Source organism: Streptomyces sp. NPDC127119 (assembly GCF_042677425.1).
Lineage (GTDB): Bacteria > Actinomycetota > Actinomycetes > Streptomycetales > Streptomycetaceae > Streptomyces.
Window position 1 is genome coordinate 1 of record NZ_JBHXTO010000020.1, and the last position, 57,671, is coordinate 57,671.

The window sequence follows — 57,671 nt, forward strand, 5'->3', positions numbered from 1 at the left end:
TTGACGACCATCACGCCGGCCTTGGTGGCGGCGGAGACGTCGACATTGTCCAGGCCGACGCCGGCCCGTGCGACGACCTTCAGCTTCTTCGCGGCAGCGACGGCCTCGGCATCGACCTTCGTCGCGGAACGGATCAGAATCGCGTCGACATCGGCGATCGCGGGCAGCAACTCGGCACGGTCGCCGCCGTTGCAGTGCCGGATCTCGAAGTCCGGGCCCAGAGCGTCCACCGTCGCGGGCGACAGCTCTTCAGCGATGAGTACGACAGGTTTCGAGCTCACGTGGACTCCTCAGACGGCTTTGTTTCAGACGGCGTTGTTCGAACTGGGCGGTCGGGTCGTGTGCCACCGGCCGGAGACCGGCCCGCGTCCGGAGATCCGGTGTGGCACCTGCCGCGACCTGCGTTGGAGGAACCCTCTCCGAACGGATTCCCGTCCCGTTCCCGTTTCGTGTCCGCAAGCTGCCCTGCCGACGCCTGATGCACCACGACACGACGCGCCTGGCCGGATGTGGCATCCGCCGCCCGATTGCGATCGGGGCTGAACCGCGTCTGGTCCCGGCGAGGGAACCTCACTCCGCAACCGAGCAGGCCGGTGGGCCCGGCTGGAACTGCGGTTGCCCCAGGGGGTCAAGCCGGGGCGTCGCCCGACGTGGGCCAGTCGGCAGTTGATCGACGGCGGCCAGCTCGGCCTCGCCCTCGGGATCGGCGTTGAACCGGACAACCACGGCTTCGGCCGCTCGCGTGGCGGTCTGACGACCAAGCTGCACCTGGACTTCGAGCAGGGCCACAAGCCGGTGTCCATCGTGATCACGGCCGGGAGCGGGGCGATCCTCCGCAGTTCGAGCCAACCCTGAAACAGGTCCGCGTCGCACGCCCGGATGCCGGACGGCTGCGGACCCGGCCCAACCGAGTCCGCGCCGACAAGGGGCCGATTCCAGGGTCGCCGCGCGCCAACTGCCGGATTCCCCGAAGCTGAAGAATCCGCCTTGCACGCATGAGCGGGTGCGGCGGCCACATCCCTGGAAGCGCAAGCGCGATGCCGCCCTACTCCAGCCCGCGCTTGCCCGGTGCCCAGAACGGCTTGGTGAGTACCGCCCGTCGGTCCCAGCCAGCTTCTCGCACGAGCACCTGCCGCACGTGCTGCACGGTCCGCGCCTCCCCGGCGACGTACGCGATCCCGCCCGGCTCAGGGGCGAGGCGTCGCACCGCGTCCGGGAGCGAAGTGCCATTCCTGATGGTCCAGTTGAGGCGGTCCGAGTACGGCAAGGGGAGCTGGTCGGCAGCCGTCTCCGTTTCGATGCAGCCGGAGATTCGCGCCCCGTCAGGCAGTGCGCCCAGCATCGCGCCGAAGGCGACCGACGCCGTCTCCTCCCCCACGAACACGTGGTGCGCGGCGTCGGGCCGCAGCACAAACGTCCCTTCCGGCTTGCACAGTCGGACCCGGTCGCCGACCGTGGCGCTGCTCCCCCACCGTGCTCCGGGGCCACCCTCAGAGTGATCCAGTATGCACAATTCGACCGCGCCCGACGGGTCATAGCGCCAGATCGAGTACGTGCGCAGGGTCAGCCCGTCGCCGACCATGACCCTCACCTGCTGTCCGGGGCGGACGGTCAGCCCGGACAGGGCTTCGCCCTCGATGCGCAGGCGACGGAGCCGGGCGGCGACAGGTTCGGTCTCGGTGACCGTGCCCTGAAGCGTCAGCAGGTCCAGGAGGGGGGAGAGCAGGGCAGCCATGGGGCTCCTCGGGAAGTCGTCGATGCGGTGGGGCACGGAGGGCCAGCATCGAACCGAACGCGATGCTATCGCGTTTCTTTCGAAACGCGATAGTACTCGTCTTTGGGTGTGCCCGCGCTCGACTACGGCGACCTCCTTTGGCGCCTCGATCGGCAGGCCGACTTCGCGAAGGTCGGGGCCCGGCACATGCGCTGCCGAGAGGGACAGCCACATCGACCCGGCCGGACCGGCATAGACAAGTGAGCACCGATCAATCTCGTCAACGTTGAGGGTGAGCGTGAAGGATTCGATGAGCGAGGCACGTTGCCCGGGGACGCGGGCGCCGGCGATCGGCGCCACCACGGTGGGCTGCTGACGAAGCCAGGAGGGAGCGACGACGGCGACGCTCACGTCCGCGGCCCGGCGGCAGCGATCCAGTACGGCAAGCAGATCGCCGTTTCCTGAGCCTCGGAGGTAAGCCGTGGCCATCCCTCTGAGGGGCGACGCACTGCGGCAACCGCCACGCTACTCCGTGGCGCGCCTGTGCCGTGCGGCCTCTCCCCGCCCGGATGCCCGGGCCAACTCTGACAGCCCTCCGGACGGCCACTTCGACCATCCGGACCCGGAGCGTTCACTTGAGTCGACGCAGCGGCCCGGGCCGCACGTGATGCGAAGCCCGCCGAGTCAGTCTTGTACGCAGGCTGTGGTTCAGAAATCCTGACGCATCCTGCACGGTTCGCAACCTGCTGTGCGGCGGACACCCGTATCCGAATCCGGTTGCCACTTCGTGGTCGGCTGCGCATCCTGCTGGGATGCGCTTCTCCATCAACATCCCGAACTTCGGCGACTTCGCCGACCCCCGCAACGTCGCGACGGCGGCAACGGCCGCCGAACAGGCCGGCTGGGACGGGCTCTTCGTCTGGGACCACATCCTGCACCGTCGCCACCAAGGGCGTCCCTTCGGAGATCCCTGGATGCTGCTGACCGCAGCCGCGCTGGCGACCTCCCGGATCCGGCTGGGCACCCTGCTGACACCGGTCCCCCGCTACCGTCCGCAGCAACTGGCCCGCCAGGTAGCCACCCTGGACCACCTCAGCGGCGGCCGGGTGATCTTCGCCGCCGGGCTGGGCGGTCCCGTCGAGGACGAATACCGCAGCTTCGGCGACGGCGCCGAACCGCGCGTACTCGCCGAGCGGCTGGATGAGGGACTTCAGCTGTTGGGCCGCTTCTGGTCCGGCGAGCCGGTGAACCACCACGGCCGGCACTACGAGGTCCGGGATGTGGCGCTGCTGCCCGCCACCGTGCAACGGCCCGGACCACCGGTGTGGATCGGCGGGTTCTGGCCGCGTCGTGCGCCCATGCGCCGGGCTGCGCGATGGGACGGCGCGGTGCCGCTCTTCGAATCGGCCCGGCACGGCCATGTGCCGGACGTCGCGGAAGTACGCGAACTGGTCGGCTACGTGCGCGAGCACCGTACGGCCGGGGCCGAGCGCCCCTTCGAGTTCGTGCTCGGCGGTGCCACACCCCCGGACACGGCGAAAGCGCGGGACGTGGTCGGTCCCCTGCACGACGTCGGTGCCACCTGGTGGGACGAGCGGCAGGTCCAGACCGGGCCCGACCTGGACCGCCTCCTTCCGGTGCTGCGCCGCATCGAGGCGGGGCCGCCGGTGCTCTGATCAGCCCGCGCCGACGCACAAGGCACCGGGCGAGCCTGCGATCCCTCGCAGCATGCCCGGCGCCCTGCTGCGCTTGCCCTGCTGCTCTGCTGCTCTGCTGCTGTCAGGAGCGCTGAGCGACACGCAGCCGGTTCACCTGCTCGGTCACGTGCCCGGTGGGGAACTTCGCCTTCTTCCCCGTACGCGAGTCGGTGAAAACCGCGACAACACCCCGGTGCGCACGACGACGTGGTGCGTGTCCACGAATCCACCCAATTCCGTTTCCGGATAGGTGATGTGGAAACTGACGGCCTCGTCGCCGAACGCCGGAGACGTTCGCGCAGTGAGCTCGGCACGGTACTTGCCGGTGTAGTTGACACCGGAGTACTGCTTGCAGATGGGCAGTGCGTCGCGGAGCAGGCGGAAGGCCTGCTGTGCTCCCGCGCCGCTGTATGAGGCTAGCGTGGCGCTGCTGTTGGCGATGGGGTCCTGCCAGCTGATGTCCTGAACCACCAGGGCCGAGGCCGTACTGGCATTCAGCACGTCAAGGATCCGTTGGCAGGAAGGATTCGAGACAGGGGGAAACGTGGGTTGAGCCAGCTTCGGGTCCAGCACGCGTACGGGAGAGTGGCCTGCTCCCGGTATCTCAAGGGCCCTCAGCGTGACGGCCTCGATCTCCGCGCCGGTCAGTGGAGGTCTTGGAGAGCTGCTCCCTTTCACCGCTGGTGGGCCTTCTGCCGACCGGGACGTCTGATCAGCCGAGCAGGCCGACACGGCGAGGAACAGGGTCAGGGCGATACCGAACGTTGCACGTCGACGGCGAGCGGTCACATGAATCTCCTGCTGAAGGGCAGACACTCGCCGCACATACGCGCCACGATAGAGATCTGCCAACCGATGATCATCCTGATGATCGGACAGGCGACGGTCGGTGTGCGCGACTCCCCTGTCGCATCGACGTCTCACATGTCGACATCATGCACCGTGTCCCTACCCCGACCCCGCACGCAGCAGCCCGTTCCTTCCCCCTCCCAAGAGGCAGTTGGCCCGCGCGGCCGGCACCGAGACCGAGCCGGTGTGGCCTTGCGCGGAGAGGGCGGGCGCTCAACGGGCTGGTCCAGGGGCAGCCCGCGAGCAACCGACCTGTCCATAGCTTTGCGGGAGGTTGAGCAGTTTTTTGGGCATCGCCGATCTTCAAAGTCGTGAGGTCGACGGAGGATACGCTGCCGCAGTGACCCTCCCGACAGTCGACGAGGTACGCGCGCTGCACGAACGGCACGCGCCGTCGCACGAGGCCCTGGACCTCGTCTTCACTCATTGTCAGATCATCGGCGACATCGCCGAACAGCTCGGGAAGCGGACAGACCTCGCGCTCGACACCGATCTTGTCCGCGTCGGTGCGCTCCTGCACGACATCGGTGTCTACCGGCTCTATGACCAGGCCAGCCGACTCGATCACGGCAACTACATCCGCCATGGTGTCCTCGGCCACGAGCTCCTCCGGCAGGAGGGGTTCCCGGAGCGACTGTGCCGCTTCTGCTCCTGCCACACGGGAGTTGGCCTCAGCCGGCACGACATCCGCACGCAGGGCCTCGCCCTACCCGAGGCCGACTATCTGGCCGAGACGGTCGAAGAGCAACTGGTCATGTACGCCGACAAGTTCCACAGCAAGACGACTCCGCCCGTCTTCCTCACCGCCGACGCCTATGCCGCCCACCTGAACTCATTCGGCGCGGCCAAGGTCCATGCATTCGACCTGCTGCGTGCCAGGTTCGGCGAACCGGACCTGGCCTCGGTCAAGGCGCGGTACGGCTATACGCAGACTTGAGACCGCGTCCGCCGTGAACTCGGCGGAGTCATGACCGCGATCATGCCAGGGCCCGTGGCCACAATCGCGGCGGCATCGTGCAGGTCTCCGGCCCGCGGCTCGGCGTTCTGGGCAACACGGTCATCCCCGGCGAGCAGGCCGCGCCATGGACCTTCGGCGTACGAGCAATGCGGCGCAGTCGGCCCGGCGCAGCGTGTTGTGAGATGACCGAGGCCAAGGTCGAGCGGTCGCCGCCCGGTTCGGAACGGGGCGCCGGACAGTGGGACGCAGCGCCGCCGCGGTGTGGGCTGCGCGGACCCGCTTCATGCCCGGGCGGTCGGCTCCTGTTCGACGGTGGCGTGCAGGCGGCGCGTATGGTCCACGTAACGCTCCGCTCCGGTCAGCGTGACCCTGGCCGTCAGACGCGGATCCGCGCTGGAGGCGGCCAACCGTACGTCCAGGTCGCCCGGTTCGACGACGCGCCGACCGTCTCGACCGGTGAAGGAAGCGAGGTCGGCCGGGACCGTGACACGCAGGCGGCATGCCTCGCCCGCCTCCAGTGCGACCCGGGCGTAGCCGATCAGGCGCTGCACCGGCTGGACCACGGACGCGACCGGGTCGTGCAGATAGACCTGGACGACCTCGGTTCCAGGCCGTCCGCCTGCGTTGCGGACGGTGAAGGCGAGGGTGAACTCGCCGTCCGTCGGGGCCTCATGGGCGTCCACGGTCAGGTCTGTCCAGTCGAATCGCGTATAGGACAGACCGTGGCCGAAGGCGAACGCGGGGGTCGGGTCGATGCTGGACACCTCGCCGGCGTGCGCGAGCCGCGCCCCGAGGTAGGTGGCCGGCTGGGATCCTGGCTCGCGCGGCACGCTGACCGGCAGGCGTCCGGAGGGGTTGGTACGACCGCTGAGCACCCCGGCGATGGCGTGGGTGCCCTCCTCGCCCGGGAAGAAGGACTGCACGATCGCGGCGGACTCCCGTGCGGCGCGGCCGAGAGCGTACGGCCGTCCCGCGAGCAGCACGGTGACCAGGGGTGTCTCCTGATCGAGCAGCGTGTCGAGCAGTTGCTGCTGTGCGCCGGGCAGTGCGAGGGTCCCGACGTCGCACCCCTCTCCGCTGGTGCCCCGCCCGAAGAGTCCGGCGCGGTCGCCGAGCACGACCAGGGCGACATCGGCCTCGCGTGCCGCCTGAACGGCCTCGTGGAGACCGGAGAGATCCCCGTCGTCGATTCCGGTGCCGCGGGCGACGGTGATCTCGCAGTCGGCGAACTCGGCGGCGAGCGTGTCCCGCAGCGTGGGCAGCTCGATGCCGAGCGGGGTGCCGGGGTGCCGGACGCCGATGTGCTGGGGGAAGGAGTAGCAGCCCAGTACGGCGGTGGGCTCGTCGGCGTTGGGACCGAGCAGGGCGATGCGGCGAGGCCGCCCGAGCGGCAGGGTGCCGTCGTTGCTCAGCAGTACGACCGCCTCCTCGGCGACCGTACGGGCCAGCGCGCGGTTGTCGGGACCGTCCAGGTCGATCCGGCCGCGCAGGGCGCCCGGATCGTCCAGGTCCGCTCCGTCGAGCGCGGCCGGCACGGGGTTCCAGTCCGGGTCGAGCAGGCCGAGCACCGCTTTCTGGGTGAGTATCCGGCGCAGGGCGCGGTCGACGTCGGCCTCCATTACGCGGCCGTCGGCAACGGCGTCGGCCAGGGGCGCACCGTACGTCTTGACGCTGGGCAGTTCGACGTCGACGCCCGCGCGCAGCGCCGTGACGGCGGCTCCTGCCCAGTCGGCTGCGATGCCGTGCAGGGTCTTCAGGAAGGCGATGGCGAAGTAGTCGGCGACGACGGTGCCGTCGAAGCCCCACGTGTCGCGCAGCAGCCCGGTGAGCAGTTCCTCGTCGGCCGCCGAGGGCATGCCGTCGGTGTCGGTGTAGGCACTCATCACCGACCGGGGGCGGCCTTCTCGTATGGCCATCTCGAAGGGAGGCAGCAGAACGTCGGCGCGCTCGCGCGGGCCCACGGAGGCGGGAGCGAGGTTGCGGCCGGCCCGGGAGGCCGAGTAGCCGACGAAGTGCTTGAGCGTCGCGACGATCCCGGCGGACTCAAGCCCCTGCACGTATGCCGTTCCCAGGGTGCCGACGAGGTACGGGTCCTCGCCGATGGCCTCCTCGACCCGGCCCCAGCGGGCGTCGCGCACCACGTCCAGGACGGGCGCGAGACCTTGGTGGACACCGACGGCGCGCATGTCGCGGCCGATGGCGGCGGCCATGCGCCGCACCGTGTCCGGATCGAAGGTGGCGCCCCAGGATAGCGGAACGGGGTAGACCGTCGCCCCCCAGGCGGCGAAGCCAGCCAGACACTCGTCGTGCGCGAGAGCGGGGATGTTGAACCGGTTCGTGGCGGCGATGCGGGTCTGGGTGCGGGCCAGGGAGAGTGCGCCCAGAGCGGGGTCCACCGGGACCGTGCCGAAGGGCCGGGTCAGCTGGCCCAGCCCGAAGGGCAGGAGTGTGTCGAGATCGACGGCCTCCTCCATGTCGTGCTGATGAGGGGCCACCTCGTCGCCCTGATCGGAGGCACCCACCCACACTCCGTACAGCTGGGCGGTCTTCTCCTGCAGGGTCATCGCGTCGATCAGGGCGTCGACTCTCGCGGTGACAGGAACGGTGGGGTCGTTCCAGAGGAAGACTCCGGGGGTGTCCTCGGCAGCCACGGTGGCGTTCATTTTCCTCCCAGGCCCGTCAGAACCTCGATCAAGGCGCGACGGACCAACAGGTAGACGAACAGGACTCGGTACGGGACTCGATACGGGACTCGATACGGGGCGGATCGCATCCGGGCTCCGGCGCCGGTCAACGGCTGAATCCGGCGGTCAGACCGCTCAGCAGTTGGCGCCTGCCGAACGCGTACAGCACCAGGACAGGCAGGGTGGTCAGGACGACGGCGGCAACGACGGCGGGGACGTTGACCCCGTACTGGCCCTGGAAGGTCCACAGTGCCAGCGGCAGGGTCCGGCGGTCAGGGCTTTGCGTCAGGATGAGCGGCAGCAGGAATCCGTTCCAGATGGTCAGTGCGTTGAAGATGCTGACGGTGAGGATCGCCGGACGGGTGAGCGGTGCCGCCAGCCGCCACAGCGTCGTCCATTCGGTGGCGCCGTCGACCCGCATCGAGTCGAACAGCTCTTTGGGAACGTCGCGGATGAAGTTGGAGAGCACCAGTACCGACAGCGGGATGGCGAAGGCGATCGACGGCAGGATCAGCGCCATCAGGCTGTCGTACAGCTGCAGCTTGATGATGATCAGGTAGACCGGGATCACCGTCGCCTGCAAGGGAATGGCCAGGCCCATGAGGAACAGCCCGTTCATGCCCCGCAGGATCCGCATCCGCCAGCCTCGCACGATCGCGTACGCGGCCATGAAGGAGAACACGACCGCCGGCACCACGGCGCCGGCGGTGACCACGACGCTGTTCACGAAGTAGCGGAGGAAGTCGGACTCGATGACCAACCGGTAGTTGTCCAGCGTCGGGTCGCCCGAAGGCACCAGCGGGTTGCTCGCATAGTAGCGGTTCTGGGCTTTGAAGCTGGTGATGAGGGTCCAGTACAGAGGTACGGCCACGACGACGAACCAGAGCCAGCCGGCCAGGCCGCCGGCCCAGTTGCGCCTGCGGGCCGCCGGACGGGTTGGAGCCTGCCGCTCGCGGTGGCCGGCCTGCCGCGGTCGCCGCGGTTCGGTCAGTGTGTCGGTCACCTCAGGCCCCCTCAAGTTGGCTCGCGCCGGCGTCGCGGCCCCCGAGCCGGCGCAGCAGCAGGGCCAGGGCCAGCCCCACCAGGACCAGGATGACCGCGATGGCGCTGGCCGGTCCCATCAGGCTGGCCTGGAATCCCCGCTTGTACATGTCCAGGGCAAGGACCCGGGTGGCGTCGCCGGGGCCGCCCTCGGTCAGGATGAAGATGAGGTCGAAGAAGGTCAGCGACCCGACCACCATCAGCGTGGACGAGGTGATGATGGTGTATTTCAGCTGGGGCAGCGTGATGCTGAAGAACTGCCGGATCCGCCCGGCGCCGTCCAACTGCGCGGCCTCGTAGAGGGACTTCGGGATCTGCTGCACTCCACCCTGGTAGATCAGGGAGTGGAACGGGATGAACTGCCAGGAGACGACGAACACGACGACTCCGAACGCGAGCCCGGGCCGCCCCAGCCAGTCCTGGCTGAGTACCTGGATCTTCAGCCCGGCGCCGAGCCCGAAGTTCGGATCCAGCAGCGCCTTGTACGCGAGCGCGATCGCCGCGGAGCTGAGCATCAGCGGGACGAAGTACACCACGCCCAGCACGGCACGGTAGCGGTGGCGGCCCGCCATGAACGTGCCGAGCAGAATGCTCAGCGGTGTCTGGACGGCCCAGGAGACGGCCATCACCAGGAACGTCACCCCGAGGGCGTGCGGCAGCCCGGGATCGGTGAGTACCGCACGCCAACTGGTCAGCCCCGACGGGTGGATGGCGCCGATTCCGTCCCACGTGGTGAAGCTCAGCGCGAAGACGCCGACGAGCGGAATCACGGCGAACCCCACGAAGACCACCAGCGCCGGTGCCGCCAGCCACGGCAGGATGCTGCGCGGTCCGTGACGCGGCTGACGGCCGGCCAGCGAGCTCATGTGCCGGTGACCGCGTTGAGGTTACGGGCGAACTGCTGCGGCGATATGGACAGTTGGAACAGCTTGACGATGTTGTCCAGCAGGGTCTCGGCGGCCGTCGGACTGAGCGCCTGGTCCCAGGACTGACCGAATTCCTTGGCCTTGGTGGCGATGTCGTAGGTGAACTGAAGGAAATCGGCGTTCTTGGCGGCTGCCAGCAGTTTCTCGGTGCCCAGCCGGATCGGGACCGATCCGTTGTCGATCCATTTCTGCACCTCTTCCTGCTGGAGGACGCCCCGGGCGAAGAAGTCCTTGGCGGTCTTCTTCTGGTCGGAGTCGGCCTTGGAGGACAGGGACAGGTACTGGGCGGGGTTGCCGACGGTGTTGCCCGGATCGCCCTTGCCGCCCTCGACGGGCGGGAAGTTCATGTAGCCCAGTCCGCCGCCGGGGACGAAGTCCCCTCCCCTGGCCTGCTGGATGCCGTACGACCAGGCGCCGTGCAGCATCATCGCGGCGCGGCCGGTGTACAGCAGCGCCTGGTCGGCGTTGGAGTCCGCGGTGATCGACGAGAAGCCCTTGATGAATCCGTCTGCCTTGACCAGTTCCTGCACCTTGGTCAGCGCGGTGATGGCGCGCGGGTCGGACCAGGCGTTCTTCTCGCCCTCGACGACGGCCTGGAAGACCTCCGGACCTCCGATGCGGTCGAACAGGAACTCCAGCCACATCATGTTCGTCCACCGGGACTGGCCGCCGAGGGAGAACGGTGCGATGCCCTTGGCGTTGAACCTGGGCACCAGCGCCATGATGTCGTCCCAGGACTTCGGCGGTTCCACGCCGACCTGGTCGAAGACCTTCCGGTTGTAGTAGAGGATGATCGGCTGCACCGTCTCACCCGGCATCGCGTAGATCTTGCCGTCGACGGTCGCCGCGGCGAACGAGGACGGCAGCAGCCGCTTCTTGACCTCGGGGTGCTCGTCGAACCACGGGGTGAGGTCCTCGACCTGGCCCGCCTTCACATAGCTGCGCAGCGTCCCGCCGCCCCAGCCCCAGATGATGGTGGGCGCCCGCCCGGCACCGATGGCGGTCTTGATCTTCGTCTTGTACGCGTCGTTCTGGAAGGTGGTGTCCTTGATCTGCTCATCGGGATGGGCCTTGTTGAAGGCGTCCACCGCGCCCGCTCTGACACCTTCCTGAGGCTGGCCGTTCAGGTACCAGTAAGTGGTTTCCCCGCCGGAGCCGGGACCGGAGGAGCCGCAGGCCGCCAGCGCCGCGGAGACCGGAACGCCGGCGGCCAGGCCGAGGAGGGTACGCCGAGAGAGATGGATCTCCATGTCTGTTCTCCGCACTCGAATCGAGAGTTGTCGGATTCTCAGGAGCCGTACCGAAAAGTTTTCGAAATTTCCTTTTTGGAACTCTGTTCGTGCAAATTAGATTTCGACCTGACACCGTGTCAAGGTGCGTGCAGCGCCGTTGCAGAGCCGTAAACCGCTGCGTACCATCCGGTACGAACGATCCTCAATGGACGTCGGCCCAGTCCGAAAAGTTTTCGAAATAGAACGATCAGGCGAAGGTGGTGCAATGTCCGCGGCAGACACACCGTCGGTGCGGGGGCTGCCCCACCGGCAGCTCACCACACCGGTGGACGCACAGCGGGGAGGAATCGATGCGGCCGAACGCCAGGCGCACCACCTTGGCTGACATCGCCCGAGTGGCCGGGGTCTCCATCGCCACCGTCTCCAAAGTGGTCAACGGTCGCGGTGACGTGGCACCGCACACCCGCACCCGGGTACAGCAACTGCTGCACCAACACCACTACCTCGCACCCGTCTTCCGCCACACCGGTGCCGTCCAGAGCCCGACCATCGAGGTGCAGTTCCAGGGCGGCCTCAAGTCGTACGTGGCCGAGACACTGGAAGGCATCATCGACGCCGCCGCCGAACTGGGGGCCTCGGTGGTGATCAGCAAGGCGTCCCACGCCCCGCACTGGGCTCGGGACCTGGTCTCGGCCGGGCGCCGCGCCGTCATCGCGGTCACCAGCGTGTACTCCACGGCGCACCTGAACGAACTGGCCCGGTCCGGGCTGCCGTTGGTCGTGCTGGACCCGCTGCACCTGCCCGACAGCCGGGTCAACAGTGTCGGCGCGACCAACTTCGCGGGCGGTCTGGCCGCGACCCGGCACCTGCTCTCTCTGGGCCACCGTCGCGTCGCCTATCTCGGCGGACCGACGATGGCCGTGTGCAACCAGGCACGCGTGCACGGGTACCGCGCCGCCATGGAGGCGGAAGGAGCGCGGGTACCCGATGCCTACGTCCTGCCCGGAGAATTCACGTACGAGGCCGGGTTGCTCGGCGCCGCGGCGCTGCTGGACCTGCCCGAACCGCCGACGGCGATCTTTGCGGGCAACGACGAGATCGCCGTCGGCGTCATCGAGACCGCCCGCACCCGCGGCCTGCGCATCCCCGAAGACCTCAGCGTCGTCGGCTTCGACGACACGAGCCTCGCCCAGATCACCTCACCGCCGCTGACCACCGTGCGCCAGCCCCTACGAGAGATGGGCAGCGCCGCCCTCCGCACCGCTCTCCGGCTGGCCAACGGCGAGAAGGTCGAGTCCCACCACATCGAACTCGCCACCGAACTCGTGGTGCGCGCCTCGACGGCGCGGCCCTGCGATGAGGCTTCGGCACGCAGGTAGCCGCGATGGTCGCATGCCCCGTCTGCCACGACCTGGCCGGACCACCCTCATTGAGTACGGCGGAGTCGGCGTCCCCTCACCCGAACGCCCCGAGCCCGCACCGGCGCCTCACGCTTCGCGGCGCTTCTGCCAGCCGAACAGTGAGGCAGGCTCAGCTCTCAACGGCGCGCGGCACCGACCTCCCTGGCCACCCTGCTCAGCAGCATATGGTGGCGGCGGGCGTCGCATCGCATCGCATCGAAAGCCTCTGGTTGAGGGGGACGTTGTGGCGGGCCCCGGGTACTTCCTGACCGTCTTGCGGTCCACCCCCAGCGGCAGCGCCTTCGTGATCTGCACGATCGGGGAAGCTGCGACAAACGCCGCCCACTCCGTCACGCTCGCCTCGCGGGCCAGACCGACCACGACCAGCGTGCCGCCGGGCCGCAGCAGCTCACGCATGCGGATGAGTGCTGCCTCGAAGCCCATGTGATGGATCGTGGTCACCGAGCAGACGAAGTCGTACTGCGCACCGGGAAGTTCCGTGGTGAGAAAGTCGCCCTCGATGAAGGTGAGTTGCGAGTAGCCGGCAGCCAACTCGCGTGCGCAGGCGATCATGTCCGGCGACCTGTCGATCCCGGTGACGCGTTTCGCCCGCCCGGCAAGCTTCCGTGCCAGCAGCCCGTTCCCACAGCCAACTTCCAGGGCATCGCCGCACCCCTCGGGAACAGACCGAAGGATGCCGGGATGCCGGGCAACGTTGGTGTTCCAGTACGGCTCTGGGGCGGGCTGGCGCATTCGATCATCGTAGAGGCCGGTCAGGGCCTGCCGCGTACACACCGGTGGATCCGCAGTCCCCACCGCCCGAGGTGACGTACTGCCCAGTTGATCACCCGTCGAGTGACGGGCCATGCCGGGCCGCCTCAGCGAGGCCTCATCAGTGGAGCGGATGACACCGTAGACCTGCCGGCCGATGCCGGAGCGCAGAGGCCCGCCTGGGAGTCTTGCCGCTCTGTGCCGCTCACCCGGGCGGTCGGGCAGCGAGTTGGAGGGCGGGGTCTGCGCGTTGCAGGGCGGCGGTCACCTTCAGGTCCCAGCCCGCGGTGTACGCCTCCTCGAACGGCTGGTCGCCGATTTCCGTCCGGGCTCGCGCGCTCAGGGTTCGGATGCGGGGTTCGGTGAGGTCGTGGGCGCCGCGCAGCGGACGCCGGTGGGACAGGGCAGTCTCGGTCGTATCGAGCAGCTCGCCCGCATTTGCCAAGTCGCCGGTCTGCAGGTGCAGTCGGGCCTGGCACGCATCGAGAATGATCGCCATTCCGGGTGAGTGCGAGGCCAGCACCCGTTGCCGGGTCGTGGTGATCAGCTCCAGTGCCCGTGCGGGCTGGTCGGTACGGGTGTGCAGGTCCGTCAGACGCAGGGCGATGTAGATCTCGTCCTGGATGCTGAGTGCTCCGAGCGCGCGGGCCGCTTCTTTCGCCGCCTGCACGTCCTGTACGGCGCCGTCGAGTTCGCCGTCGTACTGGCGCAGCAGTGCGCGCAGGGGAAAGGTGGTGGCGATGTCGTGTTGCACGCCGCGGTGGCCGGTGGGGATCTCGGTGGCCTGGTCGAGCCAGTAGGCGGCGTCGTCGTCCCGGCCACGCATGCGCCAGTACCAGATCAGGCCGAGCGCGAGGCGCAGAGCGCCGTCGGCGTTTCGGCTGTCGCACAGGTGACGCGGGGCGGCCAGGACATTGTCGTGTTCGGCGCACAGGACGTGCAGGGCGTGCAGTTGCTGGGGGCCGCGGGTGAGGTGGTCGTGCTCGGCGACGGCAGCGGCCCGAGCCAGTCGAGGACCGGCTCCCGCCCACTTCACGGCCCGCCACGCCGCACCGCGGTGTCCACCTGCTGGTGACCACCCGCTTCCCCACCCGGACAGGACGCCCCCGCGATGAACAACACTCCCCCACCGCCGATGAGCGAACCGGACCCGTCGACCTTCACCGCTTCCAGCAGCTACGTCGCACCGTGTTCCGGCGGCCAGCGGCCCACGGACACGTACGGCAGTGGCGGAGTGCCCCTGCGCCAGTGGCTCCTGGACGCGCGTCACGGACTTGCCGGCGCGGGCCGGTGACGCGCCCGCAAAGGAGCGGGGCAGCAACCCGCCATGCCCTTGAGCGACGACAGCCAACTGCCCCTTGGACCCGGAGCAGGTCCGTGAGACCTCGCTCAAGGTCGTTTCAGGAGTCCCGCAGGCACAGGCCTCTCGCCCTCCGGCCACCAGCCACCGGCTGAAGTCAGCCGATAGCGGCGGTGTGGCGCGGGCCGTGTCAGGGGATTCCGCACCCCGTCCGGAGAGGGTGTCCTGAGCTCCGGCCTGCTCGATCCCGTGAGAGGGAAATACCGTTGACACATGGTCTGACCTGCCTGGATTTATTGCTGCACGTTTCTTTAACTTATCTTTCCCCTTGCCGTCGCCCACCCCATTCGAAGTGCTGAAAGGGGAAAGAATGATCAACGCAACCAAAGAGACGGGCGCACTGTAACCACTGATGCAAGTGTGAGACATGTTAAATTGGCGCTTCCGTTCAGATCCGGACACAATCAAGACGTTTATTGACAGCTGAACTTCCCCCCGGGTAAGGTCCAGCAAATATTGGATCCACGGAGATCGCTCGACGGAACCGTCGGATCCGTATGGCACGTACGAATACGCTCGACACGATCAAGTCAGTTCTGGAACCGTTGTCAGAATTCCTGCACGACTTGGCTCCCTGCGTTGACCAGCAGAGCCCGTGTGTTCGTAACGGCCCAATACTTCAGCGTGACCTACGGGGGCGACGCGATGTCCGGAAGTGGCATGACCGATCTCAGAGTTATTTCCTGGAATCCTCACTTCGTCACGTCTTGATTCGACGACCGGTGCGAGGCATTACCACGCCCACCCGCTCACCCACTGACTTTCGCCGAGCCGACGGGTCCGTCACGCCGCAAAGACGAATGCGAGCGGATTCCGATATTCCGAGCATGCCCGAGGAAATCGGGATTCACGGAGTGGACTCTGCCGTTCCCTCACCCATGAGCCACCGCGCTGAGCGGTCGGACAAAACGGCGATCTACGGAAAGGAGGCAGCTCATGACGAACGAGGACTTCCTCGGCTCCCGCGAAGCGGGCGAGGCCGCGACCAAGTGGTGAGTACCGCATGAAGAGCCCGCGGTACCGGGTGGCGGGCACGCAGCCACCCGGTACTGCCGCAGGGGAGAGACGAGAGAGGGGAAACGCGCGTGTTCGAGGATCTGACGGGCGAGACGGACCTCAACGGCCTTGAGGACAGTGACTACGCGGCCCGTCTGCGCGAGCTGGAGAAGGCGCTCGGCCAACAGCCCGCCTCCGAGGAACTCCTGCACGGCCTGGTCCGCTGGACCACCGATCACAGCGACTGGAACGTCCGCAGGATCGCCGTGGAGACCCTCGCCGAGCGGTTCCCCGACTCCGCGCCGTCCCGCGAGGCGATCTGTTCCGCCACCCATGACGACGTCGACTGGGTCGCGTTCACCGCCATCAAGGCGGCAGGCCGTCACCGGCTGCCCGAAGCCGTGGAACACATGATCCGCATCTCCGGGTGGCCCAGCAATTTCACGCGCCCCGGATACGCCCGTAAACCTGTCGGCTGCGGCGCGGCCTTCACCAAAAGGGCGCTGCTGGACTTCTTCGAATCGAAGGACCCCGGCGAGCTGCGCGCCCTTGAGGACGCACACTTCGCGGACAAACACGCGAGCGTCGCCGCGGCCGTTCGCGAACGGGATCTGCGCGACGCCGTGCTCGTGCCTTCCGGCCCCTTCGTCGCCGGCGCGAACGCCACCGAGGTCGGCCCCTTCCAGATGGACAGCACCGACAATCCACTGCGCGCCGTGGAACTTCCGCCATTCTGGATCGACCGTACGGCAGTGACCAACGCCCGTTACAGCGAGTTCCTGTCCGATACGCGCGGTACAAAAGAGTTCGCGCACCCCGACCAGCCCGAGAACAAGGATCACACACCCGCTCACCGGCGTGATCCTCGTTTCAATGATCCGTCCTTTCCCGTGGTGGGTATCGACTGGTACGACGCCTGGTCGTTCGCCAAATGGGCGGGGGGCCGACTGCCGTCCGAGGACGAATGGGAGAAGGCCGCCCGCGGCACCGACGGCCGCCGCTATCCCTGGGGCGACGAATGGGATCCCAAGAGGGCCCAGTTCGTCTCCTCGGCGTATGAATGCGACACTCCGCCGGACCTGGAGGCCCTGGAAGACCTCCTGGTCCGAACGACCCTGGACCGGCCGAGTCATCCGGTCGTCGCCGCCGACGCGCTGCCCGCGGGAGCGGGCCCCTACGGCACGCTCAACATGGCGGGCAACGTCTGGGAGATGACCCGGACGAACTTCTTCACGCGGTCGGACATGGCCCCCTTCTTCAAGGGCCGCAGGAGCAGCGAGTTCATGAACCGCCCAGAAGCATTCCATGTGCTGCGCGGGGGGACCTGGACCTCGCCGCCCGTCTGCCTGACCACGTTCTACCGCGGCAAGGACCTGTTGACCGATCGGCACAACGAAGTCGGATTCCGGTGCGCGTACGACGCGACCGAGGAGGAGGCGCGGCGTCATGGATGAGCATCTGGCGGACGAGGTGGCCGTACGGACCGAGGATCTCAAACAGGAACTCGTCGAGGCGATCCACCTCTTCGCCGCGCTCGGGTACAGCGAGGGCATCGCCGGCCACATCAGCGTCACCGACCCCGGCAGGCCGGGGCACTACTGGGTCAATCCTTTCGGGCTGGACTTCGACAGGGTCCGGCCGAAGGATCTGCTGCTGATCGATCCGGACGGCAGGGTCGGCTCGGGACGCGGCGCCCTCAACCCTTCCGTCGATCCACTCCATGGCGAACTGCACCGCGCCCGCCCGGACTTGACGGCTTTCGCCCACACCCACTCCCTGTACGGCAAGGCGTGGTCGGCTCTGGGACGGGTGCTCGACCCGATCACCCAGGACGCCTGCGCCCTGTACGGCCGGCATCACGTGTACGAGCAGTTCGACGGCCTGGTCAACGACCGCCAGGAAGGCAAGGCCGTGGCCGCCACGCTGGGTTCGGGCACCGCCGTGATCCTGCAGAATCACGGCTTCCTCACCGGCGGGCGCTCCGTCGCGGAGGCCGCCTGGCTGTTCGTGGTGATGGAGCGGGCAGCGAAGGTGCAGCTGCTCGCGGAGGCCACGGGAAAGCCGGTGGTGATACCGCACCACGTCGCCGAGCCGACCGCGGCGACGCTGGCCGGGCTGGAGTACGCCGAGCTGCAGTACCGCAATCTGTTCGAGTCGGCGGCCGGGGGGCACCGGCCATGAAGGTGGGCTTGACCTTCCTGCCCACGGTAGGCCCGTCGGAGGAACCCGCGCACAACTACTACAGGTCGTGTCTGCAGTTGTGCGAGACGGCGGACGCGCTGGGCTTCAGCCATGTCAGGGCCGTGGAGCACTACTTCCACGAGTGGGGTGGCTACAGCCCGGACCCCGTGCTGTTCCTCGGTGCGGTCGCCGCGAGGACGCGCCGGGTGCGGCTCGTCACGGGGGCCGTGGTGCCCGCCTTCCAGCATCCGGTCAAGCTGGCTGCCTCGCTGTCGATGCTGGACAACCTCTCCGGCGGACGTCTGGACGCGGGTTTCGGCCGGGCCTTCCTGCCCTCGGAGTTCGAGGCGTTCGGGGTACCGATGGCGGAGAGCCGCGCGCGGATGCAGGAGGGCGTGGCCGCGGTGGAACGGCTGTGGCGGGAGGAGTCCTTCCGTTGGGACGGCACGTTCCACCGGTTCGGGCCGCTGCCGCGGTTGCTGCCGGTGCCTGTGCAGCAGCCGGGCCCGCCCGTCTTCGTGGCCGCGACGGTGTCCGAGGAGTCCTTCCGCTGGGCGGGCGAGCGCGGATACCACTTGATGATCATTCCGGTTGTGGCGCGTCACGAACGGCTCGTCGAGCTCCTGGGGATCCACCGGGCCGCCTGGCAGCGGGCGGGCCATCCCGGGACGGCCCGCCTGCACGTCAGCTACCAGTGTTATGTCGCCCCGGACGCGGCGGAGGCCAGGCAGCGTGCGGAGGAGCACTTCGAGCACTACAGGAGCAAGCAACTCGCCGCGTACTCCGCCTGGCGGGGCGTCACCTCGGACCAGTACCCCGGTTACGAACAGATGGAGGCCTCGGCCCGTGACACCCGCTTCGCCGATCTGCTGGCGGCGGGCACCGCGATAGCGGGAGACGTGGACGAGGTGACGGAGGCCCTGCGGCACGTGGCGAAGCTCTATCCGGACGCCGAGGCCAGTCTCCACATCCGCTACGGCGACATCGGGCACGACGAGGCGCTGCGTTCGGTGACCCTGCTGGGCACCGAAGTCCTGCCGCGTCTGCTGGCGGCGGAGCTGAGCGCGTCGTGACCGGTCCGTCCCGCGTCGAGGAGCTGGTCGGTCGGATGAGTGCCCGGCATCCGCACCGGACGGCACTGTCCGGGCCCGACGGCGACCTGGACTTCGCCGGCCTGGAGCGGCGGGCCTCGGCTCTCGCCGGCCGGCTGCGCCCCGACGGCGCGGTCGGCCACCGGGTCGCGGTGCGGATGCCCCGCTCGGTGGAGCAGGTGGTGACTGTCCTGGCCTGTTGGAAGGCCGGCGCCGTCTGTGTGCCCGTCGACCCCGCGCTGCCCCGGCTGCGGGCCGAGCACATGATGGAGGCGGCCCGCTGCGACCTCCTGATCGGTCCCGATGAGCGGATCGAGACACTCGGGGGCCGACGGACCGGCGCCGACCGGGGGCTCGCGTACGTCTTCTTCACCTCCGGCTCCACCGGTGAGCCGAAGGCCGTCGGCTCACCGCACTCGGGAATCGTCAACGAAGCCCGGTGGACGGCGGAAGCCTTCCGACTGACCGAGCACGACCGGGGCAGCTGGCTCTCGTCGCCCGGCTTCGCGCTGACACGCTGGGAGCTGTGGTCGTCCCTGGCGGCCGGGGCCTGTGTCCGGGTGGCACCGGAGGGCACCGAATGGAGCGCGGAGACGACCCGGGACTGGCTGCTGGAACAGGGCGTCAGCTGGAGCGTCGTCGTGACCTCCCTGGGCGAGCGGCTGTTCGGCGTGCGGTGGCCCGCCGGCGGCGCCCTTCGTCTGCTGGTCACCGGCGGCGAGCAGCTTCGTACCTGGCCCCGTGGGCTCCCTTTCGACGTCGTCAACTCCTACGGCGTCACCGAGACGACAGGCGTCCGTTCGGTGTCCCGGCTGCCCCGTACCCCTCCCCCGTCGGGCCTGCCGTCGTGCGGCACGGCGATCGCGCGGACCCGACTGCATGTGCTGGACGACCGTTTCGCCCCGGTCGCGCCTGGCGACGAGGGGGAGCTGTACGTGGGCGGGTCCGGTCTCGCGCACGGCTACCTCGGCAGGCCGGGGCTCACGGCCGAGCGTTTCCTGCCCGATCCGTTCGCCGGTGACGGCGGGCGCATGTACCGCACCGGTGATCTCGTCCGCCTCGACCCGGAGGGCAATCTGGTCCCGCTGGGTCGGCGGGACCAGGAGCTGAAGATCGACGGGGTTCGCGTCGACGTGAGCGAGGTCGAGGCGGTCGTGCTGACCCACCCCGCGGTCGCCGCCACCGCCGTCTCGGTGTGGCGGGACGCCTCGGCGCGCGCCCGGCTGGTCTGCCACGTGGTGGTGCGCGCGGGCGCCGGGGTGTTCCCCCACGAACTCCGCTCCCACCTGGCGGAGCGGCTGCCCAGGGCCATGGTGCCGACCGTCTTCCTCCGGGCGGAGGAGCTGCCGATGCTGTCCAGCGGAAAGCTGGACCGGGCGCGGCTGCCCGTGCCGACACCTGGAAACCGTATGCCGGAGAGCACTGCCCGGTCGCTGGACGCGACGGAGCTGGAAGTGGCCCGGGCCTTCGCGACGGTGCTCGGTCAGGACAGCCCGGTGGCGGGGCACGACGACTTCCTGGCACTGGGCGGCGATTCCCAGGGGCTGTCCAGGGTCCGGGCCCTGCTGATCCGGCGCCTCGGCGTCGCCCTGCCCATGGAGCTGCTGTTCGAGAAGCGCACACCGATCGCGATAGCTGCCACGCTGCGGGACGGCGAGCACGGCGACAGGCGGGACGACGGCCTCGACACCGTGCGCGAGGACGACGACGGCAGCCCCGGGGCGCGGCCCGCCGTGCCCGGTTCTCCGCTGCGTCTGCCGATGACGCGTACGCAGGAACGGATGTGGTTCCTCGAACAGCTCGACCCCACCGGAGCCCCCTACGTGGAGGTGCTGACGCTGCGGCTGAGCGGGCCCGTCGAAGTGCCCCGGCTGCAGACCGCCTTGCGGGATCTCGTCGCCCGGACTCCCGCCCTGCGCACGGTCTTCCGCGTCGAGGACACCGGCCCCGTACAAGTCGTACTTCCCGACGCGGGCGTCGAACTCCAGAGGGCCGGCCCGACCGTCGCCACCGCCGAGGAACTCCTCGCGGACCTGGCGGCGAACGGGCTGCTGGCGCCCTTCGACCTCTCGCGGGCGCCGCTGATGCGCTGGCGGCTGTACGAGAGCCGGGACGCGCAGACGCCTTCGGTGCTGGCCATGGCCGTGCATCACATCGTGTGGGACGGGCGGTCCGCGGAAATCTTCCTCCACGATCTCGTCACGCTCTACGACGCGGCGGCGGAACCCTCAGTGCTCGCACCACCCGCGCCGGGACCGCCCTCCGTCGCAGTCGGGAGCCGCGCGTCCGCGATCGGTCCGTCGACACAGAAGTGGCTCGACGGTCTCGCGCAGGCACGGCCCCACGTCTGGACCGATCCGGTTCTCACGCCCGGCGGCGCGGACCGTCTCGGCGTCATCGAGCGCGATGTGCCCGACCGGCTCGTCGCCGGGATACGCGCTCTCGCCGGATCGCAGGGCGTCACCCCGTTCGTCATCGGTACGGCCTGCCTCACCGTGGCTCTGCAACCGCTGCACTCCAACGACGAACTGACGATCGCCGCCCCTGTCTCCGTCCGCACGGACGAGGACGCCGACCGGATGGGGTTCTTCGTCAACCTCCTGCCCCTGAGCATCCCGCTGCACGCGACGACGAGCGGACGCGCCCTGCTGGCGTCGGTGCGGCAGATCGCGCTGGATACCTGGCCGCACCGGTCGGTGCCCTTCCAGGACATCGTCGGACGTACGACCCGGGCCGCGCGGCGCTCGGCGGCGTATCCGCCGTACACCCAGGTCATGTTCCTGTACAACCGGCTCCCAGGCGAGGCGACCGCCGCAGACGGGGTGCGCTGGCTGATCGACCAGTTGCCGAGCCGGGCACCGAAGTGCGATCTGCTCGTGTACTGGAACGAGAGTCCCGCCGGGTGGGTCCAGCGCGTCGAGTACGACCGAGCGCGGCTGGCACCGGCCGCCGCGGCCCGGCTGTCCGAGGACGTGCTCGACGCCTTGCGGACGCTGGCCGAGGATCCGGACGCACCCTTGGTCACGCTGCCGGACCGCGTCCTCGGGCCGTCCCCCGCGACCTCGCGTCCGGCTGCCGGGCGCACCGACGCCGGGGAGCTCAGCGACAGCCCGCCGCGGACCGAGCCACTCTCCGAGTTGGAACGGCAGGTGGCGGAAGCGTGGGCCGGTGTGCTCGGGGTCGACTCCGTGGCCGCGGACGACAACTTCTTCGAACTGGGCGGGAGTTCGATGGCCGCCGCGCGCCTCGTCGTCGTGCTGCGCTCACAGCTCTCGGTACGCGTACCGGTCCGCCTCGTCTTCGACACCGACACTCTCGCCGCCTTCGTACTACGGCTGCGGCAGGACCACCTCGGCCAACCACCCGCCCAGGGATGAGGAGCAGCCCGTGTCCGAACACGCCACCCTGCGCCCCCGATCCACGACGACATCCGACACGCCGGCACCGGACCCCGCCGTGGCGGGACTCGCCGTACGCACGGACCGGCTGGCGGCCTCGGCCGTCGGTACGGTCCTGCGCCTGTCCGACGCACCCGGTATGACCGCACTGGCGGCCGGCAGCCCCGCCCCCGAGACCTTCCCCGCCGCCGAGGTCGCTCAGGCCGTGGGCAGGATCCTGTCCCGGCCCGACGCGCTGCAGTACGGGGACACCGAAGGGCTGTGGCCCCTGCGGGAGTGGATCGCCGACGACCTGAGCCGGCTGCTCGGCCGTCCGGTCGCACCGGCCGCGACCGTGCTCGCCCACGGTTCGCAGCAGGCGCTCGACCTGGTGTGCAAGGCCATCCTCGATCCCGGTGACGTGGTGGTCGTGGACCGGCCCAGCTATGTGGGCGCGCTTCAGGTGTTCCGGCTTTTCGAGGCCGACGTCGTGGCGGTGCCGCTGGCCGCCGACGAAGGCCTCACGGCCCTGGAGAGCGCCCTGCGTGAGGGGCTGCGTCCCAAAATGCTGTACGTCGTGCCGAACTTCGCCAATCCGACCGGGCTCAGCCTCTCCGCGGGGCAGCGCGAGCGGCTGGTCGTGCTGGCCTCCCGGTACGGCTTCCTGCTCGTCGAGGACGACCCGTACGCCGAACTCGCCTACGACCGGACCGGGCCCGCCCTGCCGTCGCTGGCCGCGCTGTCCCCCGAAGCGGTCCGTATCGGGAGCTTCTCGAAGACTCTCTTCCCCGCCGCACGGCTGGGCCATCTGACCGCGCCGCCGCCGCTGACCGTCGTACTGAACAAGATCAAGCAGGCTGCGGACCTGGGCAATTCCACCTTCCTCGAACGCATCGTGCACGAACTGGTCCGGCCGCCCGGTGCCCTGGCGGAGCGGCTGGCCGCGACCAAGGAGGTCTACCGCGGTCGGCGGGACATCCTGGTCGGCTCGCTGCGCGACGCGTTGGGCGGGCGGCTGCGCTTCGCCGTGCCGGACGGCGGCTTCTTCCTGTGGGCCCGGCTCACCGACGGCAGCAGTGCCACGGCGCTGTTGCCCGAGGCGCTCCGGGAGAACGTCTCGTTCGTCCCGGGCCGGACGTTCTTCGCGCAGGACCCGGACGACTCGACCCTGCGGCTGTCGTTCTCGTGTGCCGTTCCCGACCAGATGGCCACGGCCGGACCCCGGCTGGCCCGGGCGCTGGAACGGATTCCGCGATGAGGGTGCTCCGCCTCGGCGAGGGGCTCCAGTCGCTCGACGAGGCACCCTTCCACGTGCCGGAGTTCCTGGCGCGGCCGCTGGTGGCGCGACTGGCGACCGCCGGCCCGGTGATCCGCCCGGTGTGGTTCCTGTGGGAAGAGGAGGCGTTCTGGGTGCTGACCGGACCCTGGTCGCGCCTGGCACACCGACTGGCGGCCGACCCGTCGTTCGCTCTCGTCGTCGACACCTGCGACCTGGTGACCGGCACGGTCAGGCAGGTCATCGCGTACGGCACCGGGGAGGTGCTGCCGTTCGACACCGCGCGCGGGCGACGCAAACTCCGACGTTATCTGGGACCGGACGAGGCGTCGTGGGATCCGCGGTTCAGCATGGCAGGCGACCCGAACACTCGGGGGATCCGCTGGGCGCGGCTGACTCCGCGGAGCCTGGATGTCAAGGACCAGTCCTTCCGGCCGTCGCGGGGCCGGGAGATCCACGACGTGCGAACCGCCGAGGTGTGACGGTGACGGCGAAGCGGGCGACACAGGAGTCGCAGGAGACCTGGACGTACCGGCGTGTCCTGCGCAGTACGCGGCTGACGGCGTTCCTCGCCGGTGACCTGGTGTCGAACCTCGGCGACGGCATGCTGCTGACCGCGCTGCCGCTGCTGGCGCTGCGCGTGCACGGCGACACCTCACCGGCTGTGGCCGTCTCGCTCGTCGAGAGCGCTCCGTACGTGCTGGGCACCGCGTTCGCCTTCGCCGTCGGGCTCAGCAAGGTACGGATCCCGCCGCGAGCCCTGGTCGTCTGTGACTGTCTGCTGCGCGCGGCGCTGTTCACCGGCCTCGGTGTCCTGGCCCTGCTCGACCGGCTGACGCTCGTGCCACTCGTCCTCGCCCTGCTGTTCGGCTCGGTGCTGCGGATGACGGCACTGAGCAGCCGACGTCTGATCGCCACGGCCCAGGTGGAGCCGGCGGGGCGGCTTGCGGTGAACGCCCTGCTGGGCACGACGAGCAATCTCGCGCTGTATGCCGCCGGTCCCCTCCTGGGAGGCGTGCTGGCCGCGCTGACCGATCCGGGCTGGGCGCTCGTCTTCGACGGGGTCAGTTTCCTCGTTCTGCTGGGAACGGTGTGTCTGGCCGTACCGCCACGTGCCGGGACCGTCGAGGGGACGACGCTTCCGGCGTCCGGCTGGAGCATTCTGGGCCAGGTGCCCGTCGCGGCCCGGCTGTTCGTCGTGGTGTTCTGCTTCAACCTGTTCTACATGCCGGTGGAGGTGGCGCTGCCGCTGCTGGTGGACGGCCGGCTCGGCGGCGGAGGCACGGCTCTCGGCGCGATCTGGGGCGGCTTCGGTGTCGGCGCGCTGCTGGGCGCCCTGACGACCAACGCGCTGCGGGCCCTCCCGCAGCAGCGGCTGCTCGTCGGCATCATCGCGATCTGGGCCCTGGTGCCCGCACTGCTGGCGCTCGCGCCTTCGGTACCGGTCGCCGTGGGCGTCTTCTTCGTCGGGGGTTTCGTCTACGCCCCGTTCGTTCCGGTGGTCTACACGTTCGTGCAGTCCGTGCTGGAACCGGACCAGCAGCAGCCCGTGCTCACGCTGTGGGCGGCGGGCTCGGCGCTGGCCGGGCCTGTCGGGCTGCTGCTGGCCGGCCCTCTGGTCGTGTCGGCCGGGACCAGGGGCGCCCTGCTGGTCTCGACGCTGCTCACCCTCGCGCTGGTGCCGCTGGCCGGAGCCCGCCTGCGCGATCGGCCTGCCGTACCGGCACCGAAAAGCTGAAGCATGCCCCTTCCACCGGGGAGGGGGCCGGCGGGGAGCACCCGCCGAAGTGAGGGGAGAACACAGTGCGGGGTTGGAACGCGGCCACGTTCGGCGACACCATGCCGGACTACGACCTCCAGGACTGGGCTGTCGCGACGGACGAGGCGGAAGCCACCGAGTTCCTCGCCGCATACGCCAAGGACGGCTGTGCGCTCGAACTCGGCGTGGGGACAGGGCGGGTGGCCATCCCCCTGGCGCGCCAGGGCGTGCGCACCACGGGCATCGAGGGGTCGCAGGCCATGGCGGGGCAACTCGAACGCAAGCTGTCCGGGGACGAGGTGCGTGTCGTCGTCGGCGACTTCGCGGACGTGGCGGTGGAGGGGCCCTTCGACCTGGTCTACTGCGTCTTCAACACCTTCCTGCTGCTGCTCACGCAGGAGGAGCAGGTGCGGTGCTTCCGACGGGTCGCCGAAGTGCTCGCTCCCGGCGGGGTGTTCGTGCTGCAGCTGTCGGCGCCGCAGGCCTACCTTCTGACGGACCGTCAGTCGATGCACACGCTGAGCGTGGGCATGGACCGGATGGTCATGCTCGCGGCCACTCATGACCCGGTGCTCCAGCGGGTCGACCGTCAGCAGGTCGTGATGACCGAGGCGGGCAACCGTCTCTATCCGCTCGCCTACCGCTACGTCTGGCCCTCGGAGCTGGACCTGATGGGCGAACTGGCGGGCCTGCCGCTGTCCTGCCGCTGGGGCGGCTGGCAGAGCGAGCGGTTCACCGGCTCCGGATTCCACGTGTCCGTCTATCAGAAGCCCACCGGCTGACAGCGGGAGCTCCCATGGCGCACCTACCCCCTCCCCCCTCACTGGCCGAGTTCGCCCGGCGCCCGCGCCCGGACACGGCCCCGCTCTCCCACCAGCAGCGGCGCCTGTGGTTCGCCGGTGAGATCGGCGAGGGCGGCGCCTATCACTCGCCGTTCGTCTGGCGGCTGCACGGCGAGGTGGACGTGGCCGCGCTGGCCTGTGCCGTGGGCGACATCGTGGAGCGGCACGAGAGTCTGCGCACCGTCTTCCCGTCCATGGACGGTCTGCCGCGGCAGAAGGTGCTGCCGCCCGCGGCCGTGTTCTCCGCGTCCGACACGACGAGGGACCGGCTGACCGCGGAGGTCGGGGAGTTCGTCCGGATTCCCTTCGATCTGTCGGCCGATCTGCCCCTGCGGGTGCGGCTGTTCACCGTGACTCCGGCCGAGAGCGTACTGGCCCTGTCCTTCCACCACATCGCGGTGGACCGCTGGTCCCTGGGGCCGTTGCTGCGGGACCTGCGCCACGCCTACCGGGCCCGGTGCGACGGCAGAGGTCCCGGCTGGGCGGCCGTCCCGGTGCGCTACCGGGACTACGCCCTGTGGCAGCACGCCTCCCTGGGCGAGGAGTCGGACCCGGCGAGTACGGCCGCCCGCGAACTGGCCTTCTGGGGAAAGACTCTGCACGGTCTGCCGGACGAGCTCCCGCTGCCGGTGGACCGGCCGCGGTCGGGCCGGGCGCCCGCGCGGTGCGGGACGGTGCCCGTGGCGGTCGACGCGACGACGCACCGGCAGGCCGTGGCGCTGGCCCGGCAGTGCCGCACGAGTGTCTTCGCGGTCGCCCTCGCCGCGTGGGCGGGGACACTGAGCGGGCTGGGCGCCGGCCCGGACGTGCCGATCGGCACCCCGGTGACCGGCCGGAGCGACATCGCGCTCGACGAGGTCGTGGGCTTCTTCGTCAACACCCTGGTCCTGCGCGTGGACACCTCCGGGGATCCCACGTTCCGCGACCTGCTGGGGCGGGCGCGCGAGGTGTCCCTGGACGCCATGGACCATCAGGAGCTTCCGTTCGAGCGGTTGGTCGAAGCGCTGAACCCGCCGCGCGTGCTCGGCCGACATCCGCTGTTCCAGACCATGGTGACGCTCAACGACGGTATCGAGGGCGGCCTGGATCTGCCCGGGCTGCGGGACGAAGCCGAGCCGGTGGAACTGGAGGAGGCCAAGTTCGACCTGGCGCTGTACGTGCGGGAGCGCGGAACCGTGGGGGCCCCGGCCGGTATGGAGGGCACGCTGCAGTACTCCTGCGATCTCTTCGACCGGCCGACCGCACTCCTGCTGGCGGACTGCTTGCAGCGCCTCCTGACCCAGGCGGTCGCCGATCCCGGCCTTCGGCTGGGGCAGCTGGACCTCCCACGCGAAGCGCGCGAGCGGCCGGCTCAGCGGCGCGGTGCGGCGGAGCGGGCCGGTGCCTCCGCGGGAGGACTGCCCGGCCCGTCGGTTCCGTCGCCCGGTCCGGAAGGGGGGCAGGAGACTGCCCTGACCGAGGACGAGCAGGTCCTGGCCGACCTCTTCGCCACCGTCCTCGACACACCGTCGGTCGGCCGGGACGACGACTTCTTCGTCCTGGGCGGCCACTCCTTGCTGGCCACCCGGCTGATGTCCCGCGTCAACAAGGCCTTCGGCACCGGCCTCCCCCTCCGCGTGCTGTTCGAACACGCCACGGTCGGCGCTCTCGCCCCCGCCGTGCGGCGAGCCGCCCTCACCGCCGTCCCGCGCACCCTCACCGCCGGTCCGCGCACCGAGAACGTGCCGCTGTCCTTCGCACAGCAGCGCCTGTGGTTCCTCGATCAGCTCACGCCCGGCCGCCCCACGTACAACATCCCCAGTGCGGTGCGACTGCGCGGTCGGCTCGATGCGGCGGCGCTGCGCGGGGCGCTCAGCGCGCTGGTCGCCCGGCACGAGGTCCTGCGCACGGTCTTTCCCACCACCGGAGGGCGCCCCCGCCAGGAGGTCCGGGCGCCCGCGCCGGTGGACCTGCCCGTGACCGACCTGTCGACGGCAGCCGATCCGGTGCGCGCCGCCCAGGAGGCCGTGACCGCCGACGGCGCACGCCCGTTCAGCCTGCGGTCGGGACCGCTGATGCGGGCGTCGCTGTACCGGCTCGGACCGGACGATCACGTGCTGGGGCTGGTGGTGCACCACATCGTCTTCGACGCCTGGTCCGACAGCGTCCTGTGGCGCGAACTCAACACCCTGTACGAGGCGTTCACCACGGGTGGCCGACCAGACCTGAGGGAATTGCCGCTCCAGTACGCGGACTTCGCCGTCCAGCAGCGGCAGTGGCTGGAGAGCGGGCCCCTGCGGGAACAGACCGCGTACTGGCGCTCCCGGCTGGCTGACCTGCCGCCCTCCCTGGACCTGCCGACCGATCACGCCCGTCCCGCGCTCGCCGGACAGCACGGCGCCACGGTCACCTTCGAGGTACCGGCCGAGGTCGCGGACCGGTTGCGCGAACTGGGCCGCGCACACGACGCGACCCTGTTCATGACCCTGCTGGCCGCCGTGGGCGTGCTCCTGTCGCACACGGCCCAGAGCGACATCGTCCCGATCGGCACCCCGATCGCCGGGCGCACCAGCCCCGAACTCGAACACCTCATAGGGTTCTTCGTCAACACGCTGGTCCTGCGGGCCGACTGCTCGGGCAACCCCACCTTCACCGAGTTGCTGCGCCGCACCCGGGAGTGCGCGCTGGACGCGTACGCCCACCAGGACCTGCCCTACGCGCGGCTGGTGGAGGAGCTGGCGCCGCAGCGCGATCTCAGCCGCATCCCCCTCGCCCAGGTCATGTTCCAGCTGCTGAACACCCCCGTGGAGGAGGTGCGGCTGAAGGGGCTCGACGCGCAGAGGCTGCCCATCACCTCGGCCACCACCCGGTTCGACCTCGAATGCCACATGGTCGACCAGGACGGCCGGCTCACCGGGCATCTCGTCCACCGCACCGACCTGTTCGCACCCGAGCGCGTCGAAGCGATGGCCCGACGCTTCCAGCAACTGCTCGTCTCGATCACCCGGCGGCCCGATCAGCGCCTGGCGGACCTTCAACTGTCCCTGCCCGCCGAGCGGGAGCAGCTGCGCCGCTGGAACGGCACCGACGCCCCACTCCCCCGTACGACGCTGCCCGAGTTGTTCGAACGGCAGGCCGCGAGCACCCCCGACGCGGCCGCGGTCACCTTCCGCGACACCACACTGACGTACGCGCAGCTGAACGCGTCCGCCAACCGGCTCGCTCATCGGCTGCGCGAACGGGGCGCGGGGCCCGGCCGTCTCGTGGCGCTCGCCCTGCCCCGTTCCCTGGACACGGTCGTCGCCCTGCTCGCCGTGCTGAAGTCCGGCGGCGCCTGTCTGCCCCTCGATCCGGACTATCCGCCCGCGCGCCTCGCCCACATGCTCGCCGACGCCCGCCCGTCCCTGCTGCTCACCGTTCGTGCCCGGTGTGACGCGGTCCCGGCGGGCGACGCGGGCTCCCCCGCCGTCACCGTCGTACTGGACGATCCCGGCGAGTCCGCCCTGACCGCCCGTGCCCCGTCGGCCGATCCGGACCACTCCTCTCTCGCCCCGCAGGAACTGGCCTACGTCCTGTACACGTCGGGCTCGACGGGAACACCCAAGGGCGTCGCCGGCACCCACCTGGGGATGGTCAACCGGCTGCTGTGGTTCGGGCGCGCGTTCCCCGTCCGGCCCGGCGACCTCATGTGCGCGAAGTCGTCGATGAACTTCGTGGACGGCTCGACGGAGATCCTGTGCATGCTGGTGCACGGGGGCCAGGTCGTGCTGGCCGACGCCGAACAGGCAGGCGACGTCGAGCAGTTGGCCGGGCTTCTCGCCGCACACCGGGTGGGGCGGGTCATGATGGTGCCGAGCATGCTCGCCGCCCTGCTCGACGCCGGGCCGTCGGCCGAGAGCCTGTCCGCGTGCACGCTCTGGATCGCCGACGGCGAGGTCCTGTCGCCCGCGCTGGCCGAGCGGTTCGCGCGCACCCTGCCCGGCGCCCGGCTCGTCAACTTCTACGGGGCGACCGAGGTCAGCGGCGACAGTGTGTTCATGCCGGTGACCGGGCCGTACGAGCGTGCCGTGCCCATCGGCCGTCCCATGGACAACACCCGCGTCCATGTGCTGGACCGCCTGCTGCGTGAACTGCCGCCCGGCGCCGAGGGAGAGCTGTATCTGGCGGGCATCGGTGTGGCGCGGGGCTATCTGGGGCGTCCGGGATTCACCGCCGATCGCTTCGTCCCTGATCCGTTCGGGGCGCCCGGGGACCGGATGTACCGGACCGGGGACCGTGCCCGCTGGTCCACGCGAGGGGTGCTGGAGTTCGTCGGGCGCGGCGACCATCAGGTCAAGGTCCGTGGTGTGCGCATCGAGTGCGGGGAGGTCGAGGCCGCGCTGCTGGCGCACCCGGCGGTGCGGGGCGCGGTGGTGGTCGCGAGCGGGGAGGGGCCCGCCGCCCGGCTCGTCGCCTACGTCACCGCGCCGGCGGATACCCCGGTGCCCGGCCCGGCGGAGTTGCGCGGACATCTGCGGACCCTGCTGCCGGAACACTCGGTTCCGTCGGCGTACATGGCGCTGGACGCCCTGCCCGTGAACGCGAACGGGAAACTCGACCGGTCCGCGCTGCCGGAGCCCGACACCGCGCCCACCGCGCACGGCACCGGACAGGTCGCTCCGCGCGGCTTCGTCCAGGAGACGGTCGCCCGGATCTGGGCGGATGTCCTGGGGCTCGCCGCCGTGGGCGTGCGGGACGACTTCTTCCAGTTGGGCGGTCATTCACTGATGGCTCCCCGGGTGGTGGCCACGATGCGCGAGGCGCTGGGCGCGGAGGTTGCGCTGCGCCTGCTGTTCGAGGAGCCCACCGTCGCGGGGATCGCCGCCCGGATCGAGGAGACACGAGAGAACCGGCCGGTGGAAGGCGCCGACCTCAATGCTCGACGAAGCAACAGAAGGAGCAGTGGACCCACGTGAGCGAACGAGCCGACGACGACCCCTTCGACCGCTACGCCGTCGTGGTCAACGACGAGCAGCAGTACTCCCTGTGGCCCACCACGAAGAACCTGCCGGCGGGCTGGACGCCGACCGGCTTCGAGGGACACCGGCAGGAGTGCGTCGACCACATCGACGAGGTGTGGACGGACATGCGTCCGCGCAGTGTGCGCGAGAGCACCGGAGACTGACCGGCCGGAACCGCCGGCGCCCCCTTGTGGGAAGGAAGGGCACATGGAAGCCGCAGCCAGCCACCTGGCCGGCCCCGCGTCGTACCGCGCGTACGGGCCGAGGAACCTCGACCGGGTGGCCGCCCGCTACGGACTCTCCGACGGCGTGCGCGCGGCCGTCGAGCGCTTCTCGATGGTGCTGCCCTTCCGGGTCAACGACTATGTTCTGTCCGAGCTGATCGACTGGTCCGACATTCCCGCCGATCCCGTCTTCCAACTGGTCTTCCCCCAGCCGGGGATGCTGCCGGCCGCCCATGAACGCGCACTGGGGAGGGTGGCGTCACGTGCGCCGTCGGACCGGCTGCGCATCGACACCGTCCGCCGCATCCGGGCGAGCCTCAACCCTCATCCCGGGGGCCAGCGGGAGCTCAACGTCCCGCTCGCGGACAGTGCCCGGCTGCCGGGCGTCCAGCACAAGTACCGCGAGACGGTCCTGTACTTCCCTGCTCAAGGGCAGAGCTGCCACGCCTACTGCACGTACTGCTTCCGGTGGGCGCAGTTCGTGGACGACGCGGAGCTGCGCTTCGCCGCCCACGGCCCGGAACGGCTGGTCCCCTATCTGCGGCAGCGGCCCGAGGTCAGCGACGTCCTGGTGACCGGCGGCGATCCGATGATGATGTCGGCCGCACTGCTGCGCCGTCATCTGACGCCGCTCCTGGACATCGAGACCGTACGCACCCTGCGGATCGGGACCAAGGCCGTGGCGTACTGGCCCGCGCGCTTCGTCACCGACCGGGACAGCGACGACGTCCTGCGGTTCTTCGAACAGGTGACAGCCACCGGCCGGACGCTGGCCGTGATGGCGCACTTCAGCCACGGCAGGGAGCTGACGACCGATCTCGCGCGCCGCGCTCTCGCGCGGATCCGGTCCACCGGGGCGGTCGTCTACTGCCAGGCGCCGCTCGTCGCGCACGTCAACGACACCGTGGACGCGTGGACACAGTTGTGGCGGCAGGAGAGCGCGGCGGGCGCGGTGCCTTACTACATGTTCGTCGCCCGGGACACCGGCCCGCACCGCTACTTCGAAGTGCCGCTGTCGCGGGCCGTGCACCTCTTCCAGCAGGCCTACCAGCGGCTGCCGGGCCTGGCCAGAACGGTGCGCGGGCCGGTCATGTCGGCCTCCGCGGGCAAGATCGTGGTGGACGGCGAACTGTCCCTGCCGCACGGCCGGTTCTTCCAGTGCCGGCTGGTGCAGGCCCGTGATCCCGCCTTGGTGGGCCGCCCGTTCCTGATGCGTCACGACGACAGCGCCGCGTGGATCGACGCTCTGCGCCCGGACGACGCGACCGTGCCCGCGGACATCGCCGCGGCCCTGCTCGACGACGTGGCAGGACCGGACCAACCGGAGCCCGCCGATCTCGCCGCCGGACCGGACGCACTTTCCGTCACAGCCGAACAGCTGGAGGGCCGATGAGCGACGAAGTCTCCCGTGCGGCGCCGGCCGGCGGGCGGCCCGTGCGGTCCTGGCGGGTCTCCCCCAACCTGGCCCTGGACCGGCTCGTGGCCGAGCGGCGGGCGGCCGGGGAGCCGCTGGTGCACCTCGGGTTCGGCGAGGCACGACTGCCCGTGCTGCCCGAACTGGTGGAGCGGCTGACGTCCGGCGCCGGACGCACCGGCTACGGCGAGGTGGCGGGCGATGCGGCCGTCCGCCGCAGCGGGGCCGCCTATTTCGCGCGCCGGGGGCTGCCGACCGGGCCCGAGCAGGTGGTCCTCGCCCCGGGTTCGAAGCCGCTGCTGATGGCGCTCTTCGCCGCGGTCGACGGCGATGTCCTGCTGCCGAACCCGAGCTGGGTGACGTACGCGCCCCAGGCCGAGCTGTTCGGCCGCCGGGTGCACCGGGTGCCGATCCCCGACCGGTGGGGCGGTGTGCCCGACCCCGAGGCGCTGCGGGCGGTGTTGCGGGACCTTCGCCGTGCGGACGGACGCCGGCGGGTGGGCACGCTGGTGCTGACCGTGCCCGACAATCCGACGGGCACCACCGCCCCGCCGGACCTCGTGCGCGAGGTGTGCGAGGTGGCCCGGGGCGAGGGGGTGACCGTCCTCTCCGACGAGATCTACCGCGATCTGCCGCACTCCCCCGGCCGGCCCTTCCTCAGCCCCGCCTCGGTGGCGCCGGAGCACACCGTGGTCCTGACCGGGCTCAGCAAGAGCCTGGCGCTGGGCGGCTGGCGGATAGGGCTGGCCCGGTTCCCGGACAGTGCCCGGGGGCGCCGTCTTCGCGACCGGGTGCTCTCGGTGGCGAGCGAGGTGTGGTCGACGCCGTCGGGCCCGATGCAGGAGGTGGCCGCGTACGCCCTGGCCGAGCCGCCACCGGTGCGCGAGCGGATGGCGGCCTCCGCCCGGCTGCACGGCGTCGTCGCCACCGCGGTGCACGACATCATGGTGGCGCACGGTGCCCGGTGCCGTGCTCCCAGCGCCGGCTTCTACGTGTACCCGGACTTCGAGCCGTTGCGCGAGGACCTCGCCCGACACGGCATCCGGGACTCGGCGTCCCTGGCGGAACACCTGCTGAAGCAGGCCGGTGTGGCCGTGCTGGGGGGACACCACTTCGGTGACTCCGCCGGAGCCCTGCGGTTCCGGGCGGCCACGAGCATGCTCTACGGGGAGAACGCGCGACAGCAGACGGCCGCACTCGACTCGCCCGACCCGCTGCGGCTGCCCTGGATCGCCGATCAACTGCGTACGCTGGACGCCGCGTTCGGCGCACTGGCCCCGCCCGGGGGCCGAACCCGCTCCCGGCACCGGGAGGCGACGTGAGCCTGCCGCCTCTCAGGCTCCTGTCCGACCGCCGCCGGACGGGCGCCGACATCGTCTGCTTCCCGTACGCGGGAGGCGGGCCGAGCGTCTTCAGGCAGTGGCCCGCAGTGCTGTCCACGGCCGGCACCGTGTGGTCGGCCCATCTCGGCGGCAGGGAGGGCCGCTTCCACGTACCGCCGAACACCGAGCTGAAGGAGCAGGTCGCCGAACTGGCGGAGGCGGTACGGGCGTTGGCGGTCGGCCCGCTGATCCTGTACGGACACAGTCTGGGGGCGACCCTGGCCGCGCACGTCGCCCAGGAGGTTTTTCCCTCCATGTCCGCGCCGTCGCTCCTCGTCGTGGCCGCCCGCACCCCGCCGTGGGCGGCTCCCGCGCCCTTCGCCGCCGACGAGCGGCCGACCGACGCGTGGACGGACGACGAGATCCTCGCCTCGTTCCGCTGGGCCGGAGGCATCGACGACGCGCTGCTCGACGACATGGAGCTGCGGGAGGTGTTCATGCCCGTCCTGCGCGCCGACGCGATGCTCGCCGGAGACCGGCAGTTTCTGCATGAACGGGCTGTCGACTGCCCGGTGCTGGCCCTCTACGGGACGGACGATCCGCTGGCGGACGCGGACCGGACGGCGTCCTGGCAGCGGTTCACCACCGGCGCCTTCGCCCATGTGCCCGTCAGCGGCGGTCACCTGTTCGTGAACACCCACAGCACCCGGGTCGCCGGACTGGTGGCGGACGCCGCCCGTCAACTGTCCCCGGGCAAGGGGGCGCCCGGCCATGACTGACCGGTTCCTCGACCACCCCCGCCGAAACTCCGCACCGACAGCACCCGGCATGCCACGACCGGCCAACGAATTGCGAGGAACCATGCCGTCCGATCACCTCTCACTCGTCTGCCTGCCCTTCGCCGGCGGCGGAGCCAGCTTCTTCCGCGGCTGGAGAAAGCCGCCGCAGCCCGGCATCGAGGTGGTGCCGCTCCAACTGCCGGGCCGCGAGGAGCAGTTCCATCGGAGCCCGTTCACCGACGTCGCCGACGCCGTGAAACACCTGACACCCCAGGCACTCGAACAGACCGCGCACAGCACACGGATCGCCCTGTTCGGACACAGCCTCGGCGCGATCCTCGCCTACGAGGTGGCACGGGAACTCGAACGGATCACCCACCCGGCACTGAATCACCTCTTCGTCAGCGGCTCCCCGCTTCCCTGGGCGGGACCCCGCGAACAGACCGTCGCGATCGACGACGACGAGTTCCTGCGGCGGGTGCAGGACTTCGCCGGTTACCGGCACGAAGCGTTCGACGACCCGGACCTGCGTGAACTGCTCCTGCCCACGCTGCGTGCCGACGTGATGATGCACGAGAGCTACCGGCCGTCCTCCCGGCAGCCGCTGACCGTCCCCGTCACCGCGCTGCGCGGCACCCAGGACACCCTCGTGTCACGCACGCAGGCCCAGGAGTGGAGGCACGTCACCACGGGCCCCTTCACCTATACGGAGCTGCCCGGCGGGCACATGTACCTCACGGACTCACCGGAGCCGGTACTGCGCGCCGTGGCGGGTCACCCGGCAGCAGAGGGCACGCCATGACGCTGAAGGGCAGAACGGCCCTGGTCACGGGCGCGGCACGGGGGCTGGGGCGGGAGTGCGCCGTCCGGTTCGCCCGGGAGGGCGCCGATCTGCTGCTTGTCGACATCGCTCAGGACCTGGACGGTGTGCCCTATCCGCTCGGCTCACCCACCCAGTTGGAGCACACCGCCGAATTGTGCCGACTGCACGGCAGCGCCGTCGTGGCCGAACACGTCGACGTGCGCGATGCCGAACGGATACGGACCGTGGTGGAAGGAGCGCTCGACAGGTTCGGCGCGGTGGACGTGCTCCTCAACAACGCGGGCATCGCCGCCCCCTCGGGCAGAGCGGCGCACGAGATCGAGGAGGCCGAGTGGTCACTCATGCTGGACGTCGACCTGTCCGGCGCCTGGCGCATGATCAAGGCGGTGGCACCGGCGATGGTGGCGCAGCGGTCGGGCAGCATCATCAACGTGTCCTCGACCGCGGGCCTGGTCGGGTACCGGCACTTCGCCGGATACGTGGCCGCCAAGCACGGCCTGATCGGGCTGACCAAGGCCGCTGCCCTCGACTACGCGCCGTTCCAGGTGCGGGTCAACGCGCTGTGTCCGGGTTCGGTCCGTGACGACCCCGTGGTCGAGGGACGCATGCTCTCGGAGATCGCCCGCTCCCTCGACGTACCGGCCGAGGACCACGCCGAGACCTTCCTCCAGGGACAGCCGATGAACGCGCTGATCGACCCCTCCGCGATCGCCGGGGCGGCCCTGTGGCTGGCCGGTGACGACTCTCGGCAGGTCACGGGCAGCGCACTCACCGTCGACGGCGGCTTCACAACCCGCTGAGCGGCACACTCCGCCGGGCCGTCCGCCCTCATCGATCCGCAACCGACCCGCAACGACCGACCGGAGATGTCCCATGACGACCGTCACCCGTACGCGCGGTCCGATCGACGGGTCGCGTGCGACCGGGCCACGGCCCCCCTTCGGACACCGGCCCTGCGAGCACGCACAGGCCTGCCACAGCCTGGTGGTCCGCGTGCCCGGCCCGCTCGACGAGGTAGCGCTGCGACACCACCTCGCGGCCGGCGCCGCCCGCCACCCCGCGGCGACCCCGCTGCGTGTGTGGATCACTCCTGTACCGATGGGCCACGCGGACGCCCGGGCACGAGACCTGGTACGCGTCGAGGCGCTGCGACCCATCGGTCCCGGCCGCCACCCGGTCCGTGCCGTGGTGGTGTCGTACGCCGACGGGGTGGCCGATCTCGTCCTGGTGGCCGTCCGGTCGGCGGTGCCGTACCCGGTACTGGGCCCGCTGGCGGGGTTGCTCCTGGAGGGGCCCTCGGCGGCGAAGATCCCCGCGTTCGCCGCGACCGCCGCCACCGGGTCCGCCCTGCCTCGGCGGGCCGTCGAGTGGGGGCTCGGCGACCCGGGGCAGACGGGGACGACCGGCAGCGTGCGGTTCGCTCTGTCTCCCCTGGCCGGTTCCGACCGACGGCTGCTGCTCGGCGCGGTGGCGCTGACGCTGGCCCGCTACGGCCAGCGCGACACGGTGGAGATCGGCGCCCTCGCACGGGACGGCGGCCCGTACCGCGGACCTCTGTGCGACGACTCCCTCGCGCACCCGAGCGGTTACGTCGACCGCAGGAGTGGTGAACCCGGCCACGTGAACAGCGAACTCGATCGCGGGAAGCACGATGGGGAGGAAGACGGCTTCGTGTACCGCGGAACCGTCGACGAGCGAGCGGACCTGTCCACGCTCCTCGCGCAGTTCTCCGCGGGCCCCGTGACAGCGCCCAGCACACCGGCCGTCGGTGTCGTGTTCGGCGTCACGGAGGAGGCGGCCCGCTATCAGCCCTGTCTGGCACCGCTCTTCCCGCTCACCCTGTACACGACCCCGCGGCCGGACGGTTCACTCGCGGGGACGTGCTGGTTCGACGAGGGCGAGATCGCCCCGGAGATCGCCGAGCAGTTCTGCGGGCACGTCACCCGCCTCGCCGGCCGGTTCACCAGGCTGTCCGCCGAGGAAACGGTGTCGCGGATCCCCCTCATGACACCGGACGAGACACAGAAGATCCTCCGACTGGGCGGGGCCGGGATCGCGGAAGGAACAGCCGAACGGATCGACCGCCTCTTCGAAGCGGTGGCGCGCCGGCAACCGGACAACATCGCACTGGAGGCGGACGGGACGGAACTGACGTATCGCCGGCTCGACGAACGGGCCGCCCGCATGGCGGCGGGGTTGCGCGCGCTCGGAGTGTCCCCGGGGCGCCGGGTGGGTGTCTGCCTCGATCCGGGAATCTCCCTCGTGCCCACCCTGCTCGCCGTACTCAAGGCCGGCTGCGCCTATGTGCCCATGGACGTGCGGTATCCATCGGAACGCCTGCGTCACATCGTCGAGGATGCGGAGCTGCCGGTCGTCGTCACCACCACGGAACGGTTTCCGGCCGTCGACGACGTACGGACCGTGACTCCAGACGAGTTGCTCGCCACCGGTACGACGGCCACCGCCCCGCCTCCCGACACGGAAGGAACGGACTCGGGCTCGGGCTCGGTTTCGGGCTCGGGCTCGGGCTCGGGCTCGGTTTCGGGCTCGGTTTCGGGCTCGGTTTCGGAGCCGGGTGCGGGCTCGGCCGCCTACGCGATCTACACCTCCGGTTCGACCGGCCGTCCCAAGGGTGTGGTCGTACCGCACAGCGCCGTCGGCGCCCTGGTGCGGGCGACGGAGGCGGACTTCGGGCTGTGCCCCGCCGACGTGTGGAGTCTTTTCCACTCCAGCGCCTTCGACTTCTCCGTCTGGGAGATCTGGGGCTGTCTGCTCACCGGAGGCCGTCTGGTGGTCGCGCCGTACTGGGTCACCCGCGACACCGACGAGTTCCACTCGCTGCTGGCCTCCCGGCGCGTCACCGTGCTGAACCAGACGCCGTCGGCCTTCGCTCCGCTCATCCGCGCAGACCTGCGATCGGCCGACCGGCTCGCCCTGCGGCTGGTCGTCCTGGGCGGGGAGACGCTGCCCGCACGAGTGCTGGCAGCCTGGTTCGCCCAGCACTCCCCCACCAGTTGCCGGGTGGTGAACATGTACGGCATCACCGAGACCACCGTGCACACGACAGCGCAGACGATGACGCCCCGTGCCGTCCTGCACGACTCCCAGTCGGTCGGCCACGCGCTGCCCGGCTGGTCCGTTTCGGTCCGTGACCGCTCGGGACGACTCCTCCCCCCGGGGCCGACCGGCGAGATCTGGGTGGCGGGGGCCGGGCTGGCCGACCGCTATCTCGGACAGCCCGGCCTCACGGCCGAACGGTTCGGCGCGGACCCCCTCACCGGTGAACGCACCTACCGCAGCGGCGACTTGGGACGGCTTCGCCCCGACGGGAGCCTCGACCACCTCGGCCGGTCCGACCAGCAGGTGAAACTGCGGGGGCACCGGATCGAACTGGAGGAGATCCGCTCCGTGCTGCTCGCCGACCCCTCGGTCCACGAGGCGGCCGTGGTGGTGCGGCAGGAGATCCCTGGCGACCCCGCGAGCAGCAGGATCGACGCCTACGGACTGCTGACGGAGTCCGCCGATCCTCGGCAGGTGCTCGCCGAGGCGGCCCGGTTCCTGCCCTCCTACATGATCCCGACCACCTTCACGCCGGTGCCGTCGATGCCCCTGACCGCCAACGGCAAACTGGACACGTCACGACTTCCCGTACCCCTGCCGCAGGTCCGGCAGCACCACCCGTCCGGTGCGGAGAGCGACCCGGCAGCTCCGCAGCCGGTGTCCGGCGCCATCACCGAGGACATCCTGCGTATCTGGAGCCGACTCCTGAAGACGGAGGTGGGTCCCGACGACAACTTCTTCGAGCTGGGAGGAAACTCCCTCCTGGTGGTGCGCGCGCTCTCCGAGATGCAGAGAAGGCACCTACCGAAACCGTCGGTCAGGGAGTTCTACGACAACTCGACCGCGGCACAGTTCATCCGGCTCGTCAGCGGCCTGGAAACGAACACCTGAAACATCCCGCCCGCGAAGGACCTCACATCGGGGCTGCCCGGTCAACAGATGTGATCGGGGGCGTTGAGGGCGGTACCGTGCTGCGCCGAGACGGCCGTCGCGCGGTGCAGCGCGACGGCGTCCCTCCGGAACTCCTCCGCAAACGGAGACGCACCTCCCACCGGGACATGCCTCCCTGGACAGTCAAGGTCCGCTGTCAGGGCGTCCGCTCCACAGGATCAGCCTGAGTGTCCTCGTCAGGGCTTGGGAGGAGATACGTCAGCCCGTGCGCCACATGGCCGTGGTGGCGCTGGTCGCCTTCAGGATCACCTCGTCCGACTGGTCGGCCGACGCAGGCCACAGCCGGACGAGGTAGGTCTCCACTGGCAGTTCCGCGGTGCGTGCCTCCCCGTCGTCGCGGTGGGTGGCGGCCACCAGCAAGGCGTACCGCCCGGCCGGCAGATCCGTTCCCAGTGGCAGTTCGGCCGGTGGGGAGGCATCCTCGCCGAGCAACGACGGCGGCCCGCCCGGCCAGTCGACGGTGATCACCGCCGCGTCCTGCCAGTCGTCGAGGTCCAACGGCGGCGCGGCCGTCCAGGTCTCGGCAGTGACGTGCACCGGGTCGGAGGAGACTCCCGTGGCGATCACGGCCACGGTCCCCTCCTCGAACGGCCGCGTCTCGGCCGGGATCCCGAGCAGCCCGTTGCGGGGCAGATCCAGGCAGCCGGGTGGCGCTCCGGCCGTGGCCAGGGTGAATCGGTTGTACTCCACGACAAGGAGGCCTGTGGCGCGTGTACGGGGCGATGCGCGGTCGGTCATCTGGGGTGCCTTTCAGCCGGGGCCAGGCGGGGCCGCTGTCCGGGAGAGCCCGCGAACTTGCCCTGGACAGCGGCCTCGTCACTGACGACCGGAACGCTACTACTGGACCCAGACCCGGAAGGGATCGTTGTCCAGCACCCGGTTGGTCTTGTAGAAGCCTCCCAGGAACGCGCCCTGGTGGGAGTTGTCCGTGCTCGGAAGCATGCAGGAGGACCAGCCGAGCGGGCCGGTCACCCCGGTGGGCACAGCCCACGCGGCGTCCATCTCGCACCACTCCTCGCCGGTCGGCATCGTCTGGATGGGGGGAGCGAACGTACGCGCCGTGCCCGCGGGGTTGGCCGTCGACGCCCCTTCGTACGTGGACCGCATGGGGTACTCGTCGCACTGTTTGTTCGCAGGCCGCACCCACGTCGGCGTGGGCGGACAGGCCCGGTCACCGTTCTGACGCTTCTTGGTCGAGTCGGTCAGTCGGTGCAGCGGGTCACCGGACGGGTACAGGCCGGGCAGCCCGGAATTCTGGGCCGCTTCCACATGCCAGCCGACCGTCGGGTACAGACCGTTCTTGTAGATGATCCACGTCGGTACGTAGACCGGTACCGCGCATCCGGCACCGAACACGGAGTTCACCGATGTTCCCGGGACGTAGTCGCCCATGTCGTTGCCGTCGGTGGAGAAGGCGTTGTCGCAGCGGATCTGGGGCGGGGGCGGGACGGTGACGGTTTCCGACGGCTCGAATCCGGCGGCGGTGACGTAGTAGTTCCACGTGGGGGCCAGGTGCGTGATCGCCCCCACTTCGTCGTGGCTCGGCTCCCAGGCGGCCTCGCCGTCGTTGTTCCGGTTTCGCGTGTAGTTACCGGTCCTGAGCCCGGTGTCGGAGATCGGTTTGCAGTCGCCCGAGCAGGTGGCCCATCCGCGGATCTGCTGAAGTCCCCAGAAGTCGATGGTTCCGGCCCGCTCGGCGAAATACTTGTTGATCCGGATCTGGTTGATGATGTTGTCGATGTCGCCGCTCATGTAAATGTAGGAAGTCTCGATGTGTTTGGCGGTTCCCACCTCGATCGGTCTACCGTTGACGATCTCAAGGTAGACGACGGTGATGTCGCGGATCTGGCATTCTTGCGAGCGTGTGTACCACCAACCGCTGAAAGCGTGATCGAAACACCAGGACGGCGGATCTACGTACTCCAGCACACCGACGTCATCCGCTGCCGCACCAGCCGTTTTCGCCTTGTTCAGGGATACGGAACGCTCTGCGTCAGTATTCCCCGATGCGGATCGCGCTTTTCTGATCACCTCGGCACGTGCTGCCAGGCTCGCCGCGGAGCCGGGCGCGTTCACCTTCGTACAGGTGATGATCGTCCTGCCGGCCAGGCCGTCCGGTGCGCGGCTCGACAGCGGCTCGGCCTTCTCGGCCTTGGCCTTCAGCGACGCGGGCGAGCAGGTGTCGGAGGTGATTTTCTGCTCGTCGGCCTGCTGGGGCGGCGTTTCGGCCGATGGAGTTCCAGTCGGCGGCCTCTCGGCCGACAGAGCCACGGGTGGCACGGCCGGGGCGGAGTGGGGCGCGGCCGGAAGAGCCGACGCCGTGCCGGATGTGCCGATCAGTGTCAGCGCGCTGAACGCGGCGAGCAGCCCTAATTTGAGCCTGAGCTGCCTTCGTGATCTCACTCGAATATCTCGTGCCCGCTGTCTCATGTACTTCCCCTCGGCGAAAGATGGGACGAGACCCGCGTCGAGCGCGGAAGGCAGCGGGGTACACACGTTTTTCCGCGAGTCCTCCTGCCGCGTTTCCCACGCCAGCGACGCAACTCCCTTTACGGGAACAACTTGCACTCACGTCGCAGAAGGCAACAAGGTGATACACAGGAATGGCCGGATATGCGCCACGGGGGCTTTTTACGTGATGACGGGAATCGGATGTTCCGGAATCCGGCAAGCGTCGGCATCACCACCGGCGGGTGTCCGGGCTGTGTGCGACATACCGTTGGTTACAGGGTTACTCGGAAGTGGATTCTTCCGATGACGGTCCGCACGGCGAGGGCGGCATGTCCGAAGGGGACCTCGGTGATGCCGATGCGGGACCGGGTGGATGTGGTCGATCACCGAAGCCGATCCGGACTGGCTGGTGCCGCTGATCGAACCGAAATGGGCTTACAAGGTCGCGGGGGGGGCTCTCCCGCTGGTCGGGGCCGCGGTGTGACATCTGCGGCCGTGCGCCGAGGGACACGGCCAGACCTTTGCCGGAAAGGCTTCACGCAGACCATGAAGACCAAGTACCGCTAGGCGGGCCGGGGCGGCTGAGCCGCTGTCCTCGATGCCGCCCTCGTCACCGCTGAACGTCAGGCCGTACGCACGCAGAACGCGATGGCCGTACGCCCGCCGATCCCCCGCTCGCCAAGATGTCAGACGGCGCTCTGCGCTGCCGTCGGCAGTGCACGGCCCGTCAGCGCCCAAGCGTGGGGCAGTTGACGGCCAGGACCTCCGAAACTCGGCTACCTCGAACTCCGCGATCACGGAAAGCACTGACCGGGACGGTCGTCAGCGGGCGATCCACGTCCTGATCTCGTCACCGACCTGCCGCACGCTCAACGCGTCACGGTTGATACGCCCCGCGAGGGCAGCCGCCTGCTTGGGCTGCACGTCGACGATGACGCCACTGACCGTCAGGTAGGAGGCGGCCACGACCGCGGCGAACAGTTCGTTCGAGTGCTCCAGCCCCGGGCAGCGGATCAGCTGGTGCATGAGGGCTGCCGCGCGGTGATGGGGCTCGCTGTAGACGGGCGTGTCCAGCACCTCGTCGGCGTGCCTGCAGGCCGCGGCCTGCAGCGTGCCGAAGTCGGTGACGTCAGGATCGGAGGGGAGGTGGCGGTGCGCAAGGTCGAGGAGCCAGGCGCGGTCGATCCGTACGATCACGCGGCGGCCGCCGACTTGCCATCGGCCTTGGCCTTGTCCGGGTGTCCGAACTCGTCGGCGAAGCTCTCGGCCCAGGCGTCGGCGAAGTGCGCGCCCGCGGCGAGGAAGCGGTGCCGCAGGTCGTTGCCCTCATCGGCGAGTACCTGCTTGGCGTACGCCTGCACGGACATGCCGGCCGCCTTCGCCCGCGCCTCGATGCCGGCGTGCGTCTCCGCATCGACCCGCACATTGATCTGCTTCTGATCCATACGCGCATGATAGCGGGCCGTACGACAAGCTACGCGCGGTTCGTAGTGCCCTCCGGCCGCGACAGGGCCGACGGCATCGGCGCAACGTCGAGTCCCCTCCTGCGAGCGGGCTGAGTGGTCGGCATGCGCCGGTCACACACGGCGGGCGCGGCAAGCGTTCGAGGCGCGTATGCGATCGCCGCCGAACCGTGTCGCAGTGCGCCAGTGCAGCCGCGACCCGCCAGTGCGGCCGCGACCTCCTCGGACGGGGCCACCCTGCGACCTGCGCCGAACTGTCCCAGATGCCGACAGCGCTGGTCTCCGAGGTCGGCTCGGAGCGAGTTCAGGTACTCCCCCACCGATTCAGCGGGCGGTCACCGACCCGCCACCGCCACAGCACCCCACCCCACCTCACCTCACCGAGCGACCGAGCAGTCGCTCCCTCCCGCGCACGCCGTGCTCATGAGAGCAAAAAAATCAGCATGTGTTGCCGTGAAGTTAATTCTGGACCTACTGTCCGTCGCCAGGACCACATCAGGAGGCCCATATGCGTACCAAGCGCATCTTCGGGATCTTTATCACGGCATCCACTCTTGTATCGCTCAGCGCGTGCTCCGTCTCGACCACCCCGGGCGGCTCGGACGGCGACGGCGGCAAGAAGGCGGCCTCGGACAGCCTGTCGATCGGCTTCAGCCAGGCGACCCAGCAGTCCCCGTTCTACGTGCAGTTGCGCACCGGCGCCGAGCAGGCCGCGAAGAAGGCCGGGGCCAAGCTCAACTTCGCCGACGCGGGTGACGACGTGACGAAGCAGAACAACGACATCCAGGACCTCATCACCCGCGGTGTCGACGTACTGCTGGTCAACCCCGTCGATCCCAAGGGTGTGAAGGCGGGACTGGCCGCCGCGAAGGCGGCGGGGATCCCGGTCGTCACCGTCGACCGCCCGGTGCCCTCCGGTGCCGTCGCCCATGTCGGGCGCGACAACAAGGAGATGGGCCGGCTCGTCGGCGCCGAGGTCGTCAAGGCCCTGGGTGCCAAGGGCGGCAAGGTCATCGAGATCAAGGGCGACGCGGGCGGTGCCGTCGCCCGCGACCGCAGTGCGGGGTTCCACGAGGCCGTGGCGGCCAACAGCAAGATCAAGATCGTGGCGGGGCCCTACTGCGACTACATCCGCGCCAAGGCCGTCACGGCCATGCAGGACCTCGTGCAGACGAACCCCGACGTCAAGGCCGTCTACGCGCACAACGACGACATGGCCCTCGGCGCGCTCCAGGTGCTCAAGGAGAACAACCGCACCGACGTCAAGGTCGCCGGTGTCGACGGGCTGATGGAGGCCGTGAAGTCCATCGCCGCCGACGGACCGTACATCGCGACCTCGCTCAACGACCCGATCTCGCTCGGCGCCACCGCCGTACAGACCGCGCTGGACGCCCAGGAGGGCAAGAAGGTCTCCGCCGAGGTCGACGCCGGGACCGGTCTGATCGACACCGGCAACGCCGCCACGTACAGCGGCTCCACCACCTTCGCCCTGGCGGACAAGAAGTAACGTTTCGCCGCCCTTCGCCCGCGTGGGCGAGACACGACGCCCCACCGCACGCGCCGGGCCGGATCCGGCCCCGCCCCCACCCGAGAGAGCGATACGAAAATGCCGCAAACCATGCGAGCCGCCCTGCTGCACGCCCCGGGCGACATCCGCGTCGAGGAGGTGCCCGTACCGGTGCCCGCGCCCCGGGAGGCGCTCGTCCGTGTCGCGGCGTGCGGGGTCTGCGGCTCCGACATACCCAGGATGCTGCGTCCCGGAGGGGCCTACCACCTCCCGCTGATCTGCGGCCACGAGTTCTCCGGACACGTGGTGGCGCTCGGCGCGGAGCTCGCGGCGGCAGGCACGGTCAAGGAGGGCGACCTGGTGGCGGTCCCGCCGCTGATTCCCTGCCGCCGCTGCACCCCCTGCACCCAGGGACACTTCAGCCTCTGCGAGGACTACGACTACTTCGGCAGTCGGCGCGCCGGCGCCTACGCCGAGTACGTGACCGTCCCCGAGGGCAATCTGATGGTGCTGCCCCCGGACCTCGACCCGCGCGCCGCCGCGATGCTCGACCCGGCCGCCATCGCCCTCCACGCCATCTGGCGCACCAAGCTGCGCACCGGTCACCGGGTCGCGGTCGTCGGCGCGGGACCCATCGGCCTGTTCGCCATCCAGTGGGCGCTGCTCGCCGGCGCGCACGAGGTGCTCTCCATCGACGTCAGCGAGGAGAAGGCCGCGATGGCCATGGAGGCCGGCGCCACCCACACCGCCACCACCGCCGAGCGGGCGACCGAACTCGCGGGCCAGGGCTACGACGTCATCATCGAGTCCGCCGGTGTGCCGGCCACCGCTGACCAGGCCGTCTCCCTCGCGGCCCGGCACGGGCAGGCCGTCTTCATCGGCATCCCGCACGATCCCGTCGTCCTGCCGAAGGCCACCTTCAGCAATTTCCTGCGCCGGGAGGTCACCCTTCACGGCGCCTGGAACTCTTTCTCCGCCCCGTTTCCCGGTGACGAATGGCGCACCGCCGCCCGTGCCATGGGGGACGGTAGCCTCCGCTGGAAGTTCATGATCACTCACGAACTGGGGCTCGACGACGTCTCCGCGACCCTGCGTCAGCTGGGCGAGCGGTCCATCTTCAGCTCCAAGGTCCTCTTCATGCCGAACGGAGACCGTCCATGAGCGCTCTTCTCGCCATCGACCTGGGTACCGAGAGCGCCCGGGTGGCCGTGTACAGCGCCGACGGTGCGGAACTCGGGCTGAGCCAGAGCGGCTACCCCACCTCCTTCCCGCACCCCGGCTGGGCCGAGCAGAACCCCGAGGACTGGTGGCACGCCGTGGTCACGGCCACCCGCGCGGCCCTCGCCGAGGCGGGCTCGCCCCCGGTGGCCGGCGTCGCCGTCGCGACCACCGCGTCCACCGTCGCCGTACTGGACGGGGCCGGACGGCCGCTGCGTCCCGCACTGCTGTGGATGGACAGCCGGGCCAGCGCGGAGTCCGCGCTGACAGCCACCCTGGACCATCCGGTCCTGCGGTACGCGGGCGGCTCCGACGCGGTCGAGTGGCTCGTACCGAAGGCCATGTGGCTGGCCCGGCACCAGCCGGACGTCTACCGTGCCGCCGGCCACATCGTCGAGGCGGTCGACTACCTCGTCTGGCGCCTCACCGGCGAGTGGACAGGCTCGCGGATGAACGCCGTCTGCAAGTGGAACTACGACCCGCGCGGCGCCGGGCTCCCCGACGACCTCTACGCGGAGCTGGGCGTACCCGACCTCCGGGACAAGCTCCCCAGCCGTATCGTCCCGGTCGGCGACCCCGTCGCGCCCGTGCAGCCCGGTGCCCGCGACGAGCTCGGCCTCACCGGCGGGGCCGTGGTCAGCGCCGGCGGCATCGACGCCCACCTGTCCCTGCTCGCCGTCGGCGGCGCGCGGACCGGCCGGGTGTCGGTCGTCTGCGGCACATCCACCGCTTTCGTCACGGAGATCGACGATCCGGTCTTCCCACCCACCGTCTGGGGCCCCTATCCGGATGCCCTGAACACCGGCCGGTGGCTGGTCGAGGGAGGGCAGGTCACCTCGGGGTCCGTGCTCACCTGGGCCGGTGAACAACTCCTCGGCCGGCCCCGCGCGGAGCTGCCCGCCCTGATCAAGGAAGCCGCGGCGCTGCCTCCCGGCGCGCACGGGCTGATGGTCCTCGACTACTTCATGGGCAACCGCACACCGCTGCGCGACCCCCGGCTGCGCGGCGCAGTCCTCGGCCTGACGCTCGGCAGCCGTCCCGCGGAGGTCTACCGGGCCGCCGTCGAAGGCGTCGCCTACGGCACCCGTCAGGTCCTCGACTCGTTCGTCGAAGGCGGCGTACCGGTCGAGGAAGTGTTCGTCTCCGGAGGTATCCGGCACAACCCGTTGTGGCTGCGCACCACCGCGGACGTCCTGGGCCGCCCGCTGCTGCTGGTCGCCGAGAGCAACCTCACCCTGCGGGCCTGCGCGGTCGCCGCAGCCGCCGGGGCCGGTCAGGCCGCCTCCCTCGCCCAGGCCGCCACGGGCTTCGCCCCGCGCGTGACGGTCATCGAACCGGACTCGTCCCACCGCGCGGCCTTCGAACAGGGATACGCGGACTACCGGGCCGCGACCGATGCCACGCGCGCGATCGCCCACCGGCTCAGCGCGCCCGACCGCCACCCGGGCTGACCCGGCCGTCGGACAAGGAGGTCCGGATGACCAACATCGAGGACGAGGCCCTGCTCTACCAGGTCGCCTCCCTGTACTACGAACAGAACCGAACGCAGGAACAGATCGGGGAGGAACTCCACTTCACCCGCTGGAAGGTGGGCCGACTGCTCGCCGAGGCCCGGGACGCGGGGATCGTACGGATCGAGGTCGTCCACCCCAAGGCCCGTATGCGCAGCCTGGAGGAACGGTTGCGCGACGCCTTCGGGCTGCGCGACGCCGTCGTGGTCGCCGCCGACCGCGTGGACGACGAGCGGCTGCGCGCCAGGGTCGCCGAGGCCGGTGCCGACTACCTCACCCGGCTGAACCCGACGCCCCGCCAGCTGGGCGTCTCCTGGGGCCGCACCCTCGACCTGCTCGCCGCCCGCCTGCTGCCCGGCTGGGCCAGCGGCGTGCACGTCGTCCAGATCAACGGGGGCCTCAGCCGCTCCCGCACCCCCACCTCCGCCCAGGACATGGCGGGCCGGATCGCGCACCTCGCGCAGGGCACCCTCAGCGTCCTGCCGGTGCCGTCCATCGTGGAACAGGAGACCACCCGCCGGCTCCTGGAGCAGGACAGCGCGGTCTCCGACGTCCTCGACCAGGCCGCCGCCGCGGACACCGTGCTCTTCAGCCCCGGCGGCATAGGAGCCGACTCGGTGCTGGTCAGCTCCGGATACCTGACCGCTGACGACCTGGCGTCCCTGGCCGCCGCCGGAGCCGTCGGCGATGTCGCGGGCCGTTTCATCGACGCCCGGGGAGCCATCGTCGACCAGCCGCTCGACGACCGCACCCTCGGGCTCCCGCTGGAGCACCTGCGCAACAGCGCCGTCTCCGTGGCCGTCGTCTCGGGCACCGCGAAACACGCCGTGTGCGCGGCCGTGGTCTCCAGCGGCCTGTGCAACACCCTCGTCACCGATCAGCACACCGCGGCCCACCTGCTCGCCATGCACCAGCGGGAGGAACTGTGAGCGCCAAGAGCCAGAAAGGAGGATCCGTGCACCCTCACGACACCGCTGCCCCGGCCGGCGAGGACACCCCGCGGCTGATCATGCGCGGCATCGTCAAACGCTTCCCCGGCACCCTCGCCAACGACGGTGCCGAGCTGGTCGTGCGCCCCGGCGAGGTCCACTGCCTGCTCGGTGAGAACGGGGCGGGCAAGAGCACCCTGATGAAAATCCTGGCCGGCTCCTACCAGCCGGACGCGGGCGAGATCCTGCTCGACGGCGAGCCGGTCGCCCTCGCCGGTCCGCAGGCCGGGCTGGCCGCCGGCATCGCCGTGATCTACCAGGAACTGGATCTCGTACCGGACCTGACGGTCGCCCAGAACCTGCTGCTCGGCCACGCCCCGTCATGGGGCCCCGTCGTACGCCGCAAGGAGCGCGCCGAACTGGCCAGGGCCGCCATCGCCCGGGTCGGCGGGGACTTCTCCGTCCACACGCCCGTCCGCGCGCTGCCCATCGCGGCGCAGCAGCTCACCGCGATCGCCAGGGCGCTCACGGCCGACGCCCGTCTCATCGTCATGGACGAGCCCTCCGCCACCCTCGGCGAGAGCGATCTGCGCACGGTGTTCGAAGTGATCCGCTCCCTCACCGCGCAGGGCCGCTCCGTCATCTACATCTCGCACCGCCTCGACGAGGTCATGGAGATCGGCGACCGCGCCACGGTGATGCGCGACGGCCGCTCGGTCGCCGTCCGGGACCTGGCCACCACGACGGCCGACGAGCTGGTCGCCGACATGATCGGCGAGAACCGGGAACTCGTCCGGACCACCGACCGGCCCCGGCCGGAGGGCCCGCCCCTCCTGGAGATCCGCTCCGCGCAGATCCCCGGGCTGATCGACGTCAAGGACATCGAGGTCCGGGCGGGCGAGATCGTCGGCCTCGCGGGGCTCGGCGGCGCAGGCCGCACCACCCTCCTCAAAGCCCTGTTCGCGGACACCCGCGCCACCGTCTCCGCGGCCGTCGACGGCAAGGACCTGCGGTTGCGCAGCCCCGCCGCCGCCGTACGGGCCGGTCTGGCGCTCGTCCCGGAGAGCCGCAAGGAACAGGGGCTGATGCTGGAGCTGTCCGTCGCCCGCAACGCCGCCGTCACCGCGATCAACCGCAGGCCCTGGCTGTTCCCCCGACGCCGCGGCCGTCGGCTCGCGTCCCCGGTCATCACCGATCTCGGCGTGCGGTGCTCCTCACCGGACCAGCCGGTCGGCAAGCTCTCGGGCGGCAACCAGCAGAAGGTCGTGCTGGCCAAGTGGATCACCAGGGGCGACATCCGGGTCCTGCTGCTCGACGAGCCGACCCGCGGCCTGGACGTGGGCGCCAAGGCCGACCTCTACCGTCAGGTCCGCCAGCTCGCCGACCAGGGCGTGGCCGTCCTGCTGGCCAGCAGCGAACTGAGCGAACTGACCGCCAACGCCGACCGCGTCTGGGTACTGCACGAAGGCCGCAACGTGGCCTGCTTCGACCCCCGCACCACCGACGAGAGCACGATCGCGCACCCCGTCATCACCGGTGCGACACCCACCAGAGCGATATCCCCTGGAGCACCCTCATGAGCACATCCACCACGGTGGTCGACCCGAAATCGGCCCCCGGCGACAGGAGCCCGCGGCCCCCCTCGCCCCGGTGGCGGGGCGCCGACCTCATCGTCAGGTTCAACCTGGTACTCGTCTTCCTGGCCCTGTGCGTGGTCGCGAGCCTGCTCGCCCCCGAGTTCCTCACCGTCCGCAACATGTCCAACCTGCTGCAGCAGTCCGCGCTCACGGGCATCGTCGCCGTCGGGATGACGCTCGTCATCCTCACCGCCGGGATCGACCTGTCGGTCGGCAGTGTCGCCGCCTTCGGCGGTATGACCGTCGCCCTGCTGATCGACCACGACATCAACTTCGTGCTGGCCATCGTGGTGAGCCTGGCCGCCGGCGCCGCCTTCGGCGCCCTCATGGGCGGACTCTCCGCCTACCTCTCGCTGCCCGCGTTCATGACCACCCTCGCCGGACTCACCGCCATCCGCGGTCTGACCTACCTGCTGACCGACGGCGAGCCGGCCGGGGGCGAGATCCCGCACGCCTTCCAGCTCCTCGGCGGCGGATTCGTCGGTTACGTGCCCATCGTCGGCCTGATCTTCGTCGCGGTCGCCGTCGCCGCCGGGCTCCTGCTGCGCGGGACGACGTTCGGCGAGTACATCTACGCCGTGGGCAGCAACAAGGAGGCGGCCCGCCTCTCCGGACTGCCGGTGCGCGGCGTGATCACCGCGGTCTTCGCCCTCTCCGGGGCGCTCTCCGCGCTCGCCGGGGTGCTGCTCACCTCACGGCTCACCATCGGTCAGCCCACGGCGTTCAACGGCCTCGAACTGGACGCCATCGCCGCCGTCGTCCTCGGCGGCACCAACCTCTTCGGCGGACGCGGCGGCGTCATGGGCACCTTCGTCGCCGTGCTGCTGCTGTCCGTGCTGCGCAACCTGTGCAATCTGATGGGTCTCGGTTCGTTCTTCCAGATGGTCGTCACCGGACTGATCCTCGTGGTCGCGCTCATCCTCAACATGCTCATAGAGAAGCGAGGTTCCCGTGCCTGACACCGCCAGTCCCGCCCCCCAGGCACCCCCGGCCCCCGCACACAGCAACGCCGCACTGCGTGCCCTCATGGACGCGACTCCCGGCGTCGACGAGGCGGGCGTCCACGCCCGCGTGGCCGACCTGGCGACCCGCTCGGTCAAGACGACCACCAAGGCACGCGCCATCGACCTGGCCATTCGCATGATCGACCTGACGACCCTTGAGGGCGCCGACTCCCCCGGCAAGGTACGCGCCCTGTGCACGAAGGCCCTGCTGCCGGACCCCACCGACCGCACGGTTCCGCCGGTGGCCGCCGTCTGCGTCTACCCCGACCTCGTCGGCGTCGCGGCACGCGCCCTGGAATCCACGAACGTGGGCGTCGCATCCGTCGCCTCCGCCTTTCCCGCGGGGCGCGCACCGCTGGAGGTCCGTCTTCTCGACACCCGGTACGCGGTCGCCGACGGCGCCACCGAGATCGACATGGTGATCGACCGGGGGGCCTTCCTCTCCGGGGACTACCGCAAGGTGTACGACGAGATCGTCGCCGTCAAGGAAGCCTGCGACCGGTCCGACGGCCCGCCGGCCCATCTGAAGGTCATCCTCGAAACCGGTGAACTGGCCACGTACGACGCCGTACGCCGTGCGTCCTGGCTGGCCATGCACGCCGGGGCCGACTTCATCAAGACGTCCACAGGCAAGGTCGCGCCCGCCGCGACGCCCGCCGTCACCCTGATCATGCTCCAGGCGGTCCGCGACTTCCGCGCCGCGACCGGCCGCCAGGTCGGCGTCAAACCGGCCGGCGGCATCCGCACCACCAAGGACGCCCTGCGCAACCTCGTCATGGTGAACGAGACGGCAGGGCCCGACTGGCTCGATCCCCACTGGTTCCGCATCGGTGCCTCCAGCCTGCTCAACGATCTGCTGATGCAGCGGACGAAGCTGACGACCGGCACGTACCCCGGTCCCGACTACTACTCCGCGGACTGAAAGGGATCAAGCGCACATGTCAGACCGCCCCACGCCCCACGCCGCCTCCACCCCGCAGGAATCCTCCGGGTCCGGCGCCCTCCTGTACGCTCCCGCACCCGAATCCAGGGCCGTCGTCTCACTGCGGCCCGCCTACGGACTCTTCGTCGACGGCGAGTTCACCGAACCGGGCGAACAGACCCTGGTCAGCGTCAACCCGGCCGACGAGGAGAAGCTCGCCGAGGTGACCCTGGCCACCGAGGCGGACCTGGACCGCGCCGTCGCCGCGGCACGCCGTGCCTACGACGGCGTGTGGTCGCGGACCAGCCCCTCCGAGCGCGGCAAGTACCTCTACCGGATCAGCCGGATCATCCAGGACCGCGCCCGCGAACTCGCCGTGCTGGAATCCCTCGACAACGGCAAACCCATCAAGGAGACCCGGGACGTCGACATCCCCCTCGCCGCCGCGCACTTCTTTTACTACGCGGGCTGGGCCGACAAACTGCCCTTCGTCTCCCCCGGCGTGCCCGCGCCGCGGCCGCTCGGCGTCGCGGCCCAGGTCATCCCGTGGAACTTCCCCCTGCTGATGCTCGCCTGGAAGATCGCCCCGGCGCTCGCGGCAGGCAACACCGTGGTCCTCAAACCCGCGGAGACCACCCCGCTGACCGCCCTGGCCTTCGCCGAGATCTGCCAGGAGGCCGAACTGCCGCCCGGCGTGGTCAACATCGTCACCGGCGCGGGGGCCACCGGCCGGGCGCTCGTCGCCCACCCCGGCGTGGACAAGGTGGCGTTCACCGGCTCCACCGACGTGGGCCGGGAGATCGCCAGGACCGTCGCCGGCACGTCCAAGCGCGTCACGCTGGAACTCGGCGGCAAGGGCGCCAACATCGTCTACGCCGACGCGGCGCTCGACCAGGCGGTGGAAGGAATCGTCACGGGGATCTTCTTCAACCAGGGACACGTGTGCTGCGCCGGATCCCGGCTGCTGGTCCAGGAGTCCGTCGCGGAAGAAGTCCTGCACCGGCTCAAGGAACGGGTGGCCCGGCTGAGGCTCGGCGACCCGCTGGACAAGAACACCGACATCGGCGCCATCAACTCCGCCGCCCAGCTCGCCCGTATCCAGAACCTCGCCGAGGCCGGCCGGGACGAGGGAGGCGAGCAGTGGTCCCCGTCCTGCGAACTGCCCTCCCGGGGCTACTGGTTCGCGCCCACCGTCTTCACCGGGATCACCCAGGCGCACCGGATCGCCCGCGAGGAGATCTTCGGCCCGGTCCTTTCCGTCCTGACCTTCCGCACCCCGGAAGAGGCCGTCGAAAAGGCCAACAACACCCCCTACGGGCTCTCCGCGGGCATCTGGACGGAGAAGGCCAGCAGGATCCCCTGGACCGCGAACCGGCTGCGCGCCGGAGTGATCTGGTCGAACACCTTCAACAAATTCGATCCCACGAGCCCTTTCGGGGGCTACCGCGAGTCCGGCTACGGGCGCGAGGGCGGACGGCACGGACTGGAGGCGTACCTCAATGGCTGACACGGCCACGGCACCCGAACCCGCACCGGCGGCTCCGGCGCTCCGGCGGATGCCTGTGCACAAGACCTACAAGCTCTACCTGGGCGGCGCCTTCCCCCGCTCCGAATCGGGCAGGAGCATCCCCGTGACCTCGTCGGACGGCGCCCACCTGGCCAACGCCGCGCTCGCCTCACGCAAGGACGCACGCGACGCCGTCGTCGCGGCACGCTCCGCGTCCGGCCCCTGGGCCTCGCGGACGGCCCAGCTCAGGGGCCAGATCCTCTACCGGATCGCCGAGATGATGGAGGGCCGCCGCGCCCACTTCGTCCAGGATGTCATCGACGCGCAGGGCATCGACGAGGCAGCGGCGCAGGACGTCGTCTCCGCCGCGATCGACCGCTGGGTCTACTACGCGGGCTGGACCGACAAGATCACTCAGGTACTGGGCGGGGGCAACCCGGTGTCGGGACCCTACGAGAACAACTCGTCCCCCGAACCCACGGGCGTCGTCGCGATCCTCGCCCCTCAGGACTCACCCCTGCTCGGGCTGGTGTCGGTCGTCGCCCCGGTGATCGCCGCGGGCAACACCGCGGTCGTCGTGGCGAGCGAACGCGCCCCGCTTCCCGCCGTCACCCTCGCCGAAGCACTCGCCACCTCCGACCTGCCCGGCGGGGTCGTCAACATCCTCACCGGCCGCACCGCCGAGATCGCCCCGACCCTGGCCGCCCACGCCGACGTCAACGCGCTCGACCTGGCCGGAGCGGGAGACCTCGCCACAGAGCTGGAGACCGCGGCGGCGGCCACCCTCACGCGGGTACTGCGCCCGGAACCGTCCCCCGACTGGAACGTACTGCCGGGCCTCGCCCGCATCACACCGTTCCTGGAGACGAAGACGATCTGGCAGACCGTAGGACGCTGAACAGCACTTGGTGTGCTGTACCGCAAGCCTGACCTGCGGTACAGCACACCATTGACCTTCTTCAGTTCGCCGGTGAGCCTGCCGAGCCCGCCCAGGGCTTCGTCCCTGCGGCCACCCCCGGACAACTCCACGGCGGCGTTGGCGTCCCCGTTCACCGACTGCGGGCCCATGCCCGCCGTACTCGGCTTCTGGTCACGGCCTGCGGAACGGGCTGGAGCAGGCAACCGTGACCACGCGACACTTCGACTGGATCCGGTTCGCACCTGCGTCGGCGTGGATTTCCACGCCACCGACGCAGCGGCTCTGCGCCGAAGCCAGAAAGGCCACGAGAGGGGCCGCCGGCTCAGGCTGACCGCTGGTCAAACGCTCTGGGCCTAGAAGAAGTGCTTGCGTCCACCGACCGCGCGGCCGGTCGCACCCAGGACCCACAGAACGACGCCCACCAGAATGAGGATGCCGCCGAGGGTCGTGAGCAGCCCCATGCCGACAAGCAGGCCGATGAGCAGCAGAATAAGCCCAAGAATGATCATTTCAAGTTCCTGTCGTCAGGTCACACTCAGACGCATACGCGAATGAGCTTCACAACGGCCCAAAGTCCGCCCGACCGGTAGGTCCCGGCCCCGAACCGCACCAGAACCTCCGTTCGACAGCCCGAGTGCCCGGCGACACGAAATCCACACACCCCCCGCAAAAATTCGCCAGGAAACGGCTGCCCAACCGGACCGATCCCTGCAGCCCCCACCTGCCGGTGCATACATGGACGTGGACGCAGGGTCCCCGCAGAGGTGGGGCTGACAGCGTCAGGACGCCGCTCACGAAGGTCTCCCTCGGACCACCCCCGCAAGCCCAGAGTGATCCTCCCGCTACCCCACCGCCCTGCAGGCCGTTGAGGCCGTGGCCCCCGTAGCGCCCCCGCACCGACAACTCGGTGAGTGGCCCGGGGTTGAGAGAACGGTGCGCACTCCGGCCCGGGGGCTTCCTCGTTCGCGGGTGTAGGTCTCACGGTTCGAGTCCTGTTCCGAGGCTGTGAGGAACTGCGGCTGGCCCCCATGTGTCACGCCGTGTCCATGCCGGCCACTCTGACGCTTGCGTCCGAATCGAGGAGCAGGCGGCCCGCCCGCACGAGGTCGTCCGCAGCGCATCGCCCCTCTCCGGCTTCTGACAACGGATCTCCGGCGCAGGAAACCAGCAGTTGCGCCTCAGCGAAAGGCGGCGACGCTCCGGGCGACCCAGTTGCTGAAGGGGCGCGGGGCGCGACCGAGGACTCGTTCCACGTCCGAGCTGATCCGCAGTTCGGCGGGGTTCGGGGCGGAGATGATGTCCAGGGTGTCGTCGGCGAGCTCCGGTGGCACGAATTGGGTCATCGCGGCTTTGGCCTCCTCCCGGGTGAGTTCGTGAAATCGCACCGGCGAGCCGAGCGCGGCGGCGATGTCCTGCGCCTGTTGACGGGGCGTGATCACCTCGGGCCCGGTCAGCTCGAAGATCCCGCCGGTGTGCCGGTCGTCCAGCAGGCACGCTGCCGCGACCTCGGCGATGTCCGCCGGGTCGACGACCGGAACCCCGACATCGCCGAAGGGCGCGGCGACCGTCCCGTGCCTGCGGACGGACTCCGCCCACGCCAAGGCGTTGGAAGCGAAGCCGCCCGGCCGTAGGACGGCCCATTCCAGGCCGGACTCCCTCAACGCCTTCTCCACCGCGCGCATCGCGATCCGCGACGGGCCGAGCGGCCTGGTCGCCACGCCCAGCGAAGACAGCAGGACGACTCGGCGGACCCCGCTGGCAGCAGCCAGGTCGATGATGTCGCTCGGCCTGGCTTCGGGAGCGTGCAGGTCGCCGGACAGCAGGAGGAACAGCGCCTTCGCCCCGTCCAAAGCGGGCCGGAGGCTCTGCGGATCGGCCAAGTCGGCCGACACCTGGTGGACCCCGTCCGGTACCGCCGCCGCGCGCCGTGACACCGCCGTCACCTGCTCGCCCGCTTTGGCCAGGGCCTGCGTCAAAGGCCGGCCCACATTCCCGGTAGCCCCGGTCACCACGATCATGTTCAGCTCCTAGTCCGTTGTGCACTGCGGCAACTGACGCTAAGAGGCAGGCTTACTTTTCGTAAGAACATACCCAGAGGTAAGCTCCAGACATGAGGGAAGGCGCACAGCTGACACAGGCCGAGGCGAGCAGTCGGTATGAGGTGTTTCACACCGACTGCCCTGCGCGCGACGTGGTCGACCACGTGACCAACAGGTGGGGCATCTGGGTGCTGATCTCCTTGCGGAGCAACGACCTTCGGTTTTACGAGCTGCGCGACAGCATCCAGGGCATCAGCGAGAAGATGCTCACTCAAACACTGCGCGCACTGGTTCAGGACGACCTGGTCTGGCGGAAGGTCGAACCGACGACGCCACCTCAAGTCACCTACGGGCTGACAGAGTTCGGCCAGGACGTCGGCACCCCTCTGACGGACTTGTTCGACCGCATCACACAGCGGCTGGCAGCCAGCGGGGCATCCGCCACGGAAAGGCTGAGCACAACAGGCCAAGCGCAGCAGCCGATCACTCCAGGCGCCCAGCAGCCTCGTCAACTTGACGACGGACACTGAGCGTTACAGCAGCACCATTCGCGCGTACCCCCATCACCAACGCACTCACGAGGAGTGTCACCGTCGGCCCCTCCCTCGGGCGGCCCTCGCCCACGTTCCATCGCCGCTTGTCGGCAGGTCTGTCAGCACCGCGCGGCGCCCGGGCCCGCTGGTGTCATCGCGACTGCGACGGCCCAGGCCCGCGTCCGAGCACCTCACCCTGGCCCGGTGAGGGAACTTAACTGACTCGGCTGTCGAACAGAGCCAGAGCTAGCGAGCAGGTCCTCGTCCGGCCCACTGCCGGCAGCGTGGTGCGCGGTGTCACGGAATTGTCTGGGTGAGGTGCCGG

Annotated in this window: 46 protein-coding genes and 1 pseudogene (1 of these 47 running past the window's edge); 31 read left to right on the forward strand and 16 right to left on the reverse strand. The window is 70.1% G+C overall.

Annotated elements, in window-relative coordinates; all coding sequences use genetic code 11:
* Nucleotides 1-281, reverse strand: a pseudogene (locus tag ACFVH5_RS12180) (phosphoglycerate dehydrogenase); the annotation flags it as partial.
* Between the two features lie 385 nt (nt 282-666).
* Between ACFVH5_RS12180 and ACFVH5_RS12185 the strand changes: the two are divergent.
* Complete coding sequence (locus ACFVH5_RS12185; protein ID WP_385833449.1) at nt 667-855, forward strand: hypothetical protein; 189 nt, start codon at nt 667-669, stop codon at nt 853-855.
* A 190-nt stretch (nt 856-1,045) separates the two neighbouring features.
* Here ACFVH5_RS12185 and ACFVH5_RS12190 read toward each other — a convergent pair whose 3' ends face one another.
* The gene (locus ACFVH5_RS12190; RefSeq protein ID WP_385833529.1) at nt 1,046-1,735 is read right to left on the reverse strand and encodes a siderophore-interacting protein; all 690 of its coding nucleotides are present in this window, start codon (nt 1,733-1,735) and stop codon (nt 1,046-1,048) included.
* Nucleotides 1,736-2,526: 791 nt separating this feature from the next.
* Between ACFVH5_RS12190 and ACFVH5_RS12195 the strand changes: the two genes are divergently transcribed.
* Nucleotides 2,527-3,390 carry an LLM class flavin-dependent oxidoreductase gene (locus ACFVH5_RS12195; protein ID WP_385833450.1) on the forward strand — a complete coding sequence of 288 codons (864 nt, stop codon included), beginning with the start codon at nt 2,527-2,529 and terminating at the stop codon, nt 3,388-3,390.
* Nucleotides 3,391-3,534: 144 nt separating this feature from the next.
* Here ACFVH5_RS12195 and ACFVH5_RS12200 read toward each other — a convergent pair whose 3' ends face one another.
* Complete coding sequence (locus ACFVH5_RS12200; RefSeq protein ID WP_385833451.1) at nt 3,535-4,263, reverse strand: hypothetical protein; 729 nt, start codon at nt 4,261-4,263, stop codon at nt 3,535-3,537.
* A gap of 337 nt (nt 4,264-4,600) precedes the next feature.
* Here ACFVH5_RS12200 and ACFVH5_RS12205 point away from each other — a divergent pair, with 337 nt between their 5' ends.
* Nucleotides 4,601-5,197 carry an HD domain-containing protein gene (locus tag ACFVH5_RS12205; protein ID WP_385833452.1) on the forward strand — a complete coding sequence of 199 codons (597 nt, stop codon included), beginning with the start codon at nt 4,601-4,603 and terminating at the stop codon, nt 5,195-5,197.
* A 302-nt stretch (nt 5,198-5,499) separates the two neighbouring features.
* On the opposite strand, the gene ACFVH5_RS12210 is transcribed toward ACFVH5_RS12205, so the two are convergent.
* The 4 genes from ACFVH5_RS12210 to ACFVH5_RS12225 all read right to left on the reverse strand — a co-directional run bounded on the left by ACFVH5_RS12210 (nt 5,500) and on the right by ACFVH5_RS12225 (nt 11,113).
* Complete coding sequence (locus tag ACFVH5_RS12210; RefSeq protein WP_385833453.1) at nt 5,500-7,881, reverse strand: glycoside hydrolase family 3 N-terminal domain-containing protein; 2,382 nt, start codon at nt 7,879-7,881, stop codon at nt 5,500-5,502.
* A 127-nt stretch (nt 7,882-8,008) separates the two neighbouring features.
* Nucleotides 8,009-8,905, reverse strand: coding sequence for a carbohydrate ABC transporter permease (locus ACFVH5_RS12215; protein ID WP_385833455.1), 897 nt, complete (start codon nt 8,903-8,905; stop codon nt 8,009-8,011).
* Nucleotide 8,906: 1 nt separating this feature from the next.
* Nucleotides 8,907-9,809 carry a carbohydrate ABC transporter permease gene (locus tag ACFVH5_RS12220; RefSeq protein ID WP_384800877.1) on the reverse strand — a complete coding sequence of 301 codons (903 nt, stop codon included), beginning with the start codon at nt 9,807-9,809 and terminating at the stop codon, nt 8,907-8,909.
* On the reverse strand, nt 9,806-11,113 hold the full coding sequence (locus tag ACFVH5_RS12225; protein ID WP_385833530.1) for an extracellular solute-binding protein: 1,308 nt from the start codon (nt 11,111-11,113) through the stop codon (nt 9,806-9,808). The genes ACFVH5_RS12220 and ACFVH5_RS12225 overlap by 4 nt, the downstream gene beginning before the upstream one ends.
* Before the next feature lie 338 nt (nt 11,114-11,451).
* Here ACFVH5_RS12225 and ACFVH5_RS12230 point away from each other — a divergent pair, with 338 nt between their 5' ends.
* Nucleotides 11,452-12,480 (forward strand): LacI family DNA-binding transcriptional regulator, encoded by a 1,029-nt coding sequence (locus ACFVH5_RS12230; RefSeq protein WP_385833456.1) that lies wholly within the window; start codon nt 11,452-11,454, stop codon nt 12,478-12,480.
* 108 nt (nt 12,481-12,588) lie between these two features.
* Here ACFVH5_RS12230 and ACFVH5_RS12235 read toward each other — a convergent pair whose 3' ends face one another.
* Both ACFVH5_RS12235 and ACFVH5_RS12240 read right to left on the reverse strand, forming a co-directional pair.
* Nucleotides 12,589-13,254: a class I SAM-dependent methyltransferase gene (locus tag ACFVH5_RS12235; protein ID WP_385833457.1), complete on the reverse strand. Its 666-nt coding sequence runs from the start codon at nt 13,252-13,254 to the stop codon at nt 12,589-12,591.
* A 223-nt stretch (nt 13,255-13,477) separates the two neighbouring features.
* On the reverse strand, nt 13,478-14,308 hold the full coding sequence (locus ACFVH5_RS12240) for a hypothetical protein (protein ID WP_385833458.1): 831 nt from the start codon (nt 14,306-14,308) through the stop codon (nt 13,478-13,480).
* Between the two features lie 75 nt (nt 14,309-14,383).
* On the opposite strand from ACFVH5_RS12240, the gene ACFVH5_RS12245 reads away from it, so the two are divergent.
* From ACFVH5_RS12245 to ACFVH5_RS12325, 17 genes are all read left to right on the forward strand, one after another.
* The gene (locus ACFVH5_RS12245; protein WP_385833459.1) at nt 14,384-14,566 is read left to right on the forward strand and encodes a hypothetical protein; all 183 of its coding nucleotides are present in this window, start codon (nt 14,384-14,386) and stop codon (nt 14,564-14,566) included.
* 1,151 nt (nt 14,567-15,717) lie between these two features.
* Entirely contained in the window at nt 15,718-17,082 is a 1,365-nt protein-coding gene (locus ACFVH5_RS12250; RefSeq protein WP_385833460.1) for an SUMF1/EgtB/PvdO family nonheme iron enzyme, read from the forward strand.
* On the forward strand, nt 17,075-17,809 hold the full coding sequence (locus ACFVH5_RS12255; protein WP_385833461.1) for a class II aldolase/adducin family protein: 735 nt from the start codon (nt 17,075-17,077) through the stop codon (nt 17,807-17,809). The genes ACFVH5_RS12250 and ACFVH5_RS12255 overlap by 8 nt, the downstream gene beginning before the upstream one ends.
* Nucleotides 17,806-18,882 (forward strand): LLM class flavin-dependent oxidoreductase, encoded by a 1,077-nt coding sequence (locus tag ACFVH5_RS12260; RefSeq protein WP_385833462.1) that lies wholly within the window; start codon nt 17,806-17,808, stop codon nt 18,880-18,882. Before ACFVH5_RS12255 ends, ACFVH5_RS12260 begins: the two co-directional genes overlap by 4 nt.
* Nucleotides 18,879-22,277: an AMP-binding protein gene (locus ACFVH5_RS12265; RefSeq protein WP_385833464.1), complete on the forward strand. Its 3,399-nt coding sequence runs from the start codon at nt 18,879-18,881 to the stop codon at nt 22,275-22,277. Before ACFVH5_RS12260 ends, ACFVH5_RS12265 begins: the two co-directional genes overlap by 4 nt.
* A gap of 10 nt (nt 22,278-22,287) precedes the next feature.
* Nucleotides 22,288-23,535 (forward strand): PLP-dependent aminotransferase family protein, encoded by a 1,248-nt coding sequence (locus ACFVH5_RS12270; RefSeq protein ID WP_385833465.1) that lies wholly within the window; start codon nt 22,288-22,290, stop codon nt 23,533-23,535.
* Nucleotides 23,532-24,035 (forward strand): pyridoxamine 5'-phosphate oxidase family protein, encoded by a 504-nt coding sequence (locus ACFVH5_RS12275; RefSeq protein ID WP_385833466.1) that lies wholly within the window; start codon nt 23,532-23,534, stop codon nt 24,033-24,035. The genes ACFVH5_RS12270 and ACFVH5_RS12275 overlap by 4 nt, the downstream gene beginning before the upstream one ends.
* A 2-nt stretch (nt 24,036-24,037) precedes the next feature.
* Nucleotides 24,038-25,291: an MFS transporter gene (locus ACFVH5_RS12280; RefSeq protein WP_385833467.1), complete on the forward strand. Its 1,254-nt coding sequence runs from the start codon at nt 24,038-24,040 to the stop codon at nt 25,289-25,291.
* 65 nt (nt 25,292-25,356) lie between these two features.
* Complete coding sequence (locus ACFVH5_RS12285; RefSeq protein WP_385833468.1) at nt 25,357-26,094, forward strand: class I SAM-dependent methyltransferase; 738 nt, start codon at nt 25,357-25,359, stop codon at nt 26,092-26,094.
* Between the two features lie 14 nt (nt 26,095-26,108).
* On the forward strand, nt 26,109-31,088 hold the full coding sequence (locus ACFVH5_RS12290; RefSeq protein ID WP_385833469.1) for an amino acid adenylation domain-containing protein: 4,980 nt from the start codon (nt 26,109-26,111) through the stop codon (nt 31,086-31,088).
* Complete coding sequence (locus ACFVH5_RS12295; RefSeq protein ID WP_385833470.1) at nt 31,085-31,297, forward strand: MbtH family protein; 213 nt, start codon at nt 31,085-31,087, stop codon at nt 31,295-31,297. Before ACFVH5_RS12290 ends, ACFVH5_RS12295 begins: the two co-directional genes overlap by 4 nt.
* A gap of 43 nt (nt 31,298-31,340) precedes the next feature.
* Nucleotides 31,341-32,750 carry a KamA family radical SAM protein gene (locus ACFVH5_RS12300; RefSeq protein ID WP_385833471.1) on the forward strand — a complete coding sequence of 470 codons (1,410 nt, stop codon included), beginning with the start codon at nt 31,341-31,343 and terminating at the stop codon, nt 32,748-32,750.
* Nucleotides 32,747-34,093 (forward strand): pyridoxal phosphate-dependent aminotransferase, encoded by a 1,347-nt coding sequence (locus tag ACFVH5_RS12305; RefSeq protein ID WP_385833472.1) that lies wholly within the window; start codon nt 32,747-32,749, stop codon nt 34,091-34,093. The genes ACFVH5_RS12300 and ACFVH5_RS12305 overlap by 4 nt, the downstream gene beginning before the upstream one ends.
* The gene (locus ACFVH5_RS12310) at nt 34,090-34,872 is read left to right on the forward strand and encodes a thioesterase II family protein (RefSeq protein WP_385833473.1); all 783 of its coding nucleotides are present in this window, start codon (nt 34,090-34,092) and stop codon (nt 34,870-34,872) included. Before ACFVH5_RS12305 ends, ACFVH5_RS12310 begins: the two co-directional genes overlap by 4 nt.
* A gap of 82 nt (nt 34,873-34,954) precedes the next feature.
* The gene (locus ACFVH5_RS12315) at nt 34,955-35,674 is read left to right on the forward strand and encodes a thioesterase II family protein (RefSeq protein ID WP_385833474.1); all 720 of its coding nucleotides are present in this window, start codon (nt 34,955-34,957) and stop codon (nt 35,672-35,674) included.
* On the forward strand, nt 35,671-36,495 hold the full coding sequence (locus ACFVH5_RS12320) for an SDR family oxidoreductase (RefSeq protein ID WP_385833476.1): 825 nt from the start codon (nt 35,671-35,673) through the stop codon (nt 36,493-36,495). Before ACFVH5_RS12315 ends, ACFVH5_RS12320 begins: the two co-directional genes overlap by 4 nt.
* A 73-nt stretch (nt 36,496-36,568) precedes the next feature.
* Nucleotides 36,569-39,646 carry a non-ribosomal peptide synthetase gene (locus ACFVH5_RS12325; RefSeq protein ID WP_385833477.1) on the forward strand — a complete coding sequence of 1,026 codons (3,078 nt, stop codon included), beginning with the start codon at nt 36,569-36,571 and terminating at the stop codon, nt 39,644-39,646.
* A 258-nt stretch (nt 39,647-39,904) separates the two neighbouring features.
* Here the strand turns inward: ACFVH5_RS12325 and ACFVH5_RS12330 are convergent, their stop codons facing one another.
* The 4 genes from ACFVH5_RS12330 to ACFVH5_RS12345 all read right to left on the reverse strand — a co-directional run bounded on the left by ACFVH5_RS12330 (nt 39,905) and on the right by ACFVH5_RS12345 (nt 43,602).
* Nucleotides 39,905-40,444 (reverse strand): hypothetical protein, encoded by a 540-nt coding sequence (locus ACFVH5_RS12330; protein WP_385833478.1) that lies wholly within the window; start codon nt 40,442-40,444, stop codon nt 39,905-39,907.
* A gap of 99 nt (nt 40,445-40,543) precedes the next feature.
* Nucleotides 40,544-42,274 carry a hypothetical protein gene (locus ACFVH5_RS12335; protein ID WP_385833479.1) on the reverse strand — a complete coding sequence of 577 codons (1,731 nt, stop codon included), beginning with the start codon at nt 42,272-42,274 and terminating at the stop codon, nt 40,544-40,546.
* A gap of 705 nt (nt 42,275-42,979) precedes the next feature.
* A complete protein-coding gene (locus ACFVH5_RS12340; RefSeq protein ID WP_384800856.1) occupies nt 42,980-43,354 on the reverse strand; it encodes a fic family toxin-antitoxin system, toxin component in 375 nt (124 codons plus the stop codon).
* A complete protein-coding gene (locus ACFVH5_RS12345; protein WP_385833481.1) occupies nt 43,351-43,602 on the reverse strand; it encodes a plasmid mobilization protein in 252 nt (83 codons plus the stop codon). The genes ACFVH5_RS12340 and ACFVH5_RS12345 overlap by 4 nt, the downstream gene beginning before the upstream one ends.
* A gap of 526 nt (nt 43,603-44,128) precedes the next feature.
* On the opposite strand from ACFVH5_RS12345, the gene ACFVH5_RS12350 reads away from it, so the two are divergent.
* The 9 genes from ACFVH5_RS12350 to ACFVH5_RS12390 all read left to right on the forward strand — a co-directional run bounded on the left by ACFVH5_RS12350 (nt 44,129) and on the right by ACFVH5_RS12390 (nt 54,753).
* Nucleotides 44,129-45,127, forward strand: coding sequence for a substrate-binding domain-containing protein (locus tag ACFVH5_RS12350; RefSeq protein ID WP_385833482.1), 999 nt, complete (start codon nt 44,129-44,131; stop codon nt 45,125-45,127).
* A 111-nt stretch (nt 45,128-45,238) separates the two neighbouring features.
* Entirely contained in the window at nt 45,239-46,288 is a 1,050-nt protein-coding gene (locus ACFVH5_RS12355) for a galactitol-1-phosphate 5-dehydrogenase (RefSeq protein ID WP_384800847.1), read from the forward strand.
* On the forward strand, nt 46,285-47,796 hold the full coding sequence (locus tag ACFVH5_RS12360; RefSeq protein WP_385833483.1) for a ribulokinase: 1,512 nt from the start codon (nt 46,285-46,287) through the stop codon (nt 47,794-47,796). Before ACFVH5_RS12355 ends, ACFVH5_RS12360 begins: the two co-directional genes overlap by 4 nt.
* Before the next feature lie 26 nt (nt 47,797-47,822).
* Nucleotides 47,823-48,785: a sugar-binding transcriptional regulator gene (locus ACFVH5_RS12365; protein WP_385833484.1), complete on the forward strand. Its 963-nt coding sequence runs from the start codon at nt 47,823-47,825 to the stop codon at nt 48,783-48,785.
* Between the two features lie 26 nt (nt 48,786-48,811).
* The gene (locus ACFVH5_RS12370) at nt 48,812-50,365 is read left to right on the forward strand and encodes a sugar ABC transporter ATP-binding protein (protein WP_385833485.1); all 1,554 of its coding nucleotides are present in this window, start codon (nt 48,812-48,814) and stop codon (nt 50,363-50,365) included.
* On the forward strand, nt 50,362-51,381 hold the full coding sequence (locus ACFVH5_RS12375; RefSeq protein WP_385833486.1) for an ABC transporter permease: 1,020 nt from the start codon (nt 50,362-50,364) through the stop codon (nt 51,379-51,381). The genes ACFVH5_RS12370 and ACFVH5_RS12375 overlap by 4 nt, the downstream gene beginning before the upstream one ends.
* 67 nt (nt 51,382-51,448) lie before the next feature.
* A complete protein-coding gene (gene deoC / locus ACFVH5_RS12380; RefSeq protein WP_385833531.1) occupies nt 51,449-52,348 on the forward strand; it encodes a deoxyribose-phosphate aldolase in 900 nt (299 codons plus the stop codon).
* 16 nt (nt 52,349-52,364) lie between these two features.
* Complete coding sequence (locus ACFVH5_RS12385; RefSeq protein WP_384800832.1) at nt 52,365-53,855, forward strand: aldehyde dehydrogenase family protein; 1,491 nt, start codon at nt 52,365-52,367, stop codon at nt 53,853-53,855.
* A complete protein-coding gene (locus tag ACFVH5_RS12390; protein WP_385833487.1) occupies nt 53,848-54,753 on the forward strand; it encodes an aldehyde dehydrogenase family protein in 906 nt (301 codons plus the stop codon). The genes ACFVH5_RS12385 and ACFVH5_RS12390 overlap by 8 nt, the downstream gene beginning before the upstream one ends.
* A gap of 374 nt (nt 54,754-55,127) precedes the next feature.
* On the opposite strand, the gene ACFVH5_RS12395 is transcribed toward ACFVH5_RS12390, so the two are convergent.
* Both ACFVH5_RS12395 and ACFVH5_RS12400 read right to left on the reverse strand, forming a co-directional pair.
* A complete protein-coding gene (locus tag ACFVH5_RS12395) occupies nt 55,128-55,283 on the reverse strand; it encodes a hypothetical protein (protein ID WP_385833488.1) in 156 nt (51 codons plus the stop codon).
* 669 nt (nt 55,284-55,952) lie between these two features.
* Complete coding sequence (locus tag ACFVH5_RS12400; protein WP_385833489.1) at nt 55,953-56,792, reverse strand: SDR family oxidoreductase; 840 nt, start codon at nt 56,790-56,792, stop codon at nt 55,953-55,955.
* A 92-nt stretch (nt 56,793-56,884) separates the two neighbouring features.
* On the opposite strand from ACFVH5_RS12400, the gene ACFVH5_RS12405 reads away from it, so the two are divergent.
* Entirely contained in the window at nt 56,885-57,343 is a 459-nt protein-coding gene (locus ACFVH5_RS12405) for a winged helix-turn-helix transcriptional regulator (RefSeq protein ID WP_385833490.1), read from the forward strand.
* 194 nt (nt 57,344-57,537) lie between these two features.
* Here the strand turns inward: ACFVH5_RS12405 and ACFVH5_RS12410 are convergent, their stop codons facing one another.
* Nucleotides 57,538-57,671, reverse strand: the final stretch of a protein-coding gene (locus ACFVH5_RS12410; protein WP_385833491.1) for an AraC family transcriptional regulator. The gene runs 700 nt beyond the window's last position; 134 of the gene's 834 nt are visible here — the last part of the coding sequence; its start codon lies off the right edge, out of view — the gene reads right to left on this strand; the stop codon is at nt 57,538-57,540.

Coding starts and splice junctions, on each gene's coding strand:
- ACFVH5_RS12190 (WP_385833529.1), bottom strand. CDS start 1,735: ATGGCTGCCCTGCTCTCCCCCCTCCTGGACCTGCTGACGCTTCAGGGC.
- ACFVH5_RS12195 (WP_385833450.1), top strand. CDS start 2,527: ATGCGCTTCTCCATCAACATCCCGAACTTCGGCGACTTCGCCGACCCC.
- ACFVH5_RS12210 (WP_385833453.1), bottom strand. CDS start 7,881: ATGAACGCCACCGTGGCTGCCGAGGACACCCCCGGAGTCTTCCTCTGG.
- ACFVH5_RS12220 (WP_384800877.1), bottom strand. CDS start 9,809: ATGAGCTCGCTGGCCGGCCGTCAGCCGCGTCACGGACCGCGCAGCATC.
- ACFVH5_RS12230 (WP_385833456.1), top strand. CDS start 11,452: ATGCGGCCGAACGCCAGGCGCACCACCTTGGCTGACATCGCCCGAGTG.
- ACFVH5_RS12235 (WP_385833457.1), bottom strand. CDS start 13,254: ATGCGCCAGCCCGCCCCAGAGCCGTACTGGAACACCAACGTTGCCCGG.
- ACFVH5_RS12245 (WP_385833459.1), top strand. CDS start 14,384: ATGAACAACACTCCCCCACCGCCGATGAGCGAACCGGACCCGTCGACC.
- ACFVH5_RS12255 (WP_385833461.1), top strand. CDS start 17,075: ATGGATGAGCATCTGGCGGACGAGGTGGCCGTACGGACCGAGGATCTC.
- ACFVH5_RS12260 (WP_385833462.1), top strand. CDS start 17,806: ATGAAGGTGGGCTTGACCTTCCTGCCCACGGTAGGCCCGTCGGAGGAA.
- ACFVH5_RS12275 (WP_385833466.1), top strand. CDS start 23,532: ATGAGGGTGCTCCGCCTCGGCGAGGGGCTCCAGTCGCTCGACGAGGCA.
- ACFVH5_RS12290 (WP_385833469.1), top strand. CDS start 26,109: ATGGCGCACCTACCCCCTCCCCCCTCACTGGCCGAGTTCGCCCGGCGC.
- ACFVH5_RS12300 (WP_385833471.1), top strand. CDS start 31,341: ATGGAAGCCGCAGCCAGCCACCTGGCCGGCCCCGCGTCGTACCGCGCG.
- ACFVH5_RS12305 (WP_385833472.1), top strand. CDS start 32,747: ATGAGCGACGAAGTCTCCCGTGCGGCGCCGGCCGGCGGGCGGCCCGTG.
- ACFVH5_RS12315 (WP_385833474.1), top strand. CDS start 34,955: ATGCCGTCCGATCACCTCTCACTCGTCTGCCTGCCCTTCGCCGGCGGC.
- ACFVH5_RS12320 (WP_385833476.1), top strand. CDS start 35,671: ATGACGCTGAAGGGCAGAACGGCCCTGGTCACGGGCGCGGCACGGGGG.
- ACFVH5_RS12325 (WP_385833477.1), top strand. CDS start 36,569: ATGACGACCGTCACCCGTACGCGCGGTCCGATCGACGGGTCGCGTGCG.
- ACFVH5_RS12330 (WP_385833478.1), bottom strand. CDS start 40,444: ATGACCGACCGCGCATCGCCCCGTACACGCGCCACAGGCCTCCTTGTC.
- ACFVH5_RS12345 (WP_385833481.1), bottom strand. CDS start 43,602: ATGGATCAGAAGCAGATCAATGTGCGGGTCGATGCGGAGACGCACGCC.
- ACFVH5_RS12350 (WP_385833482.1), top strand. CDS start 44,129: ATGCGTACCAAGCGCATCTTCGGGATCTTTATCACGGCATCCACTCTT.
- ACFVH5_RS12355 (WP_384800847.1), top strand. CDS start 45,239: ATGCGAGCCGCCCTGCTGCACGCCCCGGGCGACATCCGCGTCGAGGAG.
- ACFVH5_RS12360 (WP_385833483.1), top strand. CDS start 46,285: ATGAGCGCTCTTCTCGCCATCGACCTGGGTACCGAGAGCGCCCGGGTG.
- ACFVH5_RS12365 (WP_385833484.1), top strand. CDS start 47,823: ATGACCAACATCGAGGACGAGGCCCTGCTCTACCAGGTCGCCTCCCTG.
- ACFVH5_RS12375 (WP_385833486.1), top strand. CDS start 50,362: ATGAGCACATCCACCACGGTGGTCGACCCGAAATCGGCCCCCGGCGAC.
- deoC (WP_385833531.1), top strand. CDS start 51,449: ATGGACGCGACTCCCGGCGTCGACGAGGCGGGCGTCCACGCCCGCGTG.
- ACFVH5_RS12385 (WP_384800832.1), top strand. CDS start 52,365: ATGTCAGACCGCCCCACGCCCCACGCCGCCTCCACCCCGCAGGAATCC.
- ACFVH5_RS12390 (WP_385833487.1), top strand. CDS start 53,848: ATGGCTGACACGGCCACGGCACCCGAACCCGCACCGGCGGCTCCGGCG.
- ACFVH5_RS12395 (WP_385833488.1), bottom strand. CDS start 55,283: ATGATCATTCTTGGGCTTATTCTGCTGCTCATCGGCCTGCTTGTCGGC.
- ACFVH5_RS12400 (WP_385833489.1), bottom strand. CDS start 56,792: ATGATCGTGGTGACCGGGGCTACCGGGAATGTGGGCCGGCCTTTGACG.
- ACFVH5_RS12405 (WP_385833490.1), top strand. CDS start 56,885: ATGAGGGAAGGCGCACAGCTGACACAGGCCGAGGCGAGCAGTCGGTAT.